A 56,391-nucleotide genomic window follows, 5' to 3' on the forward strand; every position below is an offset into this window, starting at 1 on the left:
CAAGTCCGCCCTGGTGACGGTGTTTCGGCGTGGAGGCGATCCGTGCGCTCGGGCCGGTCGCCCTCCGGGTTGCTTCACGTCATGGTGATCGAGGTGACGGAGGCGTTGTCGACGCCTACGCGAGGGACGGGGACGCCGGGGGTGGGCGGCTCGGGGGTCGACGCCATGCGCACTGGACCGCCGTGGGTTACCAGGACCAACTCGGTGCCCGGTCGGGTGGTGGCGTGGCGGCGGAGGGCGCGGTGCACGCGGGCGTACATATCAGCGATGCTCTCGCCGCCGGCGGGGCGGAGGAACGGTTCGCGCCAGAGACGGTCGACGGTGGCCAGGGCGGTGGGGTCGTCCGCGAACGGGGAGTCGAGGCGCTGACCCTCCAACACGCCCAGCCGCTGCTCGCGAAGCTCGGGGTCGAACTCGAGGGGCAGGGACAACCGGGAAGCGATGATCTCGGCGGTTTCGCGGGCCCGGATGAGGTCGCTGGCGACGATCGCGGTGGGCCGGGACGGGCGCTCGGCGAGCAGGTCGGCGGTGAGCTGGGCCTGGGCCCGGCCGGCGGCGGTCAGGCCGCCGGCCTCGGGCGACTGGCCCTGGATGCGGCCGGCGAGATTCCAGGTGCTCTCGCCGTGTCGGATCAGGTGCAGGACAGTGGGGCTTGTCGTCACGTCGGTCATCAGTACTGCATGCGGGGGTCGTCGTAGTTCTTGAACTCGATCACGTTGTTCGACGGATCGGCCAGGAACAGCGTGCGATGCTGCTCGGCGGTGCCCTCGAAGCGGATCGACGGCCCGGACAGCACACGCAGCTTGCGGTGCTCGACCAGGCGCACCAGCCGGTCGAAGTCCTCGGCCTGGGCGAAGCTGACGCCGAAGTGCCGCGGATAGGCGACCGCCTCGTCCGGCACGTCCTCGCACAGGTGGCAGACCAGTTGGTCGCCGAAGAAATCCAGGGTGATCCGGTCGTCGTAGCGCCGGGCCAGCTTCGCACCCAGGCCGAAGACGTAGTACTCCAGCGCCTCGTCCAGGTCTCGGGCTGGAACGGCGATATGGCAGGCGTCGTACGGGTTGCGCATCCTCGTCTTTCCTTTGTCGCGTAAGGCTTTTCGTTGGGGTGGGACAGGGTTGGGGGCTTTCGGTTGGGGTGGGGCAGGGTCGGGCGCGGTTGAGATGGGCGCGGGGTCGGGGGCGGTTGGGACGGATGCGGGCGTGGAGGTGGCTCTGGCTGGGATGGGTGCGGGGTGGGGCGATTGGGACGGGTGCGGGCGCGGGGGTGGTTTTGGTCGGCGGTGGTTGAGGACGGGGTGGTTCCGGCTGTGCGGTGGTTGAGGATGGGGTCGTTTCAGTCGGGCGGTGGCTGAGGACGGGCGGTTCTCGGTGGAGCGCGGAAGGGGCGGGTTCGGCTGGAGGCCTGGACGTGAGGGAGGAAGGCGACTTCGGGTGGAGGGTGGGTGATCGGCGGCTTCATGCGGATGGGCGCGGGAGGGAGACGGTTGCGGTTGGGGGGAGGGGCTTCAGTGGGCTGACGAGCGGAGGAGGGAGCGGTGGTTTTGGTTGGGGCAGGTGGGAAAGCGGCGGCATTGGTTGGGGCGTGAGAGTGGCTCGGTTGGATGGGTGAGAGAGGCTGGCGGCTTCGGTTGGGGGCGTGAGAGCGGTGGTTTGGTTGGTTGGTTGGGTGGGTGGGGGTGGCACCAGTTGGGGGGCCTCGGGAGGAGAAAGACCGTCGGCTTCACTTGGAGTGGGTTAGGGAGCGGGCGGCGGCTACGCCGGTGGTGAGGCTGAGGAGGGTGTCGCCGCGCAGTCCGCGGCGCAGCGTCTCGACGCCGACGACGTCGTGGGTGGCGATGTTGCCGAGGTTGACGTGGGGACCGACGGTGCGAATGAGCTCCACCTGCAGGTCCTTGGTCGGGGCCTCGAACATCACGATCGCGGGGTCGAGGGCGTCGAGCACGGCGCCGAGAACGTCGGCGCGCATCTGCCCGTCGGAGTTGGCGATGCCGCTGCGGCCGCTCTCCCGAGCCTCGGTGATCACCATGACGGCGCCGGCGTCGAGGTCCTCGCGCAGCGCCTCCACCCAGTCGGCGGGCGTGAGCAGCGCGGATCGGTCGGCGTCCTTGTAGCCGACCTCGGACAGCACGGGCCGGTGCGAGGACATCCGACGCACGTAGTCGGCCTTGCTGCGCTGGTCGAGTGGAATGGTCCCGTTGGACACCTCGATGTGGGTGGCCCCGGTGCGTTCCACCAGCGCCAGGTAGTCGGCCAGTTGGTCGGTCCACACCGCGTGCTCGAACAGGGTGCCGCCGAAGTAGAAGTCGATGCCGGCCTCACGCAGCACGGCCGCCTTGCGGTCGATGTCCTTGGTGACGAGCGCCGTGCCCCAGCCGAACTTGACCAGGTCGACGAGGCGCCCGTGGCTGTCGATGACGTCGGTGAAGGCACCGGTCGGCAGGCCGGGGTCGATCATCATGGTGGTGCCGTGCATGCCCCTGCTCATGCGGTGCCTCCTGGGCTCGGAATCGTGGTTCGGTGTGACGGCGTCATCGGACGCCTCCAGCGGTCGCCAGTTCGGCCCGCAGCGCGCGACGCAGCACCTTGCCGGTGGGCCCGGTGGGCAGCTGCGCGGTCACCTCGATCGTGGTCGGGCGCTTGTACCGGGTGAGCTCCCGCTCGCAGCGTTCGTGCAGGTCGCGGGCGAGGTCCGTGGCCCGCGCACCGGGGTGGGCGGTGACGAAAGCGACCGCCACCTGCCCGAGCCGCTCATGCGGGGCGCCGACGACCGCGGCCGACCGCACCGCCGGGTGCCCGAGCAGCACGTTCTCGATCTCCAGCGGATGGATCTTCTCGCCGCCCCGGTTGATCACGTCGTCGGCGCGGCCGGACAGCCGCACGAAGCCGGCCTCGTCACGGACACCGAGGTCGCCGGTGAGCAGCCAGCCGCTGCCGTCGCGGGCGGGTCGGGCCCGCTCCGGCACGTCCGCGGACAGATCGAGGTAGTGGCTGACCACCTGCCGGCCGCGCAGCGCGACCATGCCTTCCTGACCGGGCGCGGCCGGGCGCCCGTCCGGGCCCAGCACAGACAGGCCGATGCCTACGGGCAGGCCGACCGAGCCGATGCGGCGCTCGGCCGCCTCGATCGGGTTGGCGGTGATCTGACCCGCCGCCTCGGTCATGCCGTACGTCTCCAGCACGCCGATGCCGGTGTGTTCGACAAATGCGCGCAGCGTGTGCTCCGGGAGCGGCGCTGACGCTGACCGTGCGAACCGGATGCCGCGCACGACGTCCTCGCTCGGCGCGGGTGCTGCGGCCAGCGAGGCCAGGATCGCGGGCACTGCGTTCAGCCAGGTCGGCCGCCACTGCTCGACGCGCTCCCAATACGCCTTCACGTCGAACCGGCGCTCCACCACCAGCGACGCTCCGCTGACGACGTTCGCCAGCAAGCCCATCACCTGCGCGTTCACGTGGAACAGCGGCAGCGGCGTGTAGCCGCGCTGGTCGGGGCCGAATCCGTGGTGCCGGGCGACCCGTCGCGCCGCGTGCATCAGCTGCCATTCGGACAGCGGAATGCCCTTTGGCGCTCCGGTGGTGCCGGAACTGGCCAGCAATACCGCCGGCCGCCGCGCCGCGCCATCGCTCGGGCGAGCGGACAAGGACGCCGGTCGGACCGGAACCGGGCCCAATTGAGTGAGCGACCACAATTCGGTCTCGGTGTCGAATACGTCCGGAGTGTCCGTCGCGACCACGTCCACGCGAAGCCGCGAGAGGGAATTGGCCAGCTCCGACGCGGTGAGCCGGGGATCGAGCGGCACGGCGGTCAAGCCGGTCGCCAGCACGCCCAGATAAGCGGCGGTGAACGCCAGCGGATCGGTCGCCACGAGCCCGATCCGGGCCCGCTGCGGCAATGCCGCCGCGCGACTGGCCGCACGCCAGATCTCGGCATGGGACGCCAGCTCCGCCCAGGTGAGCGAGCTGCCGTCCGCGCCGGCGATGAACGCGGCGGACGCGGGCCGCTCCAGCGCCCGTGCGGTCAGCAGTCGGGACACCACTGCCATGCGGCCTCCTCACGATGCGGGATGACCGGACCGATTCTTGACTTGATCGATGTGAGTCGGTTAGGAGCAACTTAAGAACCCGCTGTGTGCGACCGATTTGGGGGAATTGGGGGCCAACCGACAGCGATTCGACAGCGAATTCAGGCGACCTCCCCCGGTGGCGGTTCACGCCACGGCAACAGCCGTACGCGCTGCGTCGACAACAGGCGTAACGGATCCAGGTATTCGTCGGCCCGCCGCGCGCCCCAGTGCAGACATGCCGCCACGCAGCCCGCATGACCGGGCATCAGCCGCCCCACCTCCTCGCCACGACGGACCCGCTGGCCGGGCGCCACCTCGGGCCGGACCGGCTCGTACGTGGTGCGCATACCGCCCGTATGGGCCACCGCCACCACGCCCCGGGTTGCCACCCAGCCGGCGAAGGAAACCACCCCGTCCGCCGCGGCCAGCACCGGTTCGCCGGCGGCGGCGCCGAGGTCGACGCCGCGGTGGCCGGGACCGTACGGACTGCTCGGCGGCAGGAACGGGCGCAGCACCGGATGCGGCGGGGCCAGCGGCCAGCCGTAGCGAGAAGGGGACGGGGTAAGCGCCGGCGCCCTGGCCGAAGGGATGGCCAGGGCGGCTCTGGTGCGTGGAAGAGGTGGCGGCCAGGCGCGGCTGGAGACGGGAAAAGCGGTTGTGGTGTGCGGAAAGGCGTAAGGAGCGGTGATGACGGCCGCCGTGAGGACGATCGCGGTGAGGGCGAGTGCGGTGGGCATGCGTCCACCCTCGACCTCGCGGGGCTGCCTCCACCACGGGCGATGATCGACATGTGGACAACCCGGTCGGCGGGCCGGGGGCTGTGGACAACCGGGAGCCCGATTCGGGCGTTCGGGGGGTTCGGGCGTACACTTCCCCCGCGACCTGTGTATCGCGGGTCGACTTCGCGTGCCAGCGCTTACCCCTGATCAGAGGGGTACGCCGTCCGGCGGTCCCGAAGGCAGTGCCCCATCTCCACGGTGGCGCGGCCGGCGGGTTCGGGCGGTGGCCAGGCACCAGGGCACTGGGTCACCCGACCCCTTGCGTCAACCGAACCGCGCGCCACCCGGCGCGCACGACACCAAGAGGTGCAACCGGCCATGGCCGTCGTCACCATGAGGCAGCTGCTCGACAGCGGCGTCCACTTCGGGCACCAGACCCGTCGCTGGAACCCGAAGATGAAGCGCTTCATCTTCACCGAGCGCAACGGCATCTACATCATCGACCTGCAGCAGACGCTGTCGTACATCGACCGCGCCTACGAGTTCGTCAAGGAGACCGTCGCGCACGGCGGCTCCATCCTGTTCGTCGGCACCAAGAAGCAGGCGCAGGAGGCGATCGCGCAGGAGGCGCTGCGGGTCGGCATGCCGTACGTGAACCAGCGCTGGCTGGGCGGCATGCTCACCAACTTCACCACCGTGCACAAGCGCCTCCAGCGGCTCAAGGAGCTGGAGTCGATGGAGCAGACGGGCGGCTTCCAGGGTCTCACCAAGAAGGAGATCCTGATGCTCACCCGTGAGAAGGACAAGCTGGAGAAGACCCTCGGCGGTATCCGCGACATGTCCAAGGTGCCCAGCGCCGTGTGGATCGTGGACACCAAGAAGGAGCACATCGCCGTCGGCGAGGCGCGCAAGCTGAACATCCCGGTGGTGGCCATCCTGGACACCAACTGCGACCCGGACGAGGTCGACTACCCGATCCCGGGCAACGACGACGCGATCCGCTCCGCCACGCTGCTCACCAAGGTGGTCGCCGAGGCCGCCGCCGCCGGCCTGATCGCCCGCTCGGGCGCCCGCACCCAGGCCGCGGACAAGCCGGGTTCGGCCGAGGAGCCGCTGGCCGAGTGGGAGCAGGAGCTCCTGGTCGGCGCGAACGCCGAGACCGCGCCGGCCGCCGACGCCGCCGCGACCGAAGTCACCGCCCAGTCCTGACCGGCCCCCCGCCCGCCCGCGCTCTCGCGCGGGCGGGCGCGTGCCCAACGCACTACCCGCGCGTACCCGCAGAAGGAAACGGACACCGCACGATGGCGAACTACACCGCGGCCGACGTGAAGCGACTCCGCGAGCTCACCGGCTCCGGCATGATGGACTGCAAGAAGGCCCTCGAGGAGGCCGACGGCGACTTCGACAAGGCCGTCGAGATCCTGCGCATCAAGGGCGCCAAGGACGTCGGCAAGCGCGCCGGGCGGGCCACCGCCAACGGCCTGGTCGCCGCCGACGGCGGCGTGATGATCGAGCTCCAGTGCGAGACCGACTTCGTCGCCAAGAACGAGGAGTTCCAGGAGCTGGCCGCCAAGATCGTGGCCGCCGCCAAGGACTCCGGCGCGACCGACGTGGCCTCGCTGACCGCCGCCAAGCTGGGCGACGGCACCGTCGCGGACGCCGTGCAGGCGCTGTCCGCGAAGATCGGCGAGAAGCTGGAGCTGGCCAAGGTCGTCGTGTTCGACGGCCAGGTGAGCACCTACCTGCACCGCCGCTCCGCCGACCTGCCGCCGGCCGTCGGCGTGCTGGTCGAGTACACCGGCCAGGACGGTGACGCGGTCAAGGGTGTCGGCATGCAGATCGCCGCGATGAAGGCCAAGTACGTCACCCGCGACGAGGTGCCGGCGGACATCGTCGAGCACGAGCGCGGCATCGCCGAGGCGACCGCCCGCGAGGAGGGCAAGCCGGAGGCGGCCCTGCCCAAGATCGTCGAGGGCCGGGTGAACGGCTTCTACAAGGACGTCGTGCTCCTGGAGCAGCCGTCCGTGCAGGAGTCGAAGAAGACCGTGAAGGCCCTGCTGGACGAGGCCGGGGTCACCGTGACTCGCTTCGCTCGCTTCGAGGTGGGCCAGGGCTGAGGCCCGGCGCAGGCGGGGTCTGCCACAGTACGTGGCGGCCCCGCTTTCGCACGCCAGGACCACAGCGGACGACGAGAGGAAACCGAGCTTCGATGTCGCTGACCCAGGACCGATCGACCAAGGACGCTCCGACCGGTGACGGCAACGGCTACCGCCGGGTGCTGCTGAAGCTGGGCGGCGAGATGTTCGGCGGCGGCGCCGTCGGCGTCGACCCCGACGTGGTGCACACCGTGGCCAGCCAGATCTCCGACGTGGTCCGCGGCGGCACCCAGGTGGCCGTGGTCATCGGCGGCGGCAACTTCTTCCGCGGCGCCGAGCTCAGCCAGCGTGGCATGGACCGGGACCGGGCCGACTACATGGCGATGCTCGGCACCGTGATGAACTGCCTCGCGCTGCAGGACTTCCTGGAGAAGCAGGGCATCGACACCCGGGTGCAGACCGCCATCACCATGGGCCAGGTCGCCGAGCCCTACATCCCGCGCCGCGCCGAGCGGCACCTGGAGAAGGGCCGCGTGGTGATCTTCGCCGCCGGCGTCGGCATGCCGTACTTCTCGACCGACACCGCGGCGGCCCAGCGCGCGCTGGAGATCGGCTGCGACGTGGTGCTGATGGCCAAGGCGGTCGACGGCGTCTACGACTCCGACCCCCGGCGCAACCCCGACGCCAGCAAGTTCGACAGCATCACCCACCAGGAGGTGCTCGAACGCGGCCTCGAGGTGGCCGACGCGACGGCGTTCGCGCTGTGCAAGGACAACAACATGCCGATCATCGTGTTCAACCTGCTCACCGAGGGGAACATCGCCCGCGCCGTGCGCGGTGAGAGGATCGGCACCGTGGTGAGCACCCCTGACGACAGGCCCTCGGCCTGACGCTGGGATCGTGAGCACCGGCAAAGTCACAACCGGCCAGCAGCATCGTTAAGGAGCAGCCGTGATCGACGAGACCCTTCTCGACGCCGAGGAGAAGATGGAAACCGCGGTGTCCGTGGCCAAGGACCATCTCGCCGCGGTGCGCACGGGGCGTGCCAACGCCACCATGTTCCAGGGCATCAACGTCGAGTACTACGGCTCACCCACACCGCTCAACCAGCTCGCCGGCATCACCGTGCCCGAGGCCCGGATGGTCGTCGTCAAGCCGTACGACGCCAGCCAGCTCCGGGAGATCGAGAAGGCGATCCGCGACTCCGACCTGGGCGTGAACCCGACCAACGACGGCACGATCATCCGCGTCGTGGTGCCGCAGCTGTCCGAGGAGCGCCGCCGGGACATGGTGAAGGTGGCCAAGAGCAAGGGCGAGGACTCCAAGGTCGCGGTGCGCAACATCCGCCGCAAGGCCAAGGAGGAGCTGGACCGCATCGCCAAGGACGGCGAGGCCGGCGAGGACGACGTCGCCCGCGCCGAGAAGGAGCTGCAGCAGCTCACCGACAAGTACGTCGCCCAGATCGACCAGCTCGTCAAGCACAAGGAAGCCGAGCTGCTGGAGGTCTGAGGACCTGTCGGCAGGGGAGAGTTCGACGGACGTGACTTCCACACGTGGCCGGCGCGACGACCAGGACGCGTCCGCGGGCGACCCGGGCGACAAGCCGCCGGCAAAGTCCTCGCGGGCGGGCCGCAACCTGTGGGCCGCGGTCGCGGTCGGGTGCGGGTTGGGCGCTGTCGTCCTGACGTGCCTGTTCACCGTGCCCCAGGCGTTCGTGGGGATCGTGGCCATCGCGGTCGCGATCTCCACGTTCGAGCTGGCCGGCGCGCTGCGTCGGGCCGGCGGCATCAACGTCGCGCTGGTGCCGGTGCTCGTCGGCGGGCAGGCCATGGTGTGGCTGTCCTGGCCGTTCGAACGGGTTGGTCTGCTCGCGGCGTTCGTGGTGACGATCCTGGGCTGCCTGATCTGGCGGTTCCGGGACGGCGTGTCCGGCTACGTGCGGGACGTGACCAGTTCGATCTTCGTCGCCGCCTATGTGCCGCTGTTCGCGTCGTTCGCCGCCATGCTCGTGGTGCCGGCTGACGGCGTGTACCGGATCCTGTGCTTCCTGATCGGCGTCGTCTGCTCCGACACCGGCGGCTACGCGGCCGGTGTGCTGTTCGGCAAGCACCCGATGGCCCCGCTGATCAGCCCGAAGAAGTCCTGGGAGGGCTTCGCCGGCTCCATGATCACCGGCACCGTCGGCGGCGCGCTTTCCGTCACACTGCTGCTGCACGGCCAGTGGTGGCAGGGCGTGCTGCTCGGCGCGGCTCTGGTGATCACGTCCACGGTCGGTGACCTGGTCGAGTCGCTGATCAAGCGGGACCTGGGCATCAAGGACATGGGCAACCTGCTGCCCGGGCACGGCGGGCTGATGGACCGAATGGATTCGCTGCTGCCGTCGGCCGTCGTCGCCTGGCTGCTGCTCCGGCTGTTCATCCCCGCCTAAAGGCCGAGTTGGGCGCGGCCGGTCGAAGTGAGGTCGGCGAGGGTGGCGCGGTCCGGCCAGTGAGCCTCGTAGTTCTCCGCGGCGAAGTCGCCGGGGCTGGTGCCGGCCAGGAAATGACGGCCGCAGTCGGCGGCGAAGCGGGCGTTCTTGGCGCACAGCGGGGCAGCGGGGATGTACATGACGTTGCCCCAGCGCTCCTGGTCGCTGACGTCGGCGACGGAGTGGATGACGTCGCAGTGCCACCAGACCGTGTCGCCGGGCTGACGGATGCCTTGCTACGCCAGGGTTTCGGCACGCCGCCGGCGATCGACGTGCCGACCGTGCTCGCCGGTGATCGCAAGTCGGAGTTCGGCGCCGCGATCGGCCGGGCGGTCGCCTCGGCGTGCACGGTGTTCGACCCCGAACTGGTGCTGTTCGGCGGCCCGCTGGGCGGCCATCCCGACATCCTGCCGCACATCCGGGCCGCGCAGGACGGCGCGACGCCGGCCGCGGTCCGCGTGGCGGCCGGCGAATTCGGCGACGCCGCGCCGATGCGGGGCGCCTTGGCCTGGGCCGTCGATCACGGTCGGGGCCAGTTGCTGGCCTAGTCGTCGTACGGGTCGACCGGCTCCTCTTCCTCCTCGTGCGGCTCGATCACCGAGAAGGTCGCGCCCTGCGGATCGGTCAGCACGGCCACGCGCCCGTAGGCGGAGTCGAACGGTTCCACCACAACCGTTCCCGCCAGCCGGCGCACGCAGTTCGCCGCCTCGTCCGTGTCGGTGACACGAAAGAACACCATCCAGTGCGGCGGCGTGTCCGCCGGGAACTCGGCGTCCATCCGATAGCGGCCGAGCACCGCCGCGCCGTTCAGCCACCACACGGTGTAGTCCAGATCGACGCCGTCACCGACCTGGCCCTGGCTGTAGCCGAACAGGCCGCGGAAGAACTTGTCCGCCAGGTGGCCGTCGCGGGTGTTCAGGTCCGCCCACTCGAAGCAGCCCGGAAGTCCGTACGCCAGCGTGACATCCGGCATCGGCGCGCTCAACGCGATCACGCCGCCGCTGGGATCCTCGGCGATCACGGTGCGCCCCTCCAGGGGGCCACGCACGACGCGGCCCCCGTGCTGGCGCACCCGTTCCGAGGCGATCCACGGATTGCGGATGGCCAGGTGCAGCCGCCATTCGTGGCGTCGCCCGGGATCGATGCCCGCGGCCACCTCGTCCCGGCCGACGTGCGCGAGCGCGCCGCCGCGTCGGTCCACTGTGTACCGCCAGCCGAGCAGCGCGGCGTAGAAGTCGCGGCTGGCCGGCGGATCGGTGCTGTCGAGGCTTACCCAGCAGGGCCGTCCGGGGAGGATGCCGTTGGTGTGCGTCATGAGGGCACCTCCTCGCGTGTTCACGGCGTGTAGTCAATGGTCAACGCAGCATCATCCCCGTGGCAAGCCGCCACATGATTGGCTTGTCACCATGGGAATGGCATGGGTGCCGCAGCTAGCGGCGCGGATGAGGGCCAGACTGACGGCCGTGCACGTGCTTCCCAGCCCCAACATCTGGCAGTGGCCCGAGCTGTACGCGGTGGAGAACCGCGCCCAGGACAGCACCGGCGAGATCTGGCGGGCGCTGCGGGCCGAGTGCGACTGGGTCGGACAGGACGTCGTCGACGTCGGCTGCGGCGACGGATTCCACCTGTCGGTGTTCGCGACGGATGCGGCAAGCGTCACGGGCGTGGAGCCGCATCCGCCGCTGGTGGAGCGGGCCAAGGCGCGCACGCACGACGCCGACAACATCCGCGTGCTGGAGGGCGGTGCGCAGCGGCTGCCGCTCCCGGACGGCTGCGCGGATCTGGTGCACGCGCGGACCGCGTACTTCTTCGGGCCCGGCTGTGAACCCGGGCTGATGGAGACGGATCGGGTGCTACGGCCCGGTGGCGCGCTGGCGATCGTCGATCTCGACGGCGCCGCGCCGCCGTACGGACGATGGCTGTGCGACGACGTCCGTGGCTACGATCCCGTTGCAGTGCAACGGTTCTTCGACGAGCAGGGCTTCAGCACCCGGCATGTCCGCACGACGTGGCGGTTCGAGCGCCGCGCCGACCTGGAAGCCGTGCTGCGCATCGAGTTCTCGGCGAAGGTGGCCGAACGGGCCATCGCCGAGACGGCCGGCACGGAGATCCCGGTCGGCTACCGGCTGCATGTGCGCCGGAAGCCGACCGGGATCATCCTGCCCTCGTGATCACTCGCCGTCGTCATCGGCGTCGACGTCCTCGGCCAGCAGGCCGTAGATCCGCCGCTTGGCCTCGTTGATCGCGTCGACGGCGCGGGACTTCTGGTCCTCGGTGCCGGCCTGGGTGATCTGCTCCACGGCCATGAACAGCTGGCGCAGGGCCGTGTGCAGCTCGCGGACCTCGTCGGCCTCGCCGACCGCGTCGGCCCAGGGCTTGGCCTCGCCCAGCTTGGCCGCCTCGGCCCGGCCGGACTCAGTGAGGGTGAACAGCTTCTTGCCGCTGGCGGCGTCGCCGACGATCAGGCCCTCGTCGTCGAGCATCTGCAGCGTCGGGTAGACCGAGCCGGGGCTGGGCCGCCAGACGCCGTTGGTGCGCTCGCCGAGCTCCTGGATCATCTCGTAGCCGTGCATCGGACGCTCCGCGAGCAGGGCGAGCACCGCCGCGCGGACGTTGCCGCGACGTTGTCGCCGGCCGCCACGGCGACCGCCGCGGAAGCCGGCCATCGCGCTGAGCGCCCCCGGCCAGGGGCCGCCGGCCGCGAAGGGCATCGGGCCCATCGGCGGTTCCGGCGGGCGGGGCGGGGTGTGGTGCGGGAAGCCCGGCAGCGTGCCGAAGTCGTGGCCGTGCTGGAAACGGGACTGGAAGTGGGGGTGGTTGTGGCTGCGCATGATGCGCTCCCTTCGGGTCGTGTGTCGTTCTGACGTTGCTAACGATATATCGTTGACATATCGCGATACAACGGCCGATAGTGTGACCCGTGTCACGTCCGCTGGCGTGGGAGAATGGATGGGTTATGACTGCGCTCCCCCTTGTCTTCGATGCCCCTCGCCGTGCCATGCCGCCCCGGCACCTGGCCGACATGTCCGCGGCCGAACGCGCCCAGGCCGTCGCCGACCTGGGGGAGAAGCCGTTCCGCGCGAAGCAGCTGTCCAACCACTACTTCTCCCGGCTGACCGTCGACCCGGACGCGATGACCGACATCCCGGCCGCGACCCGGGAGCGGCTGGTCGGCCAGCTGATGCCGAGCCTGCTCACCGAGGTGCGCAAGCTCAGCTGCGACGACGGCACCACCCGCAAGACGCTGTGGCGGGCGCACGACGGCACGCTGCTGGAGAGCGTGCTCATGCGCTATCCCGACCGGGCAACCCTCTGTATCTCCAGCCAGGCCGGCTGCGGCATGGCCTGCCCGTTCTGTGCCACCGGGCAGGGCGGGCTGACCCGCAACCTGTCCACCGCCGAGATCGTCGACCAGGTTCGGGCCGCCGCCGCGGCGATGCGCGACGGCGAGCTGCCCGGTGGTCCCGGCCGCCTGTCGAACATCGTCTTCATGGGCATGGGTGAGCCGCTCGCCAACTACAAGCGGGTCATCGACGCCGTGCACCGGATCTGCGACCCCGCGCCGGACGGCCTGGGTATCTCGCAGCGGTCGGTGACTGTGTCGACGGTCGGTCTGGTCCCGGCGATCCGGAAGTTGACCGAGGAGGGGCTGCACGTCCGGCTGGCCGTGTCACTGCACACCCCCGATGACGAGCTCCGCGACACTCTCGTGCCCGTGAACACGCGGTGGAAAGTATCCGAGGTCCTGCAGGCCGCTCGCGGCTACGCCGACAAGACCGGTCGGCGGGTGTCGATCGAGTACGCGCTGATCAGGGACGTCAATGACCAGCCGTGGCGGGCCGACATGCTGGGCAAGAAGCTGCACAAGCATCTCGGCCAGTACGCGCACGTCAACCTGATCCCGCTGAACCCGACGCCAGGCTCGAAGTGGGATGCCTCGCCGAAACCCGTGCAGGACGAGTTCGTGCAGCGGGTCAAGGCTCAGGGCGTGGAGTGCACCGTCCGCGACACACGTGGCCAGGAGATCGCCGCTGCCTGCGGCCAGCTCGCCGCCGAAGGGTGAACCGGCTAGGTGTCACACGCTCGGAGTTCTATGCACGCGCGGCACGCTTCCATCTGGAGCACCTGGAACAAGAACCGCTGACCAACGAGATCAACGCGGCGCTCGACCTCATCGGTGACGATGACGACTCGGCGGCGGCCGCGGTCAGCGTGGGCCGGCGCGTGGGCGGATCTGAGTGAGGCTGAAGGGTCGCGGCCAGCCCAGTGTCGCCCGGTGATCGTCGTCGAGGCTGATCCCTACAACGCCCGTCGCCTGGTGACCGAGACTCGGTGGTCGACGTGACGGCGTTGGTGACCCTGAACAAGGACGACCTGTCGGGTCGGGTCGGCGACGTGCAGCTGGTCCTGATGCGGGATGTGGACGCAGGGCTGCGTCGAGTACTCGGACTCTGAGGGAGCAACACCTGAGTCGACCCCAACGCGGGTTCGGGTGGACACACGAGAGCCGCGCCCACGTGGGACGCGGCTCTCGGGTCGAGGCTGTGGTCAGCGGCGCCAAGCGGTGCGGCTGCGGATGCGGTCCCAGATCAGGGCGAGCACGATGGCCGCGGCGGTGCCGATGAGGTAGATGTCCTCGATGTGGCCGCGGTGGTTGCCGATCAGCATCAGCAGCAGGGCGATGGCGGTGAGCCAGCCGGCGATGCGGGTGGCCTTGGGGAAGGTGCCGTGCCAGCCCCACTCAACCGACGGCTCGTCGTGCGGGTCGACGACGCTGGCCGGACGCTTCTCCAACTCCGAGGACGCCACGATCGCTCCTGGTCTGACTAGGGATCCCAACGGCCTCATGGTCGCATACGGGGGTGACATGGCGCCCGGGTGGGTGGCCGCCCGGGCGCCACGTCCGGGAACGGCCTACGTGCGTGCCTTGCGGCCCGTCACCAGCCGGAAGATGGCCAGCACGATGACGGCGCCGAGGATCGCGAGCAGCCATGTGCGCAGGTCGAAGAAGCCGCCGAGGTCGACTCCGAAGATCGCCTTGCCGATGATGCCGCCGAGGAAGCCGCCGACGATTCCGAGCACCGCGGTCAGGATGATGCCGCCGCCGTCGCGGCCGGGCATGATCGCCTTGGCGATGATGCCGACAATCAATCCGAGCACGATCCACGCGATGATGCCCACAGGGGTCACGCTCCTTTCGACGGGCCGGCGTGTCCGGCCCGCGCTCGGACACTGATGTACCCCACCGGTCGATCATCACGCACCTTTTACCAACTCGTTATCATTCGACGGTGCTGTCCGAGACCCCTGCGGATCGGCGAGAATGACGGCGATGGACACCGCGAACCCGCGGGTGCTCGTGCTCGGCTCGACCGGGTCGATCGGCACCCAGGCCCTTGACGTCATCGCCGCCAACCGAGACCGCTTCCGCCTCGCCGGCATCTCCGCCGGCGGCTCCGACCCGGCCCTGCTCGCCCGCCAGGCCCTCGACCACGAGGTCGAGGCGGTGGCGCTGACCCGGGCGACGGCGGTGGAGGACCTCCAGCTCGCCCTCTACGCCGAGGCCCAGCGCCGCGGCTACAGCCAGGGCGACTTCCGGCTGCCCCGCATCCTGGCCGGCCCGGAGGCGAACGAGGAGCTGATCGACTCCACCCCGGCGGACGTGGTGCTCAACGGCCTGCCGGGCTCGCAGGGCCTGCGGCCGTCCCTCAAGGCACTGGCGACGGACGCCCGCCTGGCGCTGGCCAACAAGGAGTCGCTGATCGCGGGCGGCCCGCTGGTGCTCAAGGCGGCCAAGCCGGGCCAGCTGGTGTCGGTGGACTCCGAGCACTCGGCGCTGGCCCAGTGCCTGCGCGGCGGCACCGAGGAGGAAGTGGCCCGCCTCGTCCTGACGGCGTCGGGCGGCCCGTTCCGCGGCAGGAAGCGAAGCGACCTGGCCGATGTGACGGTCGAGAACGCGATGGCCCACCCGACCTGGTCGATGGGCCCGCTGATCACCATCAACTCGGCCACCCTGGTCAACAAGGGCCTGGAGCTGATCGAGGCCCACCTGCTGTTCGACGTGCCCTACGACCGCATCGACGTGGTGGTGCACCCGCAGTCCATCATTCACTCGATGGTGACGTTCGTGGACGGCTCGACGCTGGCCCAGGCCAGCCCGCCGGACATGCGGCTGCCGATCTCGCTGGCCCTGGGCTGGCCGTCCCGGATCCCGGGCGCGGCGAAGGCCTGCGACTGGTCGAAGGCGGCCAGCTGGACGTTCGAGCCGCTGGACAACGAGACGTTCCCGTCGGTGGAACTGGCCCGCTCGGCCGGTTCGGCCGGCGGCTGCCTGCCGGCGGTCTACAACGCTTCCAACGAGGAGGCGGTCGCCGCCTTCCTGTCGGGCAACGCTGCCTTCACCTCCATCGTGGACACTGTTGACCGGGTGCTCACCGAAGCCGACCAGTGGCGCGGGGAACCCGCCGATGTGGCCGAGGTGCTGGCCGCCGAGGACTGGGCCCGCGCGCGAGCGCGCGAACTGGTCGCACGGCCGGTCGGTTCGGGAAGGGACTAACAACGGTGGTCAACGTCCTGGGTGTGGTGCTGTTCGCGTTGGGCATCGGGATCTCCGTCGCCCTGCACGAGTTCGGCCACCTGCTGACGGCCAAGGCCTTCGGCATGAAGGTGACCAGGTACTTCATCGGCTTCGGGCCGAAGATCTGGTCGTTCCGCCGTGGCGAGACGGAGTACGGGCTCAAGGTCATTCCGGCCGGCGGGTTCTGCGAGATCGTGGGCATGACCGCGCTGGACGAGGTCGCGCCGGAGGACGCGCCCCGCGCCTTCTACCGGCAGAAGACCTGGAAGCGGGTCATCGTGCTGTCCGCGGGCTCGATCACGCACTTCATCCTCGGCCTGCTCATCATCTACGTCGCCGCCATCTCGCTGGGCCTGCCCAACACGCAGAACCTGCCGATCGCCGGCGAGATCAGCCAGTGCGCGCAGGCCACGCAGGACCCGGTCACCGGCAAGTACAGCCCCTGCACGGCGTCCGACCCGGCTCCGGCCAAGGCGGCCGGCCTGCAGCCCGGCGACCGGATCCTGTCGGTCGCCGGCAAGCCCACGCCGACCTACAACGACATGGTGACCATCACCCGCGACGCCAAGGGCCCCACGCCCTTCGTGGTCGAGCGGGACGGCAGGCAGCTGACGCTGAGCGTGGACGTGGCCACGGTGCAGCGCATCCTGGACCCGACCAAGCCGCTGGGCCCCAACGACAAGACCGGGCCGGTGGGCGCGATCGGCATGTCGCCGTCGGCCACCATCAGCTACGGCCCGATCGCCGCGTTCGGCGCGACCGGTGTGTTCACCGGCCAGATGTTCGGGGCCGTGTGGGACGGCCTGAAGGCGCTGCCGACGAAGATCCCGGCGCTGCTCACCGCCATCGCCGGCGGCCAGCGCGACGCGGACGCCCCGGTCAGCGTGGTCGGCGCGAGCCTGATCGGCGGCCAGGCGGCCGACCGCGGGCTGTGGTGGTTCTTCGTGATCCTGCTCGCGAACCTGAACTTCTTCGTCGGCGTGTTCAACCTGCTGCCGCTGCTGCCGCTGGACGGCGGGCACATCGCGGTCAACCTGTACGAGCGGGTGCGTGACGCCGTGCGCAAGTGGCGGGGCAAGCCGGCGGGCGCGCCGGTCGACTACGTGAAGTTGTTGCCGCTGACGTACCTGTTGGTGTTGTTGGGTGGCGCGTACACCCTGTTGGCCATCACGGCCGACATCGTGAACCCCATCAAGCTGGGGTGAACGCTGGGTCGAACAGGGGATGACGCAGCGTGATGGTTCGTTGCGTCACGTAGCGGCGGTGCGCGTCCTGGACCGTTCAGACGGTAAGTTGGAGAGGTAGAAGGCCCCGTCGATCTGAATGGATCAGCATGGTTGTCAGCCTTGGTATGCCTGCGACGCCTCCTCCCGTACTGAGCGAGCGGCGGCGGACCCGGCAGCTGCACGTCGGCTCGGTCGGCGTCGGCAGTGACTACCCCGTCTCGGTCCAGTCCATGACCACCACGCTCACCGCCGACGTCAACGCCACCCTGCAGCAGATCGCGGAGCTGACCGCGGCCGGCTGCGACATCGTGCGCGTGGCCTGCCCGTCGCAGGACGACGCGGACGCGCTGCCGGCGATCGCGCGCAAGTCGCAGATCCCGGTGATCGCCGACATCCACTTCCAGCCCAAGTACGTGTTCGCCGCGATCGAGGCCGGCTGCGCCGCGGTGCGGGTGAATCCGGGCAACATCAAGAAGTTCGACGACAAGGTCCGGGAGATCGCGCAGGCGGCCAAGGACCATGGCACGCCGATCCGGATCGGTGTCAACGCCGGTTCGCTGGACCCGCGGCTGTTGCAGAAGCACGGCAAGGCCACGCCGGAGGCGCTGGTGGAGTCGGCGCTGTGGGAGGCATCGCTGTTCGCCGAGCATGACTTCCACGACATCAAGATCTCGGTCAAGCACAACGACCCGGTGGTCATGGTCCGGGCCTACGAGCTGTTGGCGGAGTCGTGTGACTATCCGCTGCACCTGGGTGTGACCGAGGCCGGTCCGGCGTTTCAGGGCACGATCAAGTCGGCGGTGGCGTTCGGGGCGCTGCTGCGGCAGGGCATCGGGGACACGATCCGGGTGTCGCTGTCGGCGCCGCCGGTGGAGGAGATCAAGGTCGGCACGCAGATCCTGCAGTCGCTGAACCTGCGTCCGCGCAAGCTGGAGATCGTGTCGTGCCCGTCGTGTGGTCGGGCGCAGGTGGATGTGTACAAGTTGGCCGAGGAGGTCACCGCCGGCCTGGAGGGCATGGAGGTGCCGCTGCGGGTGGCGGTGATGGGGTGCGTGGTCAACGGGCCCGGTGAGGCCCGGGAGGCCGATCTGGGGGTGGCCTCGGGCAACGGCAAGGGGCAGATCTTCGTCAAGGGGCAGGTCGTCAAGACGGTGCCGGAGCACCAGATCGTCGAGACCCTGATCGAAGAGGCCATGCGCATCGCCGAGGACATGGAGCCCGTCGACGGCGCCTCGCCGGTCGTCACGGCCTCCTGACCCACGGATTCGCGAACCATTCGGGCGGCGCCGCACGGCGCCGCCCGAGTCGTCCCTCCCGGTGCCTAAGATCCGCTAAGTGGGTGCTCATGCGCGCAGGTTGCCTGCGTTATCTGGCAGGCTGGGAAGCGTGTTGAGGCTTGCCGGGGCACGGGTGCTCGACGATCGCGACGTGTCGGCGGTGCGCGCCGTGCTCGACGAGGACCCGGTCGCGTCCTGCATGGTCGCCGCGCGCGTGGAGGTCGCCGGGGCGGACCCGTGGCGGCTGGGCGGCGAGCTGTGGGGCATGGAGGGCCGTCCCGCCCGCAACGGCCGGCTCACCGGCCTGTGCTTCTCCGGCCCGAATCTCATCCCGTTGTCCGGCAACCGCGCCGCGCTGCGGCACTTCGCCGACCGTGCGCTGCGCCGGCACCGGATGTGCTCCTCCCTGGTCGGCCCGGCCGACCTGGTGATGGGGCTGTGGCAGGAGTTGGAGCCGGTGTGGGGGCCGGCCCGCGAGGTGCGCCCGCACCAGCCGCTGCTGGCGATGGGCGGTTCCCCCACGGTCAAGCCAGATCCGCTGGTCCGCCCGGTGCGGCCGGACGAGCTGGACGTCTACCTGCCGGCGGCGGTGGCCATGTTCACCGAGGAGGTCGGCGTCGACCCGCGGCTGGACGACGGCGGCGCCGGCTACCGGGCCCGGGTCGCGGAGCTGATCGCCAGCGGCCGCGCGTTCGCCCGGTTCGAGAGCGGCCAGGTCGTGTACAAGGCCGAGATCGGCGCCCTGTCGGAGAAGGTCGGGCAGATCCAGGGCGTGTGGGTACGCCCGGACCGGCGTGGCCAGGGCCTGGGCGCGAGCGGCACCGCCGCGGTCGCCGACCGGCTCGTGCGGGGGCTGGGCCGGACGGCCAGCCTCTACGTCAACGGGTTCAACGCGCCCGCGCGGGCGGCCTACCGCCGGATCGGCTTCTCGGAGGTCGGCCGGTACGCCACCGTGTTGTTCTGAGTTGTTCTGAGCAGCCGTACGGCCATATCACGCGAATTTGTCGGGCCCGGTTGGCATACTGCGGGCCGTGCCGAGAAAGCTGCCGCTGGTCGTCGCGTTCGCCCTGGTCCTGCCGCTGAGCGCGTGCGGCCTGTTCGAGTCGAAGCCGAGCCAGGACGACATCGCCAAGAACTTCCTCGCCGACTTCGCCAAGGGCGACACCGCCGCGGCGGCGCAGCTCACCGACGATGCGAACGCGTCGAAGGCGCTGATGGACAAGGTCAGGACGGCGCTCAAGCCGACCGGGGTGACGCTGACCGCGGGCGCGTCCCAGCCGCCCAGCGGCGACACGGCCACCGTGCCGTTCAACGCCAGCTGGAACCTCGGCAAGGACCGCACCTGGACCTACCAGGGCTCGCTGGCCATGACGCAGGCCAGCGGCGACTGGCGGGTGCACTGGCAGCCCGAGGACGTGCACCCGAAGCTGTCGGCGCAGCAGTCGATCGCGCTGACCGTGCTGCAGCCGGACCCGGCCCCGGTGCTGGACCGGGACGGCGCGCCGCTGCTCGCCCCCACGCCGGTGATCAGCATCTCGCTGGACCGCAAGCAGGCCGGCGACCTGAACTCGGTGGCCACCGCGCTGGCCGCGGCGTTGAACAGGTTCGACAACACGATCACCGCACAGTCGATCATCGACGGCGCCAGCAAGACGCCGGACGGCCAGGCGTATTCGATCGTGAACCTGCGTGACGCGGACTACCAGACGGTCAAGCCGCAGATCCACGAGCTGCCCGGGGTGAGCTTCGCCACCCAGACCCAGTTGCTGGCCCAGAACAAGTCGCTCGGCCCGCAGTTCCTGTCCACGATCAAGACCGCGGTCAACACGCAGGTCGCCGGCGCGGCCGGCTGGCGGGTCGTGACCAAGGACGCGGCCGGCAACGACGTGGCCGACCTGGCCGGCAAGGACCCGCAGCCGGCGAAGTCGCTGACCACCACGATCGGCACCGGCATCCAGGCCGCCGCGCAGGCCGCGATCGCAGGGGTGCAGCAGCCGGCGGCGATCGTCGCGATGCAGCCGTCGACCGGGGAGGTCCTGGCGGTGGCGCAGAACGCGCCGGCCGACGCGCAGGGCCTGATCGCGCTGACCGGGCAGTTCCCGCCCGGCTCCACGTTCAAGATCGTCACGGGCGTGTCGGCGCTGGAGGCCGGCAAGGTGACGCTGGACGGCCCGCTGCCGTGCCCGGGCAAGACCACCATCGACGGCCGGGTGATCCCGAACGAGAACGAGTTCGACCTCGGCACGGTGCCGCTGCGCACCGCCTTCGCGCAGTCCTGCAACACGACGTTCTCCCAGATCGCCGCCACCCAGCTGACCAGCCAGCAGCTCGCCGACACGGCCAAGCAGATGGGCATCGGGGCCGACTTCAACGTGCCGGGTGTGGTCACGGTGACCGGGTCCGTGCCGGTGCCGACGTCCACGGTCGAGCGGGCCGAGGACGGCTTCGGACAGGGCAAGGACCAGGTCAGCCCGTTCGGCATGGCGCTGGTGGCCTCGACCGTGGTCAAGGGCTCGATCCCGACGCCGACGCTGATCCGCGGCACCGAGACCAAGGTCAACACGCCGGCGCAGCAGCCGGTGCCGGGGCCGGTGCTGGACTCGATGCGGCAGATGATGCGCGCGGTGGTGACGGACGGAACCGCCAAGGCCATCAGGGACATTCCCGATGTGGCCGGCAAGACCGGCACCGCCCAGTTCGGCGACGGCACCAACTCGCACGGTTGGTTCGTCGGCTACCGCGGCGACCTCGCGTTCGCGGTGCTGCTGGTCGGCGCGGGCAGCTCGTCCCCGGCCGTGGTGGTGGCGGGCAACTTCCTACGGGCAGTCAAGTGAGTCAGTAGATCCGCGTGGACGTGTAGAGCAGGTCGAGGTTGGTGTCGGTGAGCGTGCCGTTCGCCGCATAGCAGGCGAGGTAGACGTACGAGTCGTTCCGCGTCGTCTCGTTCATGCCCGTGAGCGCGCAGTAGTTGCCGACCCCCTCGGCGGTGACGTGCATTGTGCTGGGGGAGTAACCGTTTCCGAGCCGGGCGGTGTACTTCCCGGTTGCCGTGCGGGAGAAAGTCACCAATCCCCACTGCCCGCCGCCGGTCACGACGTAGTCTCCGACCAGCTTTCGGTTGTCGTCCAACAGGTTCTGGCCGGAGGCGGCGCTCGCGGCGAATGCCGTGTCGGCGGCCGCGCCGGAGGTGTCGACGCAGGCGACGTCCACGGAGTCGCCGTGCCGGCCGGCGATCGAGCAGTGCCTCGGCGCAGAGCCGATGGCGGCTAGTTCGACCACACCCGTTGCGGCGCCGGCAAGCTCTGCCGTGTAGCGGCCGACGCCGGTGCGCACCACCTGGCCGGCATTGCGGCCGTGCTGCCAGTCCGGGGCGAAGGCGGTGGCGCCGGGCTGGTCGTCGACGACGTAAGAGCGCGTGCCGGGAGCGGCGATCGGGTTGGCGCCGCTGCCGGCGGCGAAGAACACCAGGAACGGCACGTCGCTCACCGCGCCGGTCCTGGTGAAGCAGCGGACGTCGACGATCTCGGCGGCACCGTCCTGACGCCACTGTTCAGGCTGGCAGTAGCTGCCGGTCGCGCCGGTGTCAAGGGCGGTGACGGTCACGGTGCCGCCCGGTGTTCCGGCCAGTGGCATGCGGATCCGCTGCCGCCCGGTGCCGAGGCGGGTGCCCGTCGGGTGTTCCGCCGACGGCGGTGACTGCATCATCCAGATACCCCAGGTCCAGTTGGCCTGGTAGTTGGGGGTGGCGGGGTCGTAGGCGGTGAGGTCGTCCGGCTGCCCGTCCGTGCGGCGGTGGTCGTCCCGGGCGAAGCCCCAGCTGAGCGTGGTCGGGGGAGGGGACTGTGGGCCCGGGCCGCCGCCGTTGCCGTTGCCGGTGGTCGGCCCGGGCCGACCACCGCTCGTGATCGGGTCGCCGATCGGCGTGGCACCGGCTGTTGTCGAAGCGCCGGTGGTCGTCGGCCCGCCGGGGAATCCCGTTGTCGGCGACGATCCGGGTGTTGTCGTGTCGACGACGACCGGCTGCCCCGGATTCGGCTCGGCCGCCGTGGTCGGCGGATGCGACGACGACGTCAGCAAGGCCGCGACGAGCGCCGACACCAGGCTGATCGCGCCCGCCACCCGTAACACCTGCGGATGGCTGACCACGAACTGCTGCACCGGGGCCGGCACCTTCATCGCGGCCACTTGCGCCTGCCGGAGCAGCCCCAGCAGGCCGGTCACCTGCTCGGTCGGCGCGTCGCCACGGTAGCCGACCTGGTCGGCCAGCCGGCGGATCCGGTCCGCCGCGACGTCGTCGACGGTGTCCAGCCCGTCGCTCATCAGCGCCACGACCAGCTCGAACGCCTCTTCCACCTTCCCGTCGGCGTACTTGCGGGCGGCGATCGAGTACCGGAAGTACACCTGGTCGCGCACCGAGTCCGCGCCGAGCGCGGCCTGCAGCCCTAGCGCCAGCACCCGACCCCAGGCGCCCCAGTGCCGGGCCGACACCAGCTTCGTCGCCGCGGCCCGGGCCAGCGCCAGCGCGACATCGTGGCGGTCGGCGTCCAGATTCGCTTGCAGCGCCTGCTCGATCACCATGATCTCGGCGGCGACCTGTTGCGCGTCAACGGTTTCCGTCACCCAGGACGTGATCCGCCCGGTGACGGCCTCGACGTCGAGCCGGAGCTCCGCGGGGATCAGCCCGGCAATGCCGGCGGCCAACCGGAAACGCTCGCCCTCGGCCAGCAACGTCGTGCCCCGCAAGGTTTCCACGGTTGCTTGCGTCGGAATCTCGGCGACCGTCGCGAGGAGCGGCCAGCCCCATTCCGTGTTCTCCAGTGCGGCAAGCGTGAGCACGGCGGCGCGGGGGTGCTCGGCCAGCCAGCCGATCAAGCGCGGCACGATCACCTTGGTCTCATCGGGACCGAGGCCCTCCGGCAGTGTGTTCTGCTGCCTGGCCTGGGCCAGGTAGTCGCCGAGCAACGCGACCTTGCCCGGGTGCTGGCCGTAGCCGGCGCACAGCTCGGTGACCTGCTGGCGCACCGCGGCCGGCAGGCGCTGGTCGAATCGCGACCGCAGCAGCTCCCGGCTCGCCTTCACCGGAAGCCCCGCCAGCAGCACCCGGACGTCGCGGCCGCCACGAAGGTCGGACCGGTCCGTCGCGACGACGAACACGCTGCGCGGCATGGCCCCCAGCACCGCGGCCAGCTCGGCGGCCGGGCAGCGCGGATTCTCGATGATCACGAGCGCCCGGAGACCGGTCATGGCCTGCCGCAGCACGGTCGACGGGATCGGGCGGTCCGCCGGGAAGTCGCAGCAGGCGTCCAGCACCGCGCGCAGGATCTCGTCGGCGTCGGGCAGCAGCGACGCCGTCCACACGATCGCCTGCATGTCCGGCACCGTGAGCAGATTCCTGTGCGCGGCGTGGCGGAGCAGCGTGGTCTTGCCGATGCCGGCCGGGCCGAACAGCTGGACGTTCCGGCCTTCGGCAAGCGCCTCGGCCAGCCGGTCCAGCTCCTTCTCGCGGCCGAGACACAGCGGATTCCCCAGGTCGAGCGTGCGCGGCAGCTCGTCCTTCACCCGGATGTCGCCGACGTCGAGCGGGCGGGCGCAGGCCCGCTCCACGTGCAGGTACTCGATGCTGCCGGCCTGGATGAGCATGCCGGTGTTGTCGCCGGTGTACTCGTTCCGTGTGCCGCCCACGGCCGGCACCCCCTCACGGTCGAGTGATGCATCGCACACCGGCGTCGGCCCGTTACGTCCCGTCAACGCCGGGCCGACACCCGGCCGCGCGGGCAAGTCGTAGGGTGATGGGCATGCCCGTGCGTGCCGCTCTCAAGCCCGGTGAGTTGTCTCCCCGGCGACCCGTCCCCAACCACATCCCGCGTCCCGAGTACGTGGACAAGCCGGCGCCCGCGCGCAACACCGACCCCTGGGTGCAGCCGCCGGAGATCATCGAGGCGATGCGGGTCGCCGGCCGGATCGCCGCGCAGGCGCTCCAGGAGGGCGGCAAGGCGGTGCGGCCCGGCGTCACCACCGACCACATCGACGCCGTGGTGCACGAGTTCCTCTGCGACCACGACGCCTACCCGTCGACGCTGGGCTACCGGAACTTCCCCAAGTCCTGCTGCACCTCGCTGAACGAGGTGATCTGCCACGGCATCCCGGACTCGACGGTGATCGAGGACGGCGACATCGTCAACATCGACGTGACGGCCTTCATCGGCGGCGTGCACGGCGACTGCAACGCCACCTTCCTCGCCGGCGAGGTCAGCGAAGAGGCGCGGCTGCTGGTGGAGCGCACCCACGAGGCGACCATGCGCGCGATCAAGGCGGTGCGGCCGGGGCGGCAGCTCAACGTGGTCGGCCGGGTGATCGAGTCGTACGCCAACCGCTTCGGCTACGGCGTCGTCCGCGACTTCACCGGGCACGGCATCGGCCGCTCCTTCCACAGCGGCCTGGTGGTGCTGCACTACGACGAGCCCAGCGTCACCACCGTGCTGGAGCCCGGCATGACCTTCACCATCGAGCCGATGATCAACCTCGGCACCATCGAGTACGACATCTGGCCCGACAACTGGACGGTCACCACCAAGGACCGCAAGTGGACCGCCCAGTTCGAGCACACCATCGTCGTCACCGACACCGGCGCGGAGATCCTCACCCTGCCGTGACCGCTCGGAAGGGACCATTCCTCTCGTTGGATGAGAGGAATGGTCCTTTCACAACATCTCCAGCAGCTCGGTGAGTGCGGCCGCCACCGGGGCCGGGTCGGTCGCGGGGGCCAGGTGGTTGGACGCCAGCTCCCGCACCGGCCAGCCCGATTCCCGTGCGGCGGCGGCATGTTCGGCGTACGTCTCGGTCAGCAGCAGGTAGCCGCTGGGGCCGTCCCACTCGGCGGAGGGCCGCTGCTCCTTGAGGAACTCGACGGCCACCTCCGGCTCCTCCTCGGTCATCTCCGCCCGCAGGGCCTCGTCCAGCTCCGCGAACGGGTTCGGGGTGAACCAGTCCGACCAGCGCGGCAACTGCCCCTCACGGGCCGACGCCCGCAGCGCGGCGAACCGGGCCGGCTGCAGCTGCCGGAAGCTCTGGCCCGGCGTGGGCAGCTCGGCGTCCACGTACACCAGGCCGGCGACCATCTCGTCCAGTTCGGCGGCGAACGCGGGCAGCAGCGGCCCGGCGCCGCTGTGCCCGACCAGCACGGCCGGCTCGGTCAGCTCCACCTCGTCCATGGCGTCGGCGAACGCGCCGATCAGCCGCTGGTGCACCGGCGCCGCGCTCACCGTGACCCGAAGGTCGACGAGACAGGACTCGACGCCACCCGCCGCCAGCGTGTCGGCCAGCGGCCGCAGGCTCGCCGGACCGAGATAGGGACTGTGCACGAGAACGACGGTGGGCATGACGAGGATGATGGCAGTCCGAGGAAGCGGGGAGGGACACTGTGGGCGCATTGCTGGTCGCCGGCACGACATCCGATGCCGGCAAGAGCGTGCTGGCCGCCGGCATCTGCCGCTGGCTGGCGCGGCGAGGCGTGCGTGTCGCCCCGTTCAAGGCGCAGAACATGTCCAACAACTCGGCCGTGACGGTCGAGGGCGGCGAGATCGGGCGGGCGCAGGCGCTGCAGGCGGCGGCCTGCGGGCTGGAGCCGAGCGTCCGGTTCAACCCGGTGCTGCTCAAGCCCGGCGGCGACCGCAGCTCACAGGTGGTGGTGCTCGGAAAGGCCGTCGGCGAGGTCAGCGCGATGTCCTATCGGGACCGCAAGCGTGAGCTCTCCGTGATCGCCCAAACGGCCCTTGCGGAGCTCCGATCGGAATTCGACATCGTCATCTGTGAAGGCGCAGGTTCACCCACTGAGGTCAATCTGCGGGCCACTGATATCGCGAACATGGGCCTCGCGCGGGCCGCGAACCTGCCGGTTGTCGTCGTCGGCGACATCGACCGCGGCGGCGTGTTCGCTCATCTCTTCGGCACGCTGGCGCTGCTCGAACCGGCAGACCAGGCGCTGATCGCCGGTTTTGTCGTCAACAAGTTCCGCGGCGACCCGGCGCTGCTCGAGCCGGGACTGCGCCAACTGCGCGGTGTCACCGGCCGTCCGGTGTACGGCGTGCTGCCGTGGCGTGAGGATCTGTGGCTGGACGCCGAGGACTCGCTGTCCTATGTGGCCGATGGCGTGATCGGCCGTCCGGCCCCGCCGGTGGGCGAGCAGTGGCTGCGGGTGGCGGTTGTGCGGCTGCCTCGCATCTCCAACGCCACCGATGTGGAGGCACTGGCCGGCGAACCCGGCGTCGCCGTGCGCTTCGTCACGGAGCCGTCGCGGCTGACCGACGCGGATCTGGTCGTGCTGCCCGGTTCCAAGGCCACGGTGTCCGATCTGGACTGGCTGCGCCGCACCGGCCTGGCCGACGCGGTGCGGGCGCACGTGCGGCGCGGGCTGCCGCTGCTGGGCGTCTGCGGCGGCTTCCAGATGCTCGCCCGGACCATTTCCGACGACGTCGAGTCGGGCGCGGGCGAGGTGCCCGGCCTGGGCCTGCTCGACACGGCCATCGGCTTCGCCGCGGACAAGACGCTGACCCGGCCGGCCGGCAAGGCGTTCGGCCACGCGGTCACCGGCTATGAGATCCACCACGGTCGCGTGCTGCGCCGCGGGCCCCGGCTGGACGGGCTGATCGAACTGTCCGATGGCGACACCGAGGGCGTGGTGGCCGGGCCGGTCATCGGCACCCACTGGCACGGCCTGCTGGAGAACGACGGCTTCCGCCGGGAGTTCCTGCGCTGGGCGGCGGCCACGGCCGGCCGTGACGGCTTCACGGCCGCCGAGGGCACGTCCTTCGCGGCCGCCCGGGCGGCCCAGCTGGACCTGCTCGGCGACCTGGTCGAGCAGCACATGGACACCGACGCGCTGCTCGCCCTGATCGAGCGCGGAGCCCCCGGTGGGCTTCCTGTGCTGCCGCCGGGGGCTCCGCCGCTCGACTGAGCGTCAGTGCGAGGTCGAGGTGGCCGTCGTGCTGGTCGGCGCGGCCGAGGAGCTCGGCTGCGCGCCGCGGTCCACGTTCAGGATCGCCTTGGCCACGTCGCCGCCGCCGGCGCCGAGGCCGGTCGCGTAGTTGGAGATGATCTCCTGCTCACGCGCCGGGTCGGTCTGCTGGCCGCCCGCCGAGGTGCGGATCTTCTGCACCGTCGCGGAGGCCTCGCCGCGCTGCTTGAGCAGTTCGATGATCTGCTTGTCGAGGCTGTCGATGATCTTGCGCTGCTCCGCGATCGAGGCGGACGGGTCGCCCGTCGGCACCGGCGGCGCCTGGCCGGCCGGCAGCGAGGACGGCGCCTCCTTGCTCGGGGAGCAGGCCGCCGCGGCAAGCAGGGCCACCCCACCCAGACCGGTCAGCGCGGCCCGGCGGGACAGGCTGGTACTGCGGACGTCCATCGAGAACCTCACATAAGCAGGTCTTCGGCACGATCATTGCCCTTGCGCGCCCGATCGTAGGACCTCGCTCGTCAGGCCCGTTCGGCGGTGTGCCGCTCGAGGAGCTCGTCGAGGAACGTGCCGGCCTCGCAGGCGGCCCGTTCCGGGTCGCCTGCGCGCACCGCGTCCAGGATCCCGTCGTGCGAGATCTGCCCCGACTCGCGCGGCGAGATGTTCACCGTGGCGGCCACGCTGGCCCGCACGACCTCGGTCAGGCCGCGGTGCAGCTCGGTCAGCAGCGCGTTGTGCGAGGACTGGACGATCAGCAGGTGGAAGGCGGTGTCCCGCTCGATCATCGCCTCCCAGGCCTGCTCGGCGGCGGCCTGGTTGCGCTCGGCCAGCACGGCCTCCAGCTGGGCGATGTCCTCGGCTGTTCGGTGCCGGGCGGCCAGCCGCGCGCCCTCCACCTCCAGTGTGCGGCGCACCTCCAGCACCTCGCGTAGCTCGTCGCCGACGAGCCGTCGGACCGCGCCGGACAGCTCGCTGGTGGCGCGCACGAACGTGCCGTCGCCCTGGCGGACCTCGAGCAGGCCGGCGTGGGCGAGGGCGCGGACCGCCTCACGGACCGTGTTGCGGCCGACACCGAGCGCGCTGACCAGTTCGGGTTCGGCGGGTATGCGCTGGCCGACGGGCCACTCCCCGGACGAGATCGCCTTTCGCATCTGCTCGATCACCTGGTCCACGAGGCCGGTGCGGCGAGTAGTGGCCAACGGCACGGGGTCATCCTCTCGTCCGGACATCCTATGTTTGCCATAGTGTGACAGTGGCGACCCAGCACCGTGTGCCGGACCGAACTCCGTCGACCGAACAGAGTGCCATCCGACGCAACCAGACAGCGCATTTGCTTGAGCCGGCAACGAAACCGCGCTCGCGACACGCCGTGCTGGCCGGAACCACCCTGCTGGCGGTTGCGGTCACGCTGGCGGCGGCCAACCTCCGCATCTCCGTGACCAGTCTGTCCTCGGTGCTCGGCGACGTCCAGCGTGGACTCACCGCCGGCTCCGCATGGGCGAGCGCGGTGACCGCCGCTCCGTCGATCTGCTTCGGCCTGGCGGCCCTGTTGTCGCCGTGGCTGGCCCGCCGGATCGGCGGCGGCCCCGCCATCGCCGTGGCGCTGGCCGTGCTGACCGCGGGCCTCGCCGTCCGGGTGCTGGCCGGAGCGGGGCTGCTGCTGGCCGGCACGTTCATCGCCTGTGCCGGCATCGCCGTGTGCAACGTGCTGGTGCCCGTCGTGGTGAAGGAGTCGTTCCCGAACCGGATCGGCCTCGTCACCGGCTTCTACAGCTCGTCCATGGCCGCCGGCAGTGCCGTCGCCGCCGCCGTCACCCCGCCGCTGGAGACCGCCGCCGGCGGCTGGCGACCCGCGCTCGCGGCGTGGGCCATCCCGGCCGCGCTGGCGCTGGCGGTGTGGCTGTTCGGCGCCCGCAAGGACACCGATTTCGTCACCGATGCCCAGCCCCAGCACGCCGCCCGGAACCTGCTGCGGGTGTCGATGGCGTGGGTGTTCACCCTGCTGTTCTCGGTCCAGTCGATCTACGCGTACGTGATCATGGGCTGGCTGCCGGAGATCCTGCGCGACGCCGGCATCGGCCGCGACACCGCCGGCGTGCTGCTCGGCGTCACCATGGTCATCGCGGTGCCGCTCAACCTGTTCGTGCCGGCCGTCGCGGCCAAGCTGCGGGCCCAGTCCGGCGTGATGATCGGGTTGACGGTGGCGCCGGTGCTCGGCGTGCTCGGCCTGATGTTCGCGCCGGCCTTCGTGCCGCTGCTGTGGGCGATCCTGCTCGGCGCCGGCATGGCGATCTTCCCCGTGGTGCTGACCATGATGGCGCTGCGCACCCGCACGTCCGCGGAGACCACGCAGCTGTCCGGCATGTCCCAGGGCTTCGGCTACCTGATCGCCGCCGGCGGCCCGTTCGCCGCCGGCCTGGTGTACGGCTGGCTCGGCTCCTGGACCGTCCCCCTGATCCTGGTGCTCGGCATCCTCGCCGCCCAGGCCACCCTCGGCGCCATCATCGGTCGTCCCCACTACATCTAACCCGCGCCCCTGTCAACCCCTCCGCGCTCGGAACGGACCATTCCTCAACTCCGAGTTGAGGAATGGTCCGTTCCGAACCTGGCAGGCGGGGTGTGGTCAGGCATCGAGGGGGAGCTTCAGGAGGGCGTTCTCGATCAGCTCGGGCATGGCCGGGTGGATCCAGTACTGGCCGCGGGCCATCTCCCGGGCGCTCAGGCCGAAGCTCATGGCCTGGATCAGCGTCTGGATCAGGGTGGGCGCCTGCGGGCCGATGATGTGCGCGCCGAGCAGCTGCCCGGTGGCGGGGTCGGCGATCAGCTTGGCGAAGCCGGTGGTGTCCTCCATCGCCCAGCCGTAGGCGATGTCGGCGTAGTCCTGGCTGGCCGTCACGTAGCGGATGCCGCGCTCGCGGGCCTGCTGCTCGGTGAGGCCGACGGAGCCGATCTGCGGCGAGGAGAACACACCGTGCGGCACGAACCGGTGGTCGGCGTCGATCGGCGCGTCGGGGTGCAGCAGGTTGTGCTGCACGATCCGGGCCTCGTGGTTGGCGACGTGCTTGAGCTGGTAGTCGGAGCTGACGTCGCCGAGCGCCCAGATGCCGTCGACGACGGTCCGCTGCTTCTCGTCCACGACGACCCGGCCGTCCCGGTGCAGAGTGACGCCGGTGGCCTCGACGTCGAGCAGGTCGGTGTTGGGAATCCGGCCGACCGCGGCCAGCAGGACATCGCCCTCGACGACCTCGGCGCCGCGCGGCGTCTCCAGGTGCAGGCGGATCGAGCCGTCCTCGACGCGTTCGACGCGGACGGCCTTGGCGTTCAGCCGAACGTCCCACTTCTTCGCGGCGATGTCGGTGAAGCGGGCGGCGATCTCCTCGTCCTCGGCGCGCAGCAGCACGCCGGAGCGGGCCACGACCGTGACCTCCACGCCGAACGAGGCGAACACGTGCGCGAACTCGGTGGCGACGAAGCCGCTGCCCAGCACGATCATCCGGCGCGGCAGCTCGTCGAGGCGCATCACGTCCTCGTTGGTGAGGAAGCCGACCTCCTCGATGCCGGCCACGTCCGGCACGACCGGCCGCGAGCCGGCGGCGATCACGAACCGGTCGGCGGTGATGACCTCGCCGGTGCCGGTGTCGAGCGTCTTGGGGCCGACGAAGTGGGCCTGGCCCTCGTACACGGTGACGTTGGCGTTGCCCTCCATCCGCCACCGCCGGCCGCCGGCCGCGATCGGGTCGATCCGGCCGAACACCCGGTCCCGGATCTCGGGCCAGCGCACGCCGTGCAGCTCCTCGTCCACGCCCAGCCGCGCCGCGCCGGCCGGGGTGGCCGCGACGTCCGCGGTGTGCACGAACATCTTGGTGGGGATGCACCCCACGTTCAGGCACGTGCCACCGAACACGCCCTTCTCGACGATCGCCACGTCCCAGTCGGCGAAGCGCTCGTCGACGATCGAGTTGCCGGATCCGGTGCCGATTACCACCAAGTCGAAGTGCCGCACATACCCATCAAACAGGAAGGGTGGCCGGAGGATTCCCCCGGCCACCCTCGGTGTAATGGATTCGTCAGTGTGAGTAGACCGGCGTGATGATCGCCCGGGCCAGCGTGTGGAAGGCGAGGTTGAAGCTGACCACGGCGGCGGAGGTGTCCGGCGTGACCTCCAGCTGCTCCACGTCCACCGCGTGCACGACGAAGTAGTACCGGTGCACCTGGTCGCCCTGCGGCGGGGCCGCGCCGCCGTAGTTGGCGGTGCCGAAGTCGGTGCGGGTGTGGAACGCGCCTGCGGGCAGCGAGTCGTCGCCCGCGCCCGCGCCGGTGGGGAGCTCGGTGACCGAGGCCGGGATGTTGACCACGAGCCAGTGCCAGAAGCCGGACGGGGTGGGGGCGTCCGGGTCGAAGCAGGTCACCACGAAGCTCTTGGTCTCCGCGGGGAAGCCCGCCCAGCTCAGCTGGGGCGAGGTGTTGTCGCCGCTGACGCCCATGCCGTTGAAGACCTGGGCGTTGGGCAACTGTTGGCCGTCCGTGACGTCCTTCGAAGTGACCTCGAACGAGCCGACCGCGGGAAGCAGCTCGTAGGGGTCCGGTGCGACGGGACGATCGAGACTCATGGTGTGGCCTCCGTGACGCGGGGTTGTCGGAGCCAACCCTAGTCCGGATCGGCGATACGGACTCGTCGACGCTGTGCAACCTAGACCCCCGATCGGGCGTCACTAAGATGAGTGATGCTCAATTACGGGGTGGAAGGTTCGGTCGCGTGCGTGCTCCCTTGGTCGCTGTCGCCGTCATTGTGACGGTTGCCCTGCTAGCTGGGTGTCAAGCCGGCACCGAACGTTCCGTCGCGGGCATGGCCCCCGACACCACCAGTAGCTCCCCGACTCCGACGAGTAGCACGACGACCACCATCGCCGCGCCGCCGAGTGTCCAGCAGCCGTACCCGTTCGGCCAGACCCAGGCCAACGCTCCCGCCATTGTCGGCGGGAAAGCGCCGGTGGTGCGCCGGATCGACACCACCAAGCCGTACGTGTTCATCACCATCGACGACGGCGCCGTGCGTGATCCCCACGCGCTCGAACTGATCAAGCAGTCCGGCGCGCGGCCGACCCTGTTCCTGAACGAGCGGTACGTGCACGGGCACGAGGACTACTTCAAGCAGTTGCAGGACCAGGACGATCTGGTCATCGGCAACCACACGGTCAGCCATCCGGATCTGTCCAAGATGTCCTATGCCGCGCAGAAGAAGGAGATCTGCGACGACTCCGACGCCTTCGCCCGGGCGTTCGGCCACCGCCCCACCCTGTTCCGGCCGCCCTTCGGCAACTACAACGCCGACACGCAGCGGGCCGCCGCCGACTGCGGGCTGAAGGCGGTCATCCTGTGGACCGCGGCCGTGAACGACGGCGTCGTGCAGTTTCAGGCCGGCAACAAGCTCAAGCCCGGCGACATCGTGCTGATGCACTTCCGCAAGACCTTCGTGCAGGACTACACGGCGTTCATCAACCGCGCCAGGCAGGACGGCCTGACGCCGGTCCCGCTGCCGGACTTCCTGGCCTGATCAAGCCCGGAAGTCAAGCACTGTCCCGCGTCGGCGCCAGCACCGCGAACGCCTCGTCCATGAGCTTGTTCGGCTCCACGGTCGGGCCGGCGGCCAGCCAGTGCCGGCAGACGACGTCGAAGACGGCGAGGGCGGTGCTGGCCAGCACGTCGGCTTTGAGCGCGGAGACGGATCGGGCCTGCAAGGCGTCGGTCAGGAGCTTGCGCCAGCGGTCCTGCTTGTCCTGGTGACGGGCCCGCAGCGACGGCGTCTCGTTGATCAGGCGGAGCAACGCCATGGCCTCGTCGGTGCGGTGCAGCATGGGCGCGAGCAGCACGGCGCAGGCCGTGCGCAGTGCGGTCCAGGGCGGTTCCGACGCCGGGCGGGCGGCGACGGCGGCGGCGAGTTCCTCGCCGAGGTCGTAGAGCAGGCCGAAGACGGTGTCTTCCTTGGTGGGGAAGTAGCGGAAGAAGCTGCGCCGGGACAGGCCGGCGGCCTCGGCGATCTCGTCGACGGTGGTCTGCTCGAAGCCGCGCTCGACAAAAAGGGCGAAGGCGGTCTCGGCGATCTCGGTCCGCATCGCCAGCCGGGCCCGCGCCCGCAACCCCTCCGTCATGTCTCTGAGTGTAGCCGAGGGCATCGAATGACACAGGTGGCACTCAGTGTCATACTGGGCTCAAACGGCCCCCGATACCCGGAGACACGCCATGGCACAGCACTGGACCGAAGCCGACATCCCCGACCAGACCGGCCGGACCGCGCTGGTCACCGGCGCCAACGCGGGCCTCGGGTTCCACGAGGCCCTGCAACTGGCCAAGCACGGCGCGCACGTCTACGTGGCGGCGCGCAACCCGCAGCGCGGCGAGGCGGCGATGACCAAGCTGCGCCGGCTGGCCCCGGCCGAAAATTTGGAGCTGGTGTCGCTGGACCTGGCCGACCTGGACTCCGTCCGCAAGCTGGCGGCCGACCTGCCGCCGCTGGACCTGCTCCTGAACAACGCCGGCGTGATGGCGGTGCCCCGCCGGCACACCACCAAGCAGGGCTTCGAGCTCCAGTTCGGCACCAACCACCTCGGCCACTTCGCGCTCACCGGCCTGCTGTTGCCGGGCCTGCTGGCCAAGCCGGGCAGCCGGGTCGTCACCCTGAGCAGCGGCATGCACCGCATGGGTCGGATCAACCTGGACGACCTGCAGGCGGAGCGCCGCTACAGCCCGAACACCGCGTACGCCCAGTCGAAGCTGGCGAACGCGATCTTCACGGTCGAGCTGGACCGCCGCCTGAAGGCGGCGGGCGCCGACGTGATCAGCGTCGGCGCCCACCCCGGCTACGCGGCCACGGACCTCCAGTACAGCGGCCCGCAGCACGGCGGCGGTGGCGCGGTGTACGCGTGGCTGATGAAGGTCTTCACGCCGCTCGTCGCCCAGTCCGCGGCGATGGGCGCGCTGCCGGCGCTGCGCGCGGCGGTCGACCCGCAGGTGCGCGGCGGCCAGTACTACGGCCCGGGCGCGCTGTTCGAGCAGCGCGGCTACCCCGTCGAGGTGCACTACATCAAGCCCGCCTACGACGCGGAGCTGGGCCGCAAGCTGTGGGACGCCTCGGTGAAGCTGACGGGCGTCGACTACGCGGACCTGCCCGTCAAGAACTAGCGGCACAGAATCCGGTTGTGGGCCTCGCGGAGGTCGGCGGCGGTGCCGTCGCCGACGCTCCGCCAGCCGACAAAACCGTCCGGCCGCACCAGGATCGCCCCGTTCTCGTCGATGCCGGTGACGTCGGCCCAGCCGGGAACCGCGTGGACCGGGATGCCGACCTCGGCCGCCGCCGCGAGCCAGCCGTCGGCCTTGGTCCCGGTCACCAAGGTGAAGCCGTCGATCAGGTCCAATGTGGACGTTTCCGGTGACACCCACAGATGGGGGATGCGGCTGCCGGGCGTGCCGTCGAGGGTGAGGTCCTCCAGTGACGGCAGCGGTTCCGCGCCGATCACGGCCGGTGAGTCGTACCGGTAGCCGGCGATCACCACCAGCACGTTGGCCATGCCGACGGCGGCCCGGTCGGCGGCCCGCTTGGCGCTGAAGTCCCAGTGCAGTTCCCGGTGCTCGCCGCGGATCAGGCTCTGCTCCATGGTGAACTGGGCCACGGGCTTGCGTTCCAGCTCGTACGTGTCGAGCAGCGCGTCCCCGCCGGCAGCCAGTTTCCAGGCCAGGTTGTGCCCGTCGGCGACGCCGGTGTTCAGGCCGAAGCCGCCGGTCGGCGGCACCACGTGGGCGGCGTCGCCGATGAGGAACACGTTGCCCTGACGGAACTTCGTCGCCACCCGGGCGGTGGACGCCCACGGCAGCATGCTGATCACGTCCACCTCGACGTCGCCAACCCCGGTGGCGGCGCGGAGCAGCCGCTGGAACTCCGAGACCGGCATGCCGGGGTCGCCGCCGGGCACGTGGAAGATCCACCGGTCGCCGTGGTCGACCTTCATCAGGATCCCGGTCGACTCCTCGTTGCGCAGCACGGACATCGAGTACTCGGGCACCGGCAGGCCGGGGGCCCGGAACAGCACGTTGAGCATGTGGCCGCCGAGCACGCCGGGGCCGGTGGTGCCGATGCCGAGCAGCTCCCGGACCCGGCTCCGCGCGCCGTCGGCGGCGATCACGTAGTCCGCCTCGACGGTCTCGCCGGACACCGTCGTCACCACGCCGTCGTCGGTCGCAGCGACCACTTCGGCGCCGAAGTCGATCCGGACCCCGAGGTCGCGGGCCAAGTCCAGAGCCGCGCGGTCGATGCGGTGCTGCGGGCAGGAGCCCAGCGAGGCCGGCCCGATCTCGGGAAACGCGATCGGCCCGGTCGTCGCGGTCAACTCGGCCAGGCTGGGCCCGCTGGCCACGCCGCGCTGTTGGTCGTCGGTCTCGAACTCGATGCCGGCCCAGCGCACGATCTCGGCCGACCGCGGGTTCAGGCCGAACGCCCGCGGGTGGTCCGACACCGTCGCCCGGCGTTCCAGCACCCGCACCGAAACGCCCTGCCTGGCCAGGAAAACCGCGGTGCACAGGCCGACCGTGCCGCCGCCGACGATCACTACATCCATGGGGTCCCCCTCCAAAGTGGGAACGTTGTTCCCGACTTGGGAACACTGTACCCGCTTAGTAGGGTGGGCGCCATGCCCCAAAGGTTCACGCTGGTCTGGACCCGGCTGGCGGAGCAGCGCCGGCGCCAGTCGCTGAGCGTCGAGCAGATCGTCGCCGCCGCGATCCGGCTGGCCGACGCCGAGGGCACGCAGGCGCTGACCATGCGCCGGGTGGCCACCGAGGCCGGCACCGGCACCACCTCGCTCTACCGCTACGTCACCAACAAGGACGAGCTGCTGGAGCTGATGGTCGACGCCGTGCAGGGCGAGGACGAGTGGCCGGCGGCCCCGTCCGGCGACTGGCGGGCCGACCTGACGGTGGTCGCCAACGGCATGCGGGTCACGATGCTGCGGCACCCGTGGCTGGCCACCGAGCTGCGCAGCCGGCCGACGCTGGGCCCGAACGCCTTGCGGCAGGCCGATTTTGCCCTCGCGGCGGCCGGCGGGGCGACCTCCGACATCACGCTGGCCTCGGCGCTGCTCGGGGCCGTGGCGAACTACGTGCACGGGGCGGTGCTGGCCGAGCTGTCGGAGCGGGAAGACGTGCGCAGCACCGGAATGAGCCAGGACGAGTGGCGCTCGGCGGTGTCGCCGTACGTGCGGGAGGTCATCATCGACAGCGGGAACTACCCGCAGGTGGCGCGCCGCATCTTCGAGGCCGAGGACCTCAGCCACGACCAGCAGTTCGCCTTCGGGCTGGAATGCGTGCTGGCGGGCATAGAAAAAAGCGTGGCCCGCTGACCGCGAGCCACGCTTCTCCTCACTGCGTCAGGCGCTCAGCACCGGCGCGGTGACCGGCTGCAGCGCGATGTCCAGCACCTCGCGGACGTCGCCGACCAGGTGCACCTCCAGCTGCTCACGAACCGAGGCCGGGACGTCGTCCAGGTCGGGCTCGTTCCGCTTGGGCAGCAACACCGTGGTGATGCCCGCCCGGTGTGCGGCCAGCAGCTTCTGCTTGACGCCGCCGATGGGCAGCACCCGCCCGGTCAGCGACACCTCGCCGGTCATGGCCACGTCCGAGCGGACGGGCCGGCCCGACAGCAGCGACGCCAGCGCGGTGGTCATGGTGACCCCGGCGCTCGGGCCGTCCTTCGGCACCGCGCCGGCGGGCACGTGGACGTGCACGCCGCGGTCCTTCAGATCGCCGACCGGCAGTTCCAGCTCGGCGCCGTGCGAACGGAGGTAGCTCAGCGCGATGTGCGCCGACTCCTTCATCACGTCGCCCAGCTGCCCGGTCAGCGCCACCCCGGTCGAACCCGTCTCCGGGTCGGCCAGCGAGGCCTCGACGAACAGCACGTCACCACCGACGCCGGTGACCGCGAGACCGGTCGCCACGCCCGGCACCGCCGTGCGCTCGGCCGACTCCGGCGTGTGCCGCGGCCGTCCGAGGAAGTCGGGCAGGTTGGCGTCGGTCACGGCCAGCGGCAGCTTCGCCTCGTCCACGGCCGCCTTGCGCAGCACGCGGGCGAGCGACCGCTCCAGGTCGCGGACCCCGGCCTCCCGGGTGTACTCCGCGGCCAGCCGGCGCAGCGCGTCGTCGGTGACGGTCACGTCGTCGGCGGTCAGCCCGGCCCGCTCCAGCTGGCGGGCCAGCAGGTGGTCGCGGGCGATGGTGACCTTCTCCTCCTCGGTGTAGCCGTCCAGCCGGACCAGCTCCATCCGGTCCAGCAGCGGGCCGGGGATGGCCTCCAGCACGTTGGCCGTGGCCAGGAACAGCACGTCCGACAGGTCCAGCTCGACCTCCAGGTAGTGGTCCCGGAACGTGTGGTTCTGCGCCGGGTCCAACACCTCCAGCAGGGCCGCGGTCGGGTCGCCGCGGTAGTCGGAGCCGACCTTGTCGACCTCGTCCAGCAGCACGACCGGGTTCATCGAGCCGGCTTCCTTGATCGCCCGCACGATGCGACCGGGCAGCGCGCCGACGTAGGTGCGCCGGTGGCCCCGGATCTCCGCCTCGTCCCGGACGCCGCCGAGCGCGACGCGGACGAACTTGCGGCCCATGGCCCGCGCGACCGACTCACCCAGCGAGGTCTTGCCCACGCCGGGCGGGCCGACCAGGGCGAGCACGGCGCCGCTGCGCCGGCCGCCGACGACGCCCAGGCCCTTGTCGGCCCGGCGCCGCCGCACCGCCAGGTGCTCGATGATCCGGTCCTTCACGTCGTCCAGGCCGGCGTGGTCGGCGTCCAGCACCGCCCGCGCGCCCGTGATGTCGTACGCGTCCTCGGTCCGCTCGTTCCACGGCATGTCCAGCACCGTGTCCAGCCACGTGCGGATCCAGCTGACCTCGGGCGACTGCTCGGAGGTCCGCTCCAGCTTGTCCACCTCGGTCAGCGCCGCCTCGCGCACCTTCTCCGGCAGGTCGGCGGCCTCCACGCGGGCCCGGTAGTCCTGCTCCTCGGACGCCGGCTTGCCGTCCAGCTCGGCGAGCTCCTTGCGGATCGCCGCCAGCTGCTGGCGCAGCAGGAACTCGCGCTGCTGCTTCTCCATGCCCTCCTTGACGTCCTTGCGGATCGTCTCGGCCACGTCCAGCTCGGCCATGTGCTCACGGCCCCAGGCCAGCAGCTTCTCCAGCCGCTCACGGACGTCGACGGTCTCCAGCAGCCAGATCTTCTGCTCGTCGGTGATGTAGGAGGCGTAGCCGGCCAGGTCGGCCAGCGCCGACGGGTCGTCGACGCCCTGCACCGAGTCGACCACCTGCCACGCGCCCCGCTGCTGCAGGATCGAGGTGACCAGGGTGCGGTACTCCTTGGCCAGCTCGCGGGTGGCCTCGTCGACCGGCGGCTCGTCCTGGATCTCGGCCTCCACCCACAGCGCCGCGCCGGGGCCGGTCGTGCCGGTGCCGATCTTCACGCGGTCGGTGCCGCGGACGACCGCCGCGCGCTCGCCGCCGGGCAGCCGGCCGATCTGGGTGATCACCCCCAGCGTGCCCACCTTCGCGTACTTGCCCTCCAGGCGGGGCACCAGCAGCACCTTCGACCCGGTGTCGCCGGCCTGCGCGGCCTCGACGGCGGCGCGGATCTCCGCGTCGGCGAGCTTGACCGGCACCACCATGCCGGGCAGCACGACCACGTCGTCCAGCGGGAGCACCGGGAGTGCCAGTGTTTCGCTCACGTCTTCCACCTTCCACAAGGTTGAGTCGTACTGGCTCAACCAACTGGAGTCGGGAAGTGTTCCCGAACGGATGTTCGCCGACAGCGATCCGCGCCACGGTCACTGAGCGTGACCTTGTTGACGGTGCGGCACACCTGGCCAAACGCGCCGTGACGCGACAAAATCCCTGCGTGTTCGTGACCCGACCGAGGTGGACACCGGGCAAGCCGCGCCCCCACCATTAACACGATCGGGTGAAATTTTGCGGAAGGGGTCGCGCGGATGCACCGTCCTCGGTGGATACCTGCCGACGTCGACCTGGACCGCCCCAACCCGGCCCGGATCCTCGACTACTTCCTCGGCGGCGCGCACAACTTCGCGGTCGACCGGGCCGCCGCCAAGAAGGCCGTGCAGGCCATGCCCGAGGTGGCCAACGGCATGCGGGCCAGCCGGTCCTTTCTGAGACGCGCGGTGACGTGCCTGGTGGCGGCCGGTGTCGACCAGTTCCTCGACCTCGGCTCCGGCATCCCGACCGTGGGCAACGTGCACGAGATCGCGCACCGGATCAATCCCGGCGCCCGCGTGGTGTACGTCGACAACGAGCCCATCGCGGTGGCGCACAGCCGGACCATCCTCGGCCACAACCCGCTGGTCGCACCGGTGCGGGCCGATCTGCGCCACCCCGACTCCGTGCTGAACCTGCCGCAGGTCCGCGAAATGATCGACTTCTCCCGGCCGGTCGGGCTGATCGCCATCGCCGTGCTGCACTATCTGCCGGACGCCGATGATCCGCACGGCCTCGTCGAGGCCTACCGCAATGCCCTGGCGCCCGGCAGTTACATGGCGATATCGCACGCGACCGTCGACTTCGTGCCGGACGACCAGCTGGGGGCGGTGAGCCAGGTGGAGGGGATCTACCGGCAGATCAGCGCCCAGCTGCACCCTCGCCCGTACGGAGAGGTGGCCAAGTTCTTCACCGGCCTGGAGCTGATCGACCCCGGTGTGGTTCCCGTCCGGCAGTGGCGGTCGGAGTGGAACGACCAGAACGAGGGCAAGGTCCACCTATCCTACGGCGGCGTCGCGCGCAAGCCCTGATTTTTTGGGGTACGTGAGTGGCTCATTTCGCATATAGGCGCACCTGAGCCACTCAGGTCGGGGTAAAAGCGCAAATGAGCCACTCACGTGCGGGTAAGGGATGGGCCGCGTGGGGTGGGTCTCGTGCGGCCCGGGTGGGGCGGGTTCGGTGGCTAGGCTGAGCCGGACCAGACGGCGGTGTTGCGAGGAACCCGGTGCAAGTCCGGGGCGGTCGCGCCACTGTGAAAGCCAGACACTCCACCACCGGCCGTGATGTCTCTACCCGGGGCGCGGGACCCCGAGGAGGGTACGGCTGATGACTTCGCGCGTCCTGCTGCTCTCGACGGCAGACACCGACCTGCTCGCCGCCAAGGCGAGCGGCGCCGAGTACACCGTGGGCAATCCGGCCCGGCTGGAGGTCGAGGACCTGCCGGGGCTGCTTCGGGACGCCGACCTGGTGGTGGTGCGGCTGCTGGGCGGCCGCCGGGCCTGGGAGGAGGGCCTCGACGCGGTGCTGGCCGCGGGCCTGCCGACCGTGTGCCTCGGCGGCGAGGCGACTCCCGACGCGGAGCTGATGGCGGCGTCGACGGTGCCGGCGGGCGTGGCCACGCAAGCGCTTGCCTACCTGGTGGAGGGCGGCCCGGCCAATCTCGGCCAGTTGGCGAACTTCCTGTCCGACACGGTATTGCTGACGGGCGAGGGCTTCGAGCCGCCGGTGAGCACGCCGGTATACGGCGTGCACGGCGAGCGTCAGCACGAGGACGGCCGGCCGACGGTCGGCATCGTCTTCTACCGGGCGCACGCGCTGGCGGGGAACACGGCGTTCGTGGACACGCTGGCGGACGCGGTGGAGGCGGCCGGGGCGAACGTGCTGCCGGTGTTCTGCGGCTCGCTGCGCGGCCTGGCCGGCGACGAATCGGCGGGCCTGCTGGAGGTTCTGAGCCACTGCGACGCCGTGGTGGCGACGGTGCTCGCGGCCGGCGGGGCGGTGGCGGCGGACGCCAGCGCGGGCGGCGACGAGGATGCCTGGGACGCGGGCGCCTTGGCGGCGCTGGACATCCCGGTGCTGCAGGGGCTCTGCCTCACGTCGTCCCGGGCGACGTGGCAGGCGTCGGACGCGGCGCTGTCACCGATGGACGCGGCGATGCAGGTGGCGATCCCGGAGTTCGACGGCCGGCTGATCGGCGTTCCCTTCTCCTTCAAGGAGAACGGCCCGGACGGCATCCCGGTGTACGTGGCCGACCCGGAGCGGTCGGCGCGCGTGGCCGGCACGGCGGTGGGGCTGGCCCGGCTGCGGCACGTGCCGAACCAGGACAAGAAGGTCGCCATCGTGCTGTCGTCGTACCCGACCAAGCACGCCCGCGTGGGCAACGCGGTCGGACTGGACACCCCGGCCTCGGCGGTGATCCTGTTGCGCCGCATGCTCGAGCAGGGCTACGACCTCGGCGGCCTCGACGTGTCCACACTGGACGGCGACACGCTGATCCACCGGCTGATCGCGGCCGGCGGGCACGACGTGGACTGGCTGACCGAGGAGCAGATGTCCGGCGCGGCCATCAAGATCCCGTCCGCCACCTACCGGACCTGGTTCGACGCGCTGCCGCCGTCCTTCCGTGACGGTGTTGTCGAGCACTGGGGCGAAGCGCCGGGCCAGCTCTACGTCACCGACGACGAGATCTACGTGGCCTCGCTGCGGTTCGGCAACGTGATGCTGCTGATCCAGCCGCCGCGCGGTTTCGGCGAGAACCCGGTCGCCATCTACCACGACCCGAACCTGCCGCCGTCGCACCAGTACCTGGCCGCCTACCGCTGGCTGGAGGAGGAGTTCGGCGCGCACGCGGTGCTGCACCTCGGCAAGCACGGCACGCTGGAGTGGTTGCCGGGCAAGGGATTGGGCCTGGCCAGCGACTGCGCGCCGGACGCGGTGCTCGGCGGCCTGCCGATGATCTACCCGTTCATCGTGAACGACCCGGGCGAGGGCACGCAGGCCAAGCGCCGCGCCCACGCCACCGTGGTGGACCACATGATCCCGCCGATGGCCCGCGCCGACACCTACGGCGACATGGCCAAGCTGGAGCAGCTGCTCGACGAGTACGCCACCGTGCAGGCGCTGGACCCGTCCAAGCTGGCGACCGTGCGCGGCCAGATCTGGGAGCTGGTGACCAGCGCCAAGCTGCACCACGACCTGCACCAGGCCGAGGTCCCCGGCGAGGAGGACTTCGACGACTTCGTCATGCACATCGACGGCTACCTGTGCGAGATCAAGGACGTGCAGATCCGGGACGGCCTGCACATCCTCGGCCGCGCGCCGGAGGGTGAGGAGCTGATCAACGACGTGCTCGCGGTGCTGCGGGCGCGGCAGGTCTTCGGCGGCAAGGTCGGTGCCATCACGGGTCTGCGCGCCGCGCTGGCAGTCCACTTCGGACTGGACGAGGAGACACTGCTGGCCGACCCGGGCCTCAGGGTGCCTGATACCGGTGGACTGTCCGAACTGGTCGAGGGTCCGGCCCAGACCGGAGCCGATGTCGTCGACCTGCTTGAGGAACTGGCCCGCCGGCTGGTGACCGCCGTGCACGACAACGGCTGGGCGACCGACGGGATCACCGAAACCGTGCTGGGGCAACGGGTCGAGAGCGTGGAGACGGTGCTCGGCTTCACCCGCGACGAGGTGGTGCCACGCTTGGCGCGGACCACCGACGAGATCCGGAACGTGTTGCGCGCTTTGGACGGCCGGTTCATCGAACCGGGCCCGTCCGGATCGCCGACCCGCGGCCTGGTGTCGGTGCTGCCGACCGGCCGCAACTTCTATTCCGTCGACCCCAAGGCGATTCCCTCCCGCAATGCCTTCGACGTCGGCTCGGCGCTGGCGGATTCCCTGCTGGCCCGGTATCACGAGGACACCGGGGAATGGCCGCGCAGCGTCGGCCTGACGGTGTGGGGCACCTCCGCGATGCGCACGCAGGGCGACGACATCGCGGAACTGTTGTGGCTGCTGGGAACCCGGCCGGTGTGGGACGACGCGTCCCGCCGGGTCACCGGCTTCGAGATCGTTCCCGTGTCGGAGTTGGGACGCCCCCGGATCGACGTGGTGGTCCGCATCTCCGGCTTCTTCCGCGACGCCTTCCCGCACGTGGTCGCCGTGCTGGACGACGCGATCGCTGCGGTCGCCCGGCTCGACGAGTCCGACGAGGACAACTACGTCGCCGCCCACTTCCGCCGCGACTTGGAAGAACACGGCGACGAGCGCCGCGCCACCACCAGGATCTTCGGCTCCAAGCCCGGCGCGTACGGCGCCGGCCTGTTGCCGCTGATCGACTCCCGGAACTGGCGTGACGACGCCGATCTGGCCGAGGTCTATGCCACTTGGGGTGGCTACGCCTACGGCCGCGGCCTCGACGGCGCGCAGGCGCGGCAGGACATGGAGACCGCGTACCGCCGGATCCAGGTGGCGGCCAAGAATGTCGACACGCGCGAGCACGACATCGCGGATTCGGACGACTATTTCCAGTACCACGGCGGCATGGTCGCCATGGTGCGGTCGCTGACCGGCGACAACCCGGCCGCCTACGTCGGCGACTCGGCGGTGCCGCACGCGGTTCGCACGCGCACGCTCGGCGAGGAGACCAAGCGCGTGTTTCGGGCCCGCGTTGTCAACCCCCGCTGGATCTCGGCCATGCGTCGACATGGTTACAAAGGAGCGTTCGAACTGGCGGCCACAGTGGACTACCTGTTCGGGTTCGACGCCACGGCCGGCGTCGTCGACGACTGGATGTACGCGCAGCTGGCCGAATCCTACGTTTTCGACAAGGAAGTCCAGGATTTCATGCGCAAGTCGAACCCGTGGGCACTGCGCGGCGTGACGGAGCGCCTGCTGGAAGCAGCCGATCGGGGACTGTGGTCGCAGCCGGACGAGACCGTTCTCGACCAACTGCGCACGGTCTATCTGGAACTGGAAGGCCAGTTGGAGGAATAACCCGCGCCGTTTGACCCCAGACCGGTGACTTCACGCGCATTTCCGGGCCGAAGGTCCTTTAATGACAGGTAGCGCGACGCGGGTTCGCCGCCGCGGTCACGAGCCGCGGCGGTGAACCCCGGGGCGCCGGACGCCGTACCAGCTAGCGCTCCGACGGGTCCGTCACTGGGGAAGGGGGTGCGCCGTGCGGGTCGAGCTGATGGTGTTGTCCGCGATCGCCGCGGGCGGCCTCCTGCTGGGCTGGTGGCTCACCTCGCCCCGGTTCATCGGCTTCCTGGCCGCGCGCCGGCTGCGCCGGCTGAAGGCGGTGGCCCGTTCGCTGTCGCCGATGCTGACCGACGACCCGGACCCGATGGCCAACGTCGTCGTGATCAACCGGGCCGAGTCGACACCGGTCCCGGCGCAGCGCAGCGCCGAGCTGCCGCCGCCGGACAACATCGACACGCTGACGCAGCCGATCGTCAACTAGCCCAGAGACCGTCAGCTCAGCTGCATCGCGGCGTTCAGGCAGTCCAGCGCCGAGCTCTGCCGGCTGGCGTCGGCGACGTCGAAGGGGCCACTCCAGAACAGGCCGAGCTGGTTGGCGTGGTTGCGTGACTTCCACACGGCCAGCGCGTTGCGCACCGCGAACGCCGTGTAGGCGGTTGACGGCGCAACTTCGTTGAGCGCCACCAGGTTGCGCACGAAGATCCCCTTGAACTGCGTCTGGTCGACGTCGCAGCGCTGCTTCTCACACGGCTCGTGCAGCACCCCGTTGGCATCCGTCAGCCTGGTCATCGCCGCGTTGGCGATCGAGGTCGCCGAGGCCAGCAGGTCCCTTCGCCCGGTCAGCCGGTACAGGTCGGCCAGACCACCCAGGACCACACCCTGGTTGTAGGTCCACGTGGTACGGCCGTTGTTCTTGCAGTCGTCGGTCAGCCCGTCGTTGACCAGGCCCTGAGCATTGATCATTCCCGTGTGCTCGAACCAGTCCCACTCCAGCAGCGCCCACTGCTCGTAGTTGGCCGCGGCCGGCCCGGTGGTGCGCAGCGACAGGGCGGCCGCGAGTGACAGGAACAGCTCGTTGGGAATCGCATTCTTGTAATTACGGTCCCGAGACCACCAGATGCCGCCGCCGCAGTGCAGGTCCCAGCCGTGCGCCATGTCGGTGAACAGCGACTCGGCCAGCACCAGGTACTTCCGCTCGCCGGTCTGGTCGTAGGCCTGCACCCAGGCCAGGCCCCACCAACCCTCGTCGTCGTAGTAGTCGTTGCGGAACCAGGTGCCGATGTTCTGGTTGTACGTGTTGGACGCGCGCCGCTCGCCGAGGTCGTTGCCGAGCAGCCTGGACGCGATCAGCTGGGCCTGCAGCGCGTTGGCCGAGTTCCACCAGTTCGTCGTGTTGTAGCGGCCGTCGTCCGGGTTGTACCAGTGGTCGAGTGTCGCGGACGCCTCAGTGATCCACTTGATCGCGGGGGAGGGCGCCACCGGCGCCGCCTGCGCGGTGACAGGCAGTGCCAGCAGCGCCACGCACAACAGCGCACCGAGACGAGAAAGCATGCCGGAAATCGTGACAGATCAAGATCGGAAGGCTTCGGCGACTCCGAGGAACAGGTCGTTGCCGTCGACCTCGCCGATCGACACCCGCACGCCCTCGCCCGGGAACGGCCGCACCATCACGCCCTGGGCCTGCGCCAGCTCGGCGAACTCGGAAGTCCGCTCGCCCAGCCGCAGCCACACGAAGTTGCCCTCGGAGCTCGGCACCGTCCAGCCCTGGTCGCGCAGCGCGTCCAGCACCCGGCCGCGCTCCTTGGTGATGTGCTCCACCCGTTCGAACAGCTCCGACTCCGCCGCCAGCGACGCGATCGCCGCGTCCTGCGCGAGTTGGCTGACCCCGAACGGCACGGCCATCTTGCGCAGCGCCGTGGCGACCGGCTCGTGCGCGACCGCGTAGCCGACGCGCAACCCGGCCAGCCCGTACGCCTTGGAGAACGTGCGCAGCAGCGCCACGTTCGGCCGCTCGCGGTAGATCTCCAGCCCGTCCGGCACCTCCGGGTCGCGCACGAACTCCCGGTACGCCTCGTCGATCAGCACCAGGACGTCGCTCGGCACCCGGTCCAGGAACGCTTCCAGTTCCGGGCGCCGGATCGCGGTGCCGGTGGGGTTGTTGGGGTTGCACAGGATCACCAGCCGGGTCCGGTCGGTGACCGCCGCCGCGATCGCGTCCAGGTCCTGGTGCTCGTCCGGGGTCAGCGGCACCTGCACGGCGTGCGCGCCGACCATCTTCGTGATGATCGGGTACGCCTCGAACGACCGCCACGGGTAGACCACCTGGTCGCGGTCGTCGCAGACGGCCTGCAGCACCTGCTGGATCACGCCGACGCCGCCGGTGCCGGTGGCGATGTGCGTCTCCGGCACGCCCAGCCGCTCGGCCACCGCCGGGATGAGCTTGGAGCACCCCATGTCCGGGTACCGGTTGTGCTCGCGCAGCGCCCGCTCCATCGCCGCCAGCACGCTGGGTAGCGGCTGGTGCGGGTTCTCGTTCGACGACAGCTTGAACGCCGGCGCACCGTCCGCGCCGATCGCCGGCTTGCCCGGCTTGTAGGTCGGAATGTCGTCCAGCGCGCCGCGCAGCTTGGGTCCGGTCGTCATGGCCCTCACTCTACGAGCCGGTCGCGCGAGTGGAGACCCTCCAACCAGTCGGTCGTCTCCGCGAAGGCCCGCTCCCGGACGGCCGCGGCCGACAGGAACAGGTCGTGCATGCCGCCCTCGATCGCCACCACCTTCACGTGCGGCCCGATCTTCGGCGCCCACTTCACCATCTGCGTCACGTCCAGCACGGTGTCGGCGAGCATCGCCTCCGGCGCCCACACCCGCGACTTGAGCAGGCTGCGCGAGGCGTGCAGCAGCAGCACCGGCACCCGCACGTCCAGCCCGCGGTGCAGCTTGGCGTGGTAGCGCCGGATCGTGCGCAGCCAGCCGGCCCGCACCGGGAAGCCGTGCTTGGGCTTCCAGGCGGTGTCGAACTCCCACTCGCCGTTGTCGTCCCGGTGCAGGCTCAGCCCGTAGACGCTCTCCATCTCCTTCTGCACCACGGCCGTCGGGTTGACCCGGCCCAGCACGTCCACCACCCGCGTGCCGATGGTGCGCAGGAGCCAGTTCTCGGCCAGGTCCAGCCACGGGCTGTTGAGCACCAGCGCGTCCAGCACGTTGTCGCCGCGTCGCTCGTGCGCCCACATCACCGTGATCAGGCCGCCGGTGGAATGGCCCATCACGGTCAGCCGCGAGTGGCCGTCCTCGTCGTGGATGATGCGCGCCGCCGCGTCCAGCTCCTCGAAGTGGTAGCCGAGGTCGGTGACGAAGTTGGGCAGCTGGCCCGGCTGCAGCGACCGGCCGTAGGCCCGCAGGTCGACGGCGTAGAAGTCGTAGCCGCGGGCCGCGAAGTGCTCGGCCACGTGCCGCTGGAAGAAGTAGTCGGTGAAGCCGTGCACGTACAGCAGGGCCCCGTTGACCGGCTTCTCCGCGCGGTGCCGGACCAGGTGGGCGACATTGTCCCCGCCCGGCCCGGCGCCCGCCGGCAGCGCGCCGAGCGGCAGTGTCAGGACCTCGTAGCCATCACCGAGCACATCGCGTTCCACGCCCGACAGTATCGGCCATGAGCTGGCTAAACCGGCCGGACCACGAGCGGCAGCTTGGTCACAGCCACCATGTTGAACGGGTTGCGCTCCTCGACCTTGTCCTCGACCACCTGGATGTCGGAGTAGCGCTCGAACATGATCCGCAGCGCCACCCGGGCCTCCAGCCGGGCCAGCGGCGCGCCCAGGCAGACGTGGATGCCCTTGCCGAACGTGACGTGGTGGTTCGGTTCCCGGTGCAGGTCGAACCGGTTCGGGTTGGCGAACACCCGCTCGTCCCGGTTGGCCGCGGTGAGGAACGGGGCGATCAGCTGGCCGGCCGGGATCTCCTTGCCGCCGAGCACGGTGTCCTGCCGGGTCACGCGGGCCACCCGCGGGAACGGCGTGCGCAGCCGCAACACCTCCTCGATCGCCGCCGGCAGCAGCGACAGGTCGGCGCGGACCTCGGCGATGGCGTCCTGGTTCTCGTGGAAGGTGAGCAGGCTGTTGCCGAGCGTGGCGGTGGTGGTGATGTGGCCGGCCAGCAGCAGCAGGCCGACGAAGCCGATGATCTCCTCGTCGTCCAGCTTCTTGCCGTCCTCCTCGACCTGGGTCAGCTTGCTGGTCAGGTCGTCGCCGGGGTTGCGCCGCCGGTCCCTGATGAACGCGAGGAAGTAGTCGTTCATCTCCCGCATCACCGGCGCCATCTTGGCGAACAGCTCGGCGCGGACGTCGGCGACCGGCTTGTCCTGCGGGACGTCCTGGTCGAGCAGGGCGTCCGCCCACTGCCGGAACAATGCCTGGTCGGAGATCGGGATGCCGAGCATGTTCGCGATGACGATCACCGGCAGCGGGTACGCCAGCGCGTCGACCAGGTCGAACTCGGTGCCGGCGGCGTCGAGCAGGTCGTTGGTCAGCTGTTCGATCCGCGGCTCGAGGTTGGCCACCATCTTCGGCGTGAAGGCCCGGCTCACCGTGCCGCGCAGGTACCGGTGCCGCGGGTCGTCCATCTGGACGAAGTTGCCCTTCGAGAACAGCGACAACTCGTCGTCCACCTGCGGCATCGCCGACGTGATGTCCGAGCCGAACACGGTCGGCTCGGACAGCATCTCGTTGACCTCCGGATGACCGAGCACCGTCCAGGCCTGCGCCTGCTCGCCGTAGACGACCTGCCCCTCCTTGCGGCGCGTCTCGATCCAGTCGAGGAAGTCCTGGAAGGTGGGTTTCGCGGTCGTGGTCATGTCTCCCCCTAGCTGTGAATTGTGGTCAGTCCTCCGGCGAGCTGCCGTGGACCGTGGCCGCCAGTGCCGCGTGGAAGTGCTCGAACATCGCGGTCACCTTGGGCGCGAGCGCCTCGAGCACGTCCCGGTCGGGCGGCCCGGGCGCGTGCAACGCCTCCCGCAGGGTGTGGGTCAGCAGCTCCGCCGCCGCGTCGTCGTCGTGCGTGTCGGCGAACGCCCCCAGCATCGGCCGGGCCAGGTAGAACCCGGTCTGCACGGCGGTCATCAGGTAGCGCTGGTCGGCGAAGTCCTGGTCGGTGCGCACCAGCCCGTGCTCGCGCAGGACCTGGAACAGGTCCCCGAACAGGTCGATCTTCACCCGGCGCAGCGGCTCCATCGTCGGGTCCAGCGCCAGGTCGCCGAGGATCTCGACGTCCCGGCTGAACATGGCCCGCAGCAGCGGCCGCTTCATCACTTCCCGGTAGACCATGCCGGCCTGCTCGGCCGGCAACATCATCATCGGGTCCCGCTTCACGGCGTCCATGAGCTGGGCGGTCATCTCCACCGACTCCCGCACCAGCACGCTCAGGAACAGCTCCGTGCGGTTGTGGAAGTGCAGGTAGACGGTGCCCTTGCCGATGCCGGCGTGCTTGGCGACGTCCTCGATGGTCACCCGCTTGTAGCCCCAGCGCAGCACCAGCTCGGCGGCCGCGTCCAGGATGCGCTCGCCGCGTTCGTGCTGCCCCGGCATCGTCGCTCCTTTGACTCGTGACCAGATTTCTTATCTGGTCACGAGTCACGCTAGACCGGTGCGGCCGGGCCGTCAACGCCTTTCGTGTGACACCCCGGCGAGCGGTTTTGCTTGTCCACGCACGGATCTGGCGGTTCCGTAGCGGGTATGCGAATCATCAGGTCGAGCCGCCTCGCCATGGTGGTGGCCGCCGTCTTAGTCGCTCTCGCCGCCGCCGTTCCGGCGGCCGCTACCCCCCGCGTCGTCGGCGGCGAACGGGCGAGCATCGTGGAATACCCGTGGGTCGTCTACCTGACCGACGCCACCGGGTTCCAGTTCTGCGGCGGCACCGTGGTCGCGGCCACCAAGGTGCTCACCGCGGCGCACTGCATGGCCGACCAGCGCGCGGACAACCTGCGTGTGGTCGTCGGCCGTGAGGACAAGCAGAGCACCGACGGCCGGATCGTCACGGCCACGTCCATCTGGGTCTCCCCGAACTACCGGGGCGACCCGACCGGCGGCTCGGACTTCGCGGTGATCACGTTGAGCCGCCGGGTCAACGTGCCGCCGCTGCCGCTGGCCAAGGACAACAGCGCCTACCAGCCGAACATGATGGGCACGGTGCTCGGCTGGGGTCGCACGGTCGAGTCCGGCGAGGCGTCGCGGTACCTGATGGCGGCGTCGGTCCCGGTGGTCGCGGACGCCGTGTGTGGGAAGTCGTACCAGGAGTACCGCGCCGCGGCGATGGTGTGCGCGGGGTATCCGCAGGGCGGCGTCGACACGTGTCAGGGCGACTCCGGCGGGCCGTTCGAGGTGAGCGGCGTGCTGATCGGCATCACGTCGTTCGGCGACGGCTGTGCCCGTGCCGGCAAGTACGGCGTCTACACCCGCGTGGCGGCGTACGAGCCGGCCATCGAGGCCGAGCTGACCGACTGACCGGCGATCGCCATGGCGCCCGTCCCGCCGAGCGGGGCGGGCGTCGTGGTGTTTCAGGCCACGACCAGTCCCACCGAGATGGTCAGGAACGCGGCCGCCGACACGGCGTCCAGCGCGGTCGTCACGCCCGGGCGCTGCAGCCGGCGGGACATCCGGCCGGCGGCGAGCACGATCGTCGCCTCCCAGCACGCGGCCAGCGCCAGGAACAGCGCGCCGAGCACCCCGAGCTGCAGCACGGCGTCACCCGATCCGATGAATTGCGGCAGGAACGCCAGGGAGAACAGCAGCATCTTCGGGTTCATCAGGTTGGACAGGAAGCCCTGCCGGAACGGATGGGCCACGACGACCGGTTCGTCCGACTCGGCCGGGCGCGGCCGGAGCAGCCCACGGACGATCTGCACGGCGAGGAACGCCAGGTAGGCGGCCCCGAGCCAGCGCAGAACCTGCAGCAACGCCGGGTAACCGGCGAGTAGCGCGCCCAGGCCGGAGACGACGAGCCCGATCTGCACCGCGCTGGCCGTGTGCACGCCCGCCAGCGCCCGCAGCCCGGCCCTGGTCCCCGCCCTCAGCGACGTCCTGAGCAGCAGGAACGCGTCCATGCCCGGCGTGATGACCACGACCAGACAGGCGAGCAGGAAGGCGGGCAGGGTGGTGACGTCGAACTTCAAGGCAAAACTCCGGTCCAGCCGGGGCGTTACAGAACAAACGCCCGTCGCCAGGCTTGCTGGCAGTTGATTCTTCGTACTTACGAGATCCTAACGGGAGATTTTCCTGTCCTGACACGTTCGGGTGAGTGATTTCGGTCGCGGCCCACGTGGGGTTGAGGATCGGCTACGGTACGTGGCCTCCCCCTCCCTGTAGGAGTGCTCGCCGTGCCTTTCCACGTCCGGCGGTCGGCCGCCGTCCTCGCCTCGCTGCTGCTGTGCGCTGGTGTCGTCCCCGCCCACGCGTCGCCCGGTGGCTCGCCCCGGATCGTCGGCGGCGACGAGGCCAGCACCACGACCACGCCGTGGGTCGTCGCGCTCACCACCAGCGCCGGCGCGTTCTTCTGCGGCGGCACCCTCGTCGCGCCGACCAAGGTCGTCACCGCCGCGCACTGCGTCACCCAGGCGCTGGCCACCGGCGGCATGACCACGAAGGCGCCGTCCTCGCTGCGGATCGTCGCCGGCCGCACCGACCTGCGTACCAAGGACGGCCTGCAGGTGCGGATCTCCTCCGTGTGGGCCGACCCCGACTTCCGCGACGTCGGCACCGGCCACGACGTCGCCGTGCTGACGCTGGCGCGCACCGTGCCGTACCGGACACTGCCGCTCGTCGCCGCCGGCGACACCTCCGCTTACGCCGCCGGCGTGATGGCGACCGTGCTCGGCTGGGGCCGTGTCGGTGAGAACGCCGCGCCGTCGCCGACGCTGCAGTCCGTGCAGGTGCCCGTGGTCGCCGACAAGACGTGCGCCGCCGAGGAGGGGGACTTCGACGCCACCGGCATGGTGTGCGCCGGCTACCCGCAGGGCGGCAAGGACGCCTGCGCCGGGGACTCCGGCGGTCCGATGGTCGTCGACGGGCGGCTCGTCGGCGTCGTGTCGTGGGGCGACGGCTGCGCCCGAGCGGGCAAACCCGGCGTGTACACCCGGCTGGCCAGCTACCGGGACGAGGTGTCCGCCCAGTTGGGCGCGTGATACCAAGTGGCATGACGCTTCACGCCACCCTGCGCCGCGAGTGGGCGGCCGACCTCACGCCGCAGCAGCTGTACGACCTGCTGCGGCTTCGGGTCGACATCTTCGTCGTCGAGCAGAAGTGCCCCTACCCCGAGCTCGACGGCCGCGACCTGGAGCCGTCCACCCGGCACTTCTGGCTCGCCGGCGACGACGGCCGGGTGCTCGCCACCCTTCGGCTGCTGGAGGACAAGCCCGGCTCGTACCGCGTCGGCCGGGTCTGCACCGCCGCCGACGCCCGGGGCAACGGACTGTCCGGCCGGCTCATGGAGGCCGCCGTCGCCGAGATCGGCTCCGCCCCCAGCGTGCTCGACGCCCAGGTCGCCGTGAAGGACTTCTACGCCCGCTACGGCTATGTGACCGAAGGCGAGGAGTTCCTGGAGGACGGCATTCCCCACATCACCATGCGCCGGCCCGGGTGACGTTCGGTCACGGGCAGTCGAGCCGGTCGTGTGATGCCCAGGAGGTTTGGCGCTGACTAGCGTCGGTCCGTGGATTCGAACCGCCCGAGTTCACGGAGGACCGATGTCTCTCAGCAACAGAGTTCTGGCCGTGTCGACGGTGATCGCCGCCGGCATGGCCCTGGGTGTCGTTGCCGCGCCCGCGCGGGCGGCCATCGGCTGTCGCCCGAACACCGTCTCGAACCTCTACTTCGAACTGAGCGTGAAGCGAGCACTGCTCAGCTGCGACGTGATCGAGGTCGGCATGCGCGGCACCTCCGCGTTGCAAGCCGACGGAGCGGCGTTCTCGGTGTGGGGGCCCGACAACTTCACCGGCCTGGTGCACGTGGAGCCCGGCAAGTACAGCATCGCCTGGAAGGGCAACCACGCGGCGGGCGCCCGGTGGTGCGCCAGCTTCGTCGGGGACTACGCCGAACTCTGCCTGACGACCTGACTTTCGCGCGGCCTACTGTCCGGGGGCCGTGCGAGTGATCACGTCGACCGCGCGGTCCAGGTCGGCGCTGGACAGATCGGCGCGGGCGGTCAGGCGCAGGCGCGAGATCTGGTCCGGCGTCGACGGCGGTCGGAAGCAGCCGACCACGACGCCCGCCGTGCGGCAGTCGTTGGCCCAGGCCACCGCGGCCTCGGGCGACGGCGCCCGCACGGACACCACGGCGGCGGTCGGCGTGCTCACCCGTAGGCCGGCGGCGGTCAGCCGCTCGGTCAGCTCCAGCGCGTTCTGCCGGGCCCGGCCGGCCAGGTCCGGCTCCTCCTTCAACACCCGCAGCGCCGTCAGCGCGGCCGCGGCGCTGCCCGGGGCGAGCCCGGTGTCGAAGATGAAGCTGCGGGCGTGGTCGACCATGTGCTTGATCACCCGGCGCGGGCCGAGGATCGCGCCGCCCTGCGCGCCGAGCGACTTCGACAGCGTCACCGTCATCACGACGTTCGGCGCCCCGGCGAGCCCGGCGTCGTGCACCGCGCCCTTGCCCTCGTCGCCGATCACCCCGAAGCCGTGCGCGTCGTCCACCAGCAGCGCCGCCCCGTGCTTCCCGCACGCCTGCGCGAGCTGTGGCAACGGCGCGAGGTCACCGTCCACTGAGAACACCGAGTCCGTCACCACCAGCGCCCGCTCGTGCTTGCGCTTGGCCAGGGCGTTGGCCATCGCCGCGACGTCGCAGTGCGCGATCACCGCCACGTCCGCCTTCGACAACCGCGTGCCGTCGATCAGCGAGGCGTGGATCAGCTTGTCCGCCACGATCGCCGTGCCGGGCCCGGTCAGCGCCGACACCGCCGCCAGGTTCGCCATGAACCCCGACGAGAACACCAGCGCCGCCTGCATCCCGCAGAACGACGCCAGCTCCAGCTCCAGCTCCGTGTGCAGCTCCGTCGACCCCGTCACCAGCCGCGAGCCCGTCGACCCCGCCCCCCACTTCAACGACGACGCCGCCGCTGCCCCCGCCACCCGCTTGTCCCGGGCCAGCCCCAGGTAGTCGTTGCTGGCCAGGTCGAGCGCGTCCGACCCGGCCGCTCGGGGCCGGAGCTGACGAGCCAGCCCGGCCTCCTGCCGGGCCTGCGCCCGGGCGTCGATCCAGTCGAACACCTCATCGGGCGTGGGGAGTGGGCTGCTGGTCGTCACGCGCGCCAGTCTCGCATCAGCCGACTGGCCGGTTGCCACGACCATCCGCCGCAACCGGCTGGCCGGCGGAAATGCCGGATTCGTGGGGCGGTGCGGCGACCGCCGCGCCCCTCAGGCGCCCACCTCGACGTCCTCCTGGATTCGTAGGACGTCACGGCCGGGAGGTTCGCCGAAGAGGCGGCGGTACTCGCGGCTGAACTGGGACGGGCTGTCGTAGCCGACCGCGTAGCCGACGGCGGCGACGTCGTCGGGGGCGGCGATGAGGCGGAGGCGGGCCTGCTGCAGGCGAAGGTTCTTCTGGTACTGGAGGGGGCTCATGGCGGTCACGGCCCGGAAGTGGCGGTTGAGGGTCGCCACGCTGACACCGACCTCGTCGGCCAGGTCGGAAATGCGGATGGTGCGGTCGTAATGCCGGGAGATCCATTCGGTGGCCCGGCCGACCAGTGAGACCCGGCTGTCCTCCATGCCGATTCGACGGACGGCGGCGCCGCGGGGACCGTTCATGAGGCGCCAGTGGATCTCGCGTTCGACGCCCGGACCGAGGACGGCGAAGTCGGCGGGGCGGTCGAGGAGGCGCAGCAGGCGGACGACGGCGTCCAGGAGTTCCTCGTCGGCATCGGCGGTGACGATGCCGCTGCTGGCGTCGTCGTCGGCGCGACCGCCGCCGCCGGTCTCCAGCAGGAGCTGGGTGATGATCGACTTCTTCAGGGGCAGGCCGAGGCCGACGAAGGGCTCGGCCGGGCTCGCCCGGGTGATGCGGCCGGCGACCGGCAGATCGAGCGAAGCGACGAGGTACTGGCCGGCGCGGTAGTCGTAGACCCGGTCGGCGAGGGTGGTCTGCTTCGCGCCCTGAGCAACCAGGGCCAGCACGGGCCGCATGACGCCGCCGGTGCTGGCGACGGTGGACGTCCTGACGTTCACCGTCATGCCGTCGATCCACACCGGCCGAGTGCCCCTCGCGTGTAGCCGGGTGATCCGCTCGGTCAGCTCCCGCAATGTCGTGCGCATGGACCCATGTCAGCAAAGTTGCGCAGATCGTGCAACGGCGGGATCTGATCGTTCTAGGAGGAATCCGGAACCGCTGGTGGACTGGAGACAGCAACTGATCGGATCAGACAACGGGAGTGTGTGTCATGTCGCTGGACTCGTACGTCACCCTCGGACAGTCCGGCCTGCGGGTCAGCCCGCTCACGCTGGGCACGATGACCTTCGGCGAGGACTTCGGCTGGGGCAGCAGCCCCGAGGTGTCGGCCGACATCCTCGCCGCCTACCTGGACCGGGGCGGCAACTCGATCGACACCGCCAACATCTACACCGCGGGCCACTCGGAGCGGATCATCGGCGACTACTTCGCCGCCAACCCCGGCAAGCGCGACGGCGTGGTGCTGGGCACCAAGTTCTTCGGCAACCTCCGTCCCGGCGACCCCAACGGCGGCGGCGTCGGCCGCAAGGGCGTCATCCAGCAGCTGGAGAACTCGCTGCGCCGGCTGCGGACCGACTACGTGGACATCTTCTGGGTGCACAACTTCGACCCGCGGATGCCGGTCGAGGAGACCATGCGCACCCTCGACGACCTGGTGACCGCCGGCAAGATTCGCTACGTGGGCCTGTCCGACATCCCGGCGTGGAAGGTCGCCGAGATGGCAGTCACCGCCAAGTTCCGCTCGTGGGTGCCGATCACCGCGATGCAGTTGGAGTATTCGCTGTTGGAGCGCACCTCCGAGGGCGAGCTGATCCCGGCCGCGCAGGAGCTGGGCATCGGCGTGCTGCCGTGGAGCCCGCTCAAGAACGGCTTCCTCTCCGGCAAGTACTCCAGCTCCCGCCCGACGACCACCGCCCGCGGCAACCACGAGTACTTCCAGCCGCCGACCGACAGCGAGTACGTGGTGATCGACGCCGTGAACGAGGTCGCCGCGGAGATCGGCGCCAGCTCGGCGGCGGTCGCGCTGTCCTGGGTGCAGGGCCGT

The 56,391-nt window shown here is 70.5% G+C and carries 55 protein-coding genes and 1 riboswitch (1 of these 56 cut by a window edge); of the genes, 28 read left to right on the forward strand and 27 right to left on the reverse strand.

Going from position 1 to position 56,391, the window contains the following annotated elements; all coding sequences use genetic code 11:
* Positions 1-74: 74 nt before the first annotated feature.
* From BJ998_RS26520 to BJ998_RS26540, 5 genes are all read right to left on the reverse strand, one after another.
* Entirely contained in the window at positions 75-671 is a 597-nt protein-coding gene (locus tag BJ998_RS26520; protein WP_184865922.1) for a histidine phosphatase family protein, read from the reverse strand.
* Complete coding sequence (locus BJ998_RS26525; protein ID WP_184865925.1) at positions 671-1,069, reverse strand: VOC family protein; 399 nt, start codon at positions 1,067-1,069, stop codon at positions 671-673. Before BJ998_RS26525 ends, BJ998_RS26520 begins: the two co-directional genes overlap by 1 nt.
* Positions 1,070-1,722: 653 nt before the next feature.
* A complete protein-coding gene (locus tag BJ998_RS26530) occupies positions 1,723-2,487 on the reverse strand; it encodes a phosphosulfolactate synthase (RefSeq protein WP_246488658.1) in 765 nt (254 codons plus the stop codon).
* A gap of 43 nt (positions 2,488-2,530) precedes the next feature.
* Entirely contained in the window at positions 2,531-4,042 is a 1,512-nt protein-coding gene (locus BJ998_RS26535; protein WP_184865927.1) for a class I adenylate-forming enzyme family protein, read from the reverse strand.
* A gap of 140 nt (positions 4,043-4,182) precedes the next feature.
* Positions 4,183-4,800 carry a M23 family metallopeptidase gene (locus BJ998_RS26540; RefSeq protein WP_184865929.1) on the reverse strand — a complete coding sequence of 206 codons (618 nt, stop codon included), beginning with the start codon at positions 4,798-4,800 and terminating at the stop codon, positions 4,183-4,185.
* Between the two features lie 360 nt (positions 4,801-5,160).
* Between BJ998_RS26540 and rpsB the strand changes: the two genes are divergently transcribed.
* From rpsB to BJ998_RS26565, 5 genes are all read left to right on the forward strand, one after another.
* Positions 5,161-5,991, forward strand: coding sequence for a 30S ribosomal protein S2 (gene rpsB, locus BJ998_RS26545; protein WP_184865931.1), 831 nt, complete (start codon positions 5,161-5,163; stop codon positions 5,989-5,991).
* A 92-nt stretch (positions 5,992-6,083) separates the two neighbouring features.
* Positions 6,084-6,899, forward strand: a complete 816-nt coding sequence (gene tsf / locus BJ998_RS26550) for a translation elongation factor Ts (RefSeq protein ID WP_184865933.1) — start codon at positions 6,084-6,086, stop codon at positions 6,897-6,899.
* 92 nt (positions 6,900-6,991) lie between these two features.
* Positions 6,992-7,768 carry a UMP kinase gene (gene pyrH / locus BJ998_RS26555; protein WP_184865935.1) on the forward strand — a complete coding sequence of 259 codons (777 nt, stop codon included), beginning with the start codon at positions 6,992-6,994 and terminating at the stop codon, positions 7,766-7,768.
* Between the two features lie 61 nt (positions 7,769-7,829).
* Positions 7,830-8,387 carry a ribosome recycling factor gene (gene frr / locus BJ998_RS26560; protein WP_184865937.1) on the forward strand — a complete coding sequence of 186 codons (558 nt, stop codon included), beginning with the start codon at positions 7,830-7,832 and terminating at the stop codon, positions 8,385-8,387.
* Between the two features lie 127 nt (positions 8,388-8,514).
* Positions 8,515-9,306 carry a phosphatidate cytidylyltransferase gene (locus BJ998_RS26565; RefSeq protein ID WP_246489556.1) on the forward strand — a complete coding sequence of 264 codons (792 nt, stop codon included), beginning with the start codon at positions 8,515-8,517 and terminating at the stop codon, positions 9,304-9,306.
* Here the strand turns inward: BJ998_RS26565 and BJ998_RS26570 are convergent.
* Entirely contained in the window at positions 9,303-9,575 is a 273-nt protein-coding gene (locus tag BJ998_RS26570) for a YbiU family protein (protein WP_184868950.1), read from the reverse strand. The genes BJ998_RS26565 and BJ998_RS26570 overlap by 4 nt on opposite strands.
* Here BJ998_RS26570 and BJ998_RS26575 point away from each other — a divergent pair.
* Entirely contained in the window at positions 9,543-9,893 is a 351-nt protein-coding gene (locus tag BJ998_RS26575; protein ID WP_184865940.1) for an ROK family protein, read from the forward strand. The two genes, BJ998_RS26570 and BJ998_RS26575, sit on opposite strands and share 33 nt — an antisense overlap.
* Here the strand turns inward: BJ998_RS26575 and BJ998_RS26580 are convergent.
* The gene (locus BJ998_RS26580) at positions 9,890-10,660 is read right to left on the reverse strand and encodes a VOC family protein (RefSeq protein WP_184865942.1); all 771 of its coding nucleotides are present in this window, start codon (positions 10,658-10,660) and stop codon (positions 9,890-9,892) included. The two genes, BJ998_RS26575 and BJ998_RS26580, sit on opposite strands and share 4 nt — an antisense overlap.
* A gap of 127 nt (positions 10,661-10,787) precedes the next feature.
* On the opposite strand from BJ998_RS26580, the gene BJ998_RS26585 reads away from it, so the two are divergent.
* Complete coding sequence (locus tag BJ998_RS26585; RefSeq protein WP_184865944.1) at positions 10,788-11,516, forward strand: class I SAM-dependent methyltransferase; 729 nt, start codon at positions 10,788-10,790, stop codon at positions 11,514-11,516.
* On the opposite strand, the gene BJ998_RS26590 is transcribed toward BJ998_RS26585, so the two are convergent.
* The gene (locus tag BJ998_RS26590) at positions 11,517-12,176 is read right to left on the reverse strand and encodes a PadR family transcriptional regulator (RefSeq protein WP_184865946.1); all 660 of its coding nucleotides are present in this window, start codon (positions 12,174-12,176) and stop codon (positions 11,517-11,519) included.
* A 125-nt stretch (positions 12,177-12,301) separates the two neighbouring features.
* Between BJ998_RS26590 and rlmN the strand changes: the two genes are divergently transcribed.
* Complete coding sequence (gene rlmN, locus BJ998_RS26595; RefSeq protein WP_184865948.1) at positions 12,302-13,408, forward strand: dual-specificity RNA methyltransferase RlmN; 1,107 nt, start codon at positions 12,302-12,304, stop codon at positions 13,406-13,408.
* Positions 13,405-13,587: a hypothetical protein gene (locus tag BJ998_RS26600; protein WP_184869233.1), complete on the forward strand. Its 183-nt coding sequence runs from the start codon at positions 13,405-13,407 to the stop codon at positions 13,585-13,587. The genes rlmN and BJ998_RS26600 overlap by 4 nt, the downstream gene beginning before the upstream one ends.
* A 306-nt stretch (positions 13,588-13,893) precedes the next feature.
* On the opposite strand, the gene BJ998_RS26610 is transcribed toward BJ998_RS26600, so the two are convergent.
* Together BJ998_RS26610 and BJ998_RS26615 are read right to left on the reverse strand one after the other, a co-directional pair.
* Positions 13,894-14,154: a DUF2631 domain-containing protein gene (locus tag BJ998_RS26610; protein WP_376775908.1), complete on the reverse strand. Its 261-nt coding sequence runs from the start codon at positions 14,152-14,154 to the stop codon at positions 13,894-13,896.
* Positions 14,155-14,259: 105 nt separating this feature from the next.
* On the reverse strand, positions 14,260-14,526 hold the full coding sequence (locus BJ998_RS26615) for a GlsB/YeaQ/YmgE family stress response membrane protein (RefSeq protein ID WP_184865952.1): 267 nt from the start codon (positions 14,524-14,526) through the stop codon (positions 14,260-14,262).
* 151 nt (positions 14,527-14,677) lie between these two features.
* On the opposite strand from BJ998_RS26615, the gene dxr reads away from it, so the two are divergent.
* From dxr to BJ998_RS26640, 5 genes are all read left to right on the forward strand, one after another.
* Positions 14,678-15,901, forward strand: coding sequence for a 1-deoxy-D-xylulose-5-phosphate reductoisomerase (dxr, locus tag BJ998_RS26620; protein ID WP_376775909.1), 1,224 nt, complete (start codon positions 14,678-14,680; stop codon positions 15,899-15,901).
* A gap of 5 nt (positions 15,902-15,906) precedes the next feature.
* Positions 15,907-17,127: a M50 family metallopeptidase gene (locus tag BJ998_RS26625; RefSeq protein ID WP_184865956.1), complete on the forward strand. Its 1,221-nt coding sequence runs from the start codon at positions 15,907-15,909 to the stop codon at positions 17,125-17,127.
* A gap of 128 nt (positions 17,128-17,255) precedes the next feature.
* A complete protein-coding gene (gene ispG / locus BJ998_RS26630) occupies positions 17,256-18,404 on the forward strand; it encodes a flavodoxin-dependent (E)-4-hydroxy-3-methylbut-2-enyl-diphosphate synthase (protein WP_184865958.1) in 1,149 nt (382 codons plus the stop codon).
* A gap of 130 nt (positions 18,405-18,534) precedes the next feature.
* Positions 18,535-19,389 (forward strand): GNAT family N-acetyltransferase, encoded by an 855-nt coding sequence (locus BJ998_RS26635; RefSeq protein ID WP_184865960.1) that lies wholly within the window; start codon positions 18,535-18,537, stop codon positions 19,387-19,389.
* Between the two features lie 67 nt (positions 19,390-19,456).
* The gene (locus BJ998_RS26640; protein ID WP_312890338.1) at positions 19,457-21,259 is read left to right on the forward strand and encodes a penicillin-binding transpeptidase domain-containing protein; all 1,803 of its coding nucleotides are present in this window, start codon (positions 19,457-19,459) and stop codon (positions 21,257-21,259) included.
* A 1-nt stretch (position 21,260) separates the two neighbouring features.
* Here BJ998_RS26640 and BJ998_RS26645 read toward each other — a convergent pair whose 3' ends face one another.
* Positions 21,261-24,107, reverse strand: coding sequence for an ATP-binding protein (locus BJ998_RS26645; RefSeq protein ID WP_184865962.1), 2,847 nt, complete (start codon positions 24,105-24,107; stop codon positions 21,261-21,263).
* A 113-nt stretch (positions 24,108-24,220) separates the two neighbouring features.
* On the opposite strand from BJ998_RS26645, the gene map reads away from it, so the two are divergent.
* A complete protein-coding gene (map, locus tag BJ998_RS26650; RefSeq protein WP_184865964.1) occupies positions 24,221-25,078 on the forward strand; it encodes a type I methionyl aminopeptidase in 858 nt (285 codons plus the stop codon).
* A 48-nt stretch (positions 25,079-25,126) separates the two neighbouring features.
* Here the strand turns inward: map and BJ998_RS26655 are convergent, their stop codons facing one another.
* Positions 25,127-25,804 carry an alpha/beta fold hydrolase gene (locus BJ998_RS26655; protein ID WP_184865966.1) on the reverse strand — a complete coding sequence of 226 codons (678 nt, stop codon included), beginning with the start codon at positions 25,802-25,804 and terminating at the stop codon, positions 25,127-25,129.
* Positions 25,805-25,845: 41 nt separating this feature from the next.
* Between BJ998_RS26655 and BJ998_RS26660 the strand changes: the two genes are divergently transcribed.
* Positions 25,846-27,378, forward strand: a complete 1,533-nt coding sequence (locus BJ998_RS26660) for a cobyric acid synthase (protein WP_184865968.1) — start codon at positions 25,846-25,848, stop codon at positions 27,376-27,378.
* A gap of 3 nt (positions 27,379-27,381) precedes the next feature.
* Here BJ998_RS26660 and BJ998_RS26665 read toward each other — a convergent pair whose 3' ends face one another.
* Positions 27,382-27,825 (reverse strand): chorismate mutase, encoded by a 444-nt coding sequence (locus tag BJ998_RS26665; protein ID WP_184865970.1) that lies wholly within the window; start codon positions 27,823-27,825, stop codon positions 27,382-27,384.
* A gap of 71 nt (positions 27,826-27,896) precedes the next feature.
* The gene (locus BJ998_RS26670; protein WP_184865972.1) at positions 27,897-28,580 is read right to left on the reverse strand and encodes a FadR/GntR family transcriptional regulator; all 684 of its coding nucleotides are present in this window, start codon (positions 28,578-28,580) and stop codon (positions 27,897-27,899) included.
* A 164-nt stretch (positions 28,581-28,744) separates the two neighbouring features.
* On the opposite strand from BJ998_RS26670, the gene BJ998_RS26675 reads away from it, so the two are divergent.
* Positions 28,745-29,902 carry an MFS transporter gene (locus tag BJ998_RS26675; protein WP_312890339.1) on the forward strand — a complete coding sequence of 386 codons (1,158 nt, stop codon included), beginning with the start codon at positions 28,745-28,747 and terminating at the stop codon, positions 29,900-29,902.
* A 96-nt stretch (positions 29,903-29,998) separates the two neighbouring features.
* On the opposite strand, the gene BJ998_RS26680 is transcribed toward BJ998_RS26675, so the two are convergent.
* On the reverse strand, positions 29,999-31,378 hold the full coding sequence (locus BJ998_RS26680; protein ID WP_184865976.1) for a mycothione reductase: 1,380 nt from the start codon (positions 31,376-31,378) through the stop codon (positions 29,999-30,001).
* A 64-nt stretch (positions 31,379-31,442) separates the two neighbouring features.
* Positions 31,443-31,985 (reverse strand): kinase inhibitor, encoded by a 543-nt coding sequence (locus tag BJ998_RS26685; RefSeq protein WP_184865978.1) that lies wholly within the window; start codon positions 31,983-31,985, stop codon positions 31,443-31,445.
* A 236-nt stretch (positions 31,986-32,221) separates the two neighbouring features.
* On the opposite strand from BJ998_RS26685, the gene BJ998_RS26690 reads away from it, so the two are divergent.
* Positions 32,222-32,929, forward strand: a complete 708-nt coding sequence (locus BJ998_RS26690; RefSeq protein WP_246488659.1) for a polysaccharide deacetylase family protein — start codon at positions 32,222-32,224, stop codon at positions 32,927-32,929.
* A 13-nt stretch (positions 32,930-32,942) separates the two neighbouring features.
* Here BJ998_RS26690 and BJ998_RS26695 read toward each other — a convergent pair whose 3' ends face one another.
* A complete protein-coding gene (locus BJ998_RS26695) occupies positions 32,943-33,524 on the reverse strand; it encodes a TetR family transcriptional regulator (protein WP_184865982.1) in 582 nt (193 codons plus the stop codon).
* 91 nt (positions 33,525-33,615) lie between these two features.
* On the opposite strand from BJ998_RS26695, the gene BJ998_RS26700 reads away from it, so the two are divergent.
* Positions 33,616-34,554 (forward strand): oxidoreductase, encoded by a 939-nt coding sequence (locus tag BJ998_RS26700; RefSeq protein ID WP_184865984.1) that lies wholly within the window; start codon positions 33,616-33,618, stop codon positions 34,552-34,554.
* Here BJ998_RS26700 and BJ998_RS26705 read toward each other — a convergent pair.
* The gene (locus tag BJ998_RS26705) at positions 34,551-35,984 is read right to left on the reverse strand and encodes an FAD-dependent oxidoreductase (protein ID WP_184865986.1); all 1,434 of its coding nucleotides are present in this window, start codon (positions 35,982-35,984) and stop codon (positions 34,551-34,553) included. The genes BJ998_RS26700 and BJ998_RS26705 overlap by 4 nt on opposite strands.
* 72 nt (positions 35,985-36,056) lie before the next feature.
* Between BJ998_RS26705 and BJ998_RS26710 the strand changes: the two genes are divergently transcribed.
* The gene (locus BJ998_RS26710) at positions 36,057-36,764 is read left to right on the forward strand and encodes a TetR/AcrR family transcriptional regulator (RefSeq protein WP_184865988.1); all 708 of its coding nucleotides are present in this window, start codon (positions 36,057-36,059) and stop codon (positions 36,762-36,764) included.
* 27 nt (positions 36,765-36,791) lie between these two features.
* Here BJ998_RS26710 and lon read toward each other — a convergent pair whose 3' ends face one another.
* The gene (lon, locus tag BJ998_RS26715) at positions 36,792-39,131 is read right to left on the reverse strand and encodes an endopeptidase La (RefSeq protein WP_184865990.1); all 2,340 of its coding nucleotides are present in this window, start codon (positions 39,129-39,131) and stop codon (positions 36,792-36,794) included.
* A gap of 261 nt (positions 39,132-39,392) precedes the next feature.
* Between lon and BJ998_RS26720 the strand changes: the two genes are divergently transcribed.
* The 3 genes from BJ998_RS26720 (at position 39,393) to BJ998_RS26730 (ending at position 44,626) form a co-directional block, all read left to right on the forward strand.
* The gene (locus BJ998_RS26720; protein ID WP_184865992.1) at positions 39,393-40,205 is read left to right on the forward strand and encodes an SAM-dependent methyltransferase; all 813 of its coding nucleotides are present in this window, start codon (positions 39,393-39,395) and stop codon (positions 40,203-40,205) included.
* Positions 40,206-40,337: 132 nt separating this feature from the next.
* A riboswitch (cobalamin riboswitch) is annotated at positions 40,338-40,464 on the forward strand.
* Positions 40,465-40,500: 36 nt separating this feature from the next.
* Positions 40,501-44,157: a cobaltochelatase subunit CobN gene (gene cobN, locus BJ998_RS26725; RefSeq protein ID WP_184865994.1), complete on the forward strand. Its 3,657-nt coding sequence runs from the start codon at positions 40,501-40,503 to the stop codon at positions 44,155-44,157.
* Between the two features lie 184 nt (positions 44,158-44,341).
* On the forward strand, positions 44,342-44,626 hold the full coding sequence (locus BJ998_RS26730) for a hypothetical protein (RefSeq protein ID WP_184865996.1): 285 nt from the start codon (positions 44,342-44,344) through the stop codon (positions 44,624-44,626).
* Between the two features lie 11 nt (positions 44,627-44,637).
* On the opposite strand, the gene BJ998_RS26735 is transcribed toward BJ998_RS26730, so the two are convergent.
* The 5 genes from BJ998_RS26735 to BJ998_RS26755 are packed head-to-tail and all read right to left on the reverse strand — an operon-like array spanning position 44,638 to position 49,721.
* The gene (locus BJ998_RS26735; RefSeq protein WP_184865998.1) at positions 44,638-45,696 is read right to left on the reverse strand and encodes a glycoside hydrolase family 76 protein; all 1,059 of its coding nucleotides are present in this window, start codon (positions 45,694-45,696) and stop codon (positions 44,638-44,640) included.
* 18 nt (positions 45,697-45,714) lie between these two features.
* Positions 45,715-46,788: a histidinol-phosphate transaminase gene (hisC, locus tag BJ998_RS26740; protein WP_184866000.1), complete on the reverse strand. Its 1,074-nt coding sequence runs from the start codon at positions 46,786-46,788 to the stop codon at positions 45,715-45,717.
* Between the two features lie 5 nt (positions 46,789-46,793).
* Positions 46,794-47,774: an alpha/beta hydrolase gene (locus BJ998_RS26745; protein ID WP_312890340.1), complete on the reverse strand. Its 981-nt coding sequence runs from the start codon at positions 47,772-47,774 to the stop codon at positions 46,794-46,796.
* 26 nt (positions 47,775-47,800) lie between these two features.
* A complete protein-coding gene (locus tag BJ998_RS26750) occupies positions 47,801-48,991 on the reverse strand; it encodes a cytochrome P450 (protein WP_184866002.1) in 1,191 nt (396 codons plus the stop codon).
* 25 nt (positions 48,992-49,016) lie between these two features.
* Entirely contained in the window at positions 49,017-49,721 is a 705-nt protein-coding gene (locus BJ998_RS26755; protein WP_184866004.1) for a TetR/AcrR family transcriptional regulator, read from the reverse strand.
* A 147-nt stretch (positions 49,722-49,868) separates the two neighbouring features.
* Here BJ998_RS26755 and BJ998_RS26760 point away from each other — a divergent pair, with 147 nt between their 5' ends.
* A complete protein-coding gene (locus tag BJ998_RS26760) occupies positions 49,869-50,636 on the forward strand; it encodes a S1 family peptidase (protein WP_184866006.1) in 768 nt (255 codons plus the stop codon).
* Positions 50,637-50,689: 53 nt separating this feature from the next.
* Here BJ998_RS26760 and BJ998_RS26765 read toward each other — a convergent pair whose 3' ends face one another.
* On the reverse strand, positions 50,690-51,304 hold the full coding sequence (locus tag BJ998_RS26765) for a LysE family translocator (RefSeq protein ID WP_184866007.1): 615 nt from the start codon (positions 51,302-51,304) through the stop codon (positions 50,690-50,692).
* Positions 51,305-51,508: 204 nt separating this feature from the next.
* On the opposite strand from BJ998_RS26765, the gene BJ998_RS26770 reads away from it, so the two are divergent.
* The 3 genes from BJ998_RS26770 to BJ998_RS26780 all read left to right on the forward strand — a co-directional run bounded on the left by BJ998_RS26770 (position 51,509) and on the right by BJ998_RS26780 (position 53,242).
* Positions 51,509-52,312 carry a S1 family peptidase gene (locus BJ998_RS26770; protein ID WP_184866010.1) on the forward strand — a complete coding sequence of 268 codons (804 nt, stop codon included), beginning with the start codon at positions 51,509-51,511 and terminating at the stop codon, positions 52,310-52,312.
* An 11-nt stretch (positions 52,313-52,323) separates the two neighbouring features.
* Positions 52,324-52,770, forward strand: coding sequence for a GNAT family N-acetyltransferase (locus BJ998_RS26775; protein WP_184866012.1), 447 nt, complete (start codon positions 52,324-52,326; stop codon positions 52,768-52,770).
* Between the two features lie 103 nt (positions 52,771-52,873).
* On the forward strand, positions 52,874-53,242 hold the full coding sequence (locus BJ998_RS26780; protein WP_184866014.1) for a hypothetical protein: 369 nt from the start codon (positions 52,874-52,876) through the stop codon (positions 53,240-53,242).
* 12 nt (positions 53,243-53,254) lie between these two features.
* Here BJ998_RS26780 and BJ998_RS26785 read toward each other — a convergent pair whose 3' ends face one another.
* Both BJ998_RS26785 and BJ998_RS26790 read right to left on the reverse strand, forming a co-directional pair.
* On the reverse strand, positions 53,255-54,424 hold the full coding sequence (locus tag BJ998_RS26785; RefSeq protein ID WP_312890341.1) for an 8-amino-7-oxononanoate synthase: 1,170 nt from the start codon (positions 54,422-54,424) through the stop codon (positions 53,255-53,257).
* 111 nt (positions 54,425-54,535) lie between these two features.
* The gene (locus BJ998_RS26790; protein ID WP_184866018.1) at positions 54,536-55,432 is read right to left on the reverse strand and encodes an AraC family transcriptional regulator; all 897 of its coding nucleotides are present in this window, start codon (positions 55,430-55,432) and stop codon (positions 54,536-54,538) included.
* Positions 55,433-55,557: 125 nt separating this feature from the next.
* On the opposite strand from BJ998_RS26790, the gene BJ998_RS26795 reads away from it, so the two are divergent.
* Positions 55,558-56,391: the 5' portion of an aldo/keto reductase gene (locus BJ998_RS26795; protein WP_184866020.1), read on the forward strand. Its footprint extends 246 nt past the window's final position; only the first 834 of its 1,080 coding nucleotides appear in the window; the start codon lies at positions 55,558-55,560; its stop codon lies off the right edge, out of view.

The organism is Kutzneria kofuensis (genome assembly GCF_014203355.1).
Classification (GTDB): domain Bacteria; phylum Actinomycetota; class Actinomycetes; order Mycobacteriales; family Pseudonocardiaceae; genus Kutzneria; species Kutzneria kofuensis.

Coding starts and splice junctions, on each gene's coding strand:
- pyrH (WP_184865935.1), top strand. CDS start 6,992: ATGTCGCTGACCCAGGACCGATCGACCAAGGACGCTCCGACCGGTGAC.
- BJ998_RS26695 (WP_184865982.1), bottom strand. CDS start 33,524: ATGACGGAGGGGTTGCGGGCGCGGGCCCGGCTGGCGATGCGGACCGAG.
- cobN (WP_184865994.1), top strand. CDS start 40,501: ATGACTTCGCGCGTCCTGCTGCTCTCGACGGCAGACACCGACCTGCTC.
- BJ998_RS26590 (WP_184865946.1), bottom strand. CDS start 12,176: ATGCGCAGCCACAACCACCCCCACTTCCAGTCCCGTTTCCAGCACGGC.
- BJ998_RS26665 (WP_184865970.1), bottom strand. CDS start 27,825: ATGGACGTCCGCAGTACCAGCCTGTCCCGCCGGGCCGCGCTGACCGGT.
- BJ998_RS26520 (WP_184865922.1), bottom strand. CDS start 671: ATGACCGACGTGACGACAAGCCCCACTGTCCTGCACCTGATCCGACAC.
- rpsB (WP_184865931.1), top strand. CDS start 5,161: ATGGCCGTCGTCACCATGAGGCAGCTGCTCGACAGCGGCGTCCACTTC.
- BJ998_RS26655 (WP_184865966.1), bottom strand. CDS start 25,804: ATGCCCACCGTCGTTCTCGTGCACAGTCCCTATCTCGGTCCGGCGAGC.
- BJ998_RS26780 (WP_184866014.1), top strand. CDS start 52,874: ATGTCTCTCAGCAACAGAGTTCTGGCCGTGTCGACGGTGATCGCCGCC.
- BJ998_RS26685 (WP_184865978.1), bottom strand. CDS start 31,985: ATGAGTCTCGATCGTCCCGTCGCACCGGACCCCTACGAGCTGCTTCCC.
- BJ998_RS26790 (WP_184866018.1), bottom strand. CDS start 55,432: ATGCGCACGACATTGCGGGAGCTGACCGAGCGGATCACCCGGCTACAC.
- map (WP_184865964.1), top strand. CDS start 24,221: ATGCCCGTGCGTGCCGCTCTCAAGCCCGGTGAGTTGTCTCCCCGGCGA.
- BJ998_RS26760 (WP_184866006.1), top strand. CDS start 49,869: ATGCGAATCATCAGGTCGAGCCGCCTCGCCATGGTGGTGGCCGCCGTC.
- hisC (WP_184866000.1), bottom strand. CDS start 46,788: ATGACGACCGGACCCAAGCTGCGCGGCGCGCTGGACGACATTCCGACC.
- BJ998_RS26735 (WP_184865998.1), bottom strand. CDS start 45,696: ATGCTTTCTCGTCTCGGTGCGCTGTTGTGCGTGGCGCTGCTGGCACTG.
- dxr (WP_376775909.1), top strand. CDS start 14,678: ATGGACACCGCGAACCCGCGGGTGCTCGTGCTCGGCTCGACCGGGTCG.
- BJ998_RS26690 (WP_246488659.1), top strand. CDS start 32,222: ATGGCCCCCGACACCACCAGTAGCTCCCCGACTCCGACGAGTAGCACG.
- BJ998_RS26540 (WP_184865929.1), bottom strand. CDS start 4,800: ATGCCCACCGCACTCGCCCTCACCGCGATCGTCCTCACGGCGGCCGTC.
- BJ998_RS26535 (WP_184865927.1), bottom strand. CDS start 4,042: ATGGCAGTGGTGTCCCGACTGCTGACCGCACGGGCGCTGGAGCGGCCC.
- ispG (WP_184865958.1), top strand. CDS start 17,256: ATGGTTGTCAGCCTTGGTATGCCTGCGACGCCTCCTCCCGTACTGAGC.
- BJ998_RS26705 (WP_184865986.1), bottom strand. CDS start 35,984: ATGGATGTAGTGATCGTCGGCGGCGGCACGGTCGGCCTGTGCACCGCG.
- BJ998_RS26775 (WP_184866012.1), top strand. CDS start 52,324: ATGACGCTTCACGCCACCCTGCGCCGCGAGTGGGCGGCCGACCTCACG.
- BJ998_RS26755 (WP_184866004.1), bottom strand. CDS start 49,721: ATGCCGGGGCAGCACGAACGCGGCGAGCGCATCCTGGACGCGGCCGCC.
- BJ998_RS26720 (WP_184865992.1), top strand. CDS start 39,393: ATGCACCGTCCTCGGTGGATACCTGCCGACGTCGACCTGGACCGCCCC.
- BJ998_RS26700 (WP_184865984.1), top strand. CDS start 33,616: ATGGCACAGCACTGGACCGAAGCCGACATCCCCGACCAGACCGGCCGG.
- BJ998_RS26585 (WP_184865944.1), top strand. CDS start 10,788: ATGAGGGCCAGACTGACGGCCGTGCACGTGCTTCCCAGCCCCAACATC.
- BJ998_RS26530 (WP_246488658.1), bottom strand. CDS start 2,487: ATGAGCAGGGGCATGCACGGCACCACCATGATGATCGACCCCGGCCTG.
- rlmN (WP_184865948.1), top strand. CDS start 12,302: ATGACTGCGCTCCCCCTTGTCTTCGATGCCCCTCGCCGTGCCATGCCG.
- BJ998_RS26710 (WP_184865988.1), top strand. CDS start 36,057: ATGCCCCAAAGGTTCACGCTGGTCTGGACCCGGCTGGCGGAGCAGCGC.
- BJ998_RS26750 (WP_184866002.1), bottom strand. CDS start 48,991: ATGACCACGACCGCGAAACCCACCTTCCAGGACTTCCTCGACTGGATC.
- BJ998_RS26580 (WP_184865942.1), bottom strand. CDS start 10,660: ATGACGCACACCAACGGCATCCTCCCCGGACGGCCCTGCTGGGTAAGC.
- tsf (WP_184865933.1), top strand. CDS start 6,084: ATGGCGAACTACACCGCGGCCGACGTGAAGCGACTCCGCGAGCTCACC.
- BJ998_RS26525 (WP_184865925.1), bottom strand. CDS start 1,069: ATGCGCAACCCGTACGACGCCTGCCATATCGCCGTTCCAGCCCGAGAC.